This window comes from Hanstruepera marina (assembly GCF_019880635.1).
In the GTDB taxonomy this organism is placed as follows: domain Bacteria; phylum Bacteroidota; class Bacteroidia; order Flavobacteriales; family Flavobacteriaceae; genus Hanstruepera; species Hanstruepera marina.
Genome location: NZ_JAINVX010000002.1, coordinates 1 through 57,671, shown reverse-complemented (window position 1 = coordinate 57,671; position 57,671 = coordinate 1). Strand labels below are relative to the sequence as shown.

The following is a 57,671-nucleotide window of genomic DNA, read 5'->3' as shown; positions in this document are numbered from 1 at the left end:
AAATTGTAGTACAATCAAAATCTCTGGACGAAATCGCTAAATTGGCTGAAGAAAAAGAAAAGTTGTTAGCAGCAATTCCAGCAATTCAACCTGTTAGAAATGAAGATTTAACGCGTATGGCTTCTGGTTATGGCTATCGGTCTGATCCGTTTACCAAAGTGCGAAAAATGCATTGGGGAATGGATTTTACCGCGCCAAGAGGCACACCAATTTATGCCACAGGTGATGGTATTGTTACACGAGCCGATAGTAACTCATCGGGTTACGGAAGACATATTAGAATTGATCACGGCTATGGCTATGTGAGTTTATACGCCCACCTTTACAAATATAACGTTAGAAAAAACCAGCGTGTAAAACGTGGTGACTTAATCGGTTTTGTTGGAAACTCTGGCCGCTCTGAAGCCCCTCATTTACATTACGAAATTTTTAAGGATGGTAACCGTATTAATCCTATTAACTTCTATTACGGTAACTTATCGGCTGAAGAATTTAATGATCTACTTGAAAAGGCATCAATAGAAAACCAATCTTTAGACTAATGCATATTGAATTACCAGAAAAACGATATTATGGCATTGGCGAAGTCGCTAAAGCATTTCATGTTAACACCTCACTAATTCGGTTTTGGGAAAAGGAATTTGATGTTTTAAAACCCAAGAAAAATGCAAAGGGTAATCGTAAATTCACGCCCGATGATATTAAAAACTTAAAACTCATTTATCATCTTGTAAAGGAACGTGGTTTTACACTTGAAGGGGCAAAAATTCATTTAAAAGAGGAAAAGCAGAAGACCTTAAATAATTTTGAAATTATTACTAAACTAGAAGACGTAAAGGCGCAGCTCATTAAAATTAAAGAACAGTTGTAACAAAATTCTATTTTGTTCAACATATCTATAACGCAATAGTTAAACACACTAACACATTTAAAATTAAAAATTATGAAAAAATGGTTAATTCCTGTTATTGTAATTGCAGTAATAGTTTTCGGATTATACTCATGGGCCGTTGGTTTTAATAACACTGCCGTAGAATATGAAGCAGATGCCAAAACAGCCTGGGCTGATGTTGAAAGCTCATATCAACGCAGAAATGACTTAATTGGAAATTTAGTTAAAACCGTACAAGGTGCTGCAGATTTTGAGCGAACTACTTTAAGAGAAGTTATTGAAGCTCGTGCAAAAGCCACTTCAACAACCATTGATGCTGGAAATTTAACTGCAGAAAACATGGCTCAATTTCAACAAGCACAAAGCGGATTAAGCGGAGCACTTTCTAAGCTATTGGTTTCGGTTGAACGTTATCCTGAATTAAAGGCCAATCAGAACTTTTTAGAGCTTCAAGCCCAATTGGAAGGCACAGAAAACCGCATTAACGTAGCTAGGGATCGTTACAACGAAAAAGTTAATATTTACGATAAACATACTACTAAATTCCCGGGCAAACTATTAGCAGGAATGTTTGGTTTTGAAGAAATGCCAAGATACAAATCAGATCCAGGAAGTGAGAATGCCCCTGATATAGATTTTGACTTTGATTAATTACTATGTCTAAAATTGAAGATTTTCTGACAGCTGAAGCCGAACAAGAAATAGTTAACGCTATTCGTGAGGCAGAAAAAAACACCTCTGGTGAAATACGCGTACATATTGAAGACTCCACAAAGCTAGATGTTTTTGAACGTGCAAAAGCCGTGTTCCATATGTTAAAAATGGATAACACCAAAGAACAAAATGGGGTACTTATTTATGTAGCTGTTTCAGATAGAACATTTGTTATTTATGGTGACGAGGGTATTAACAACGTTGTAGAAAGTGATTTCTGGGACACAACTCGCGATGCCATACTAGCAGAATTTAAAAAAGGTGATTTCAAACAAGGATTAATTAATGGTATCCTAAAAGCCGGAAAAGCTTTAGAAGTCCATTTCCCATGGCAGCATGGAGACATAAACGAATTACCAAACAACATTTCAAAAGGGTAATGCAGTATTTAAAAAAAACAGCACTAAACATTATAGTCTTGACTTGCATATTTACAATGCAAAGTCTATATGCTCAATATGAAATTCCTCCAATTCCTGAAAAACAAACTAGCGTTTACGACTATATCAATTTATTGTCTCCAAATGATAGAATAAATTTAGAAGAAAAACTGGTTAGATATTCAGATACAACTTCTACTCAAATTGTTGTTGCCATAATAGCGTCTACGAATGGTGAAAACATTAATTATTTAGGCGCACAATGGGGAGAAAAATGGGGTATTGGACAAGCCGAAGAAGATAACGGTGTTTTAATTCTGTTAGCCAAAAACGATCGTAAAATAGCCATAAATACAGGGGATGGCATGGAACATTTATTGACAGATGCTATGTCTAAACGTATTATAACCAATGACATTATTCCCTATTTCAAACAAAATGATTATGCTGGCGGTTTAAACCGAGGCGCAGATGCCATTTTTGAAGTTATGACCGGTGAATACAAAGGCACCAGGCAAAGTAATTCCAATGGGTTCCCAATAGGCTTTTTCTTCTTTTTGTTTATTATTTTTATTATCATCTTGATTGCTATTTCCAAAAACCGAAGAGGCGGTGGCAGTGGTGGTTCTGGTAGAAACAGAAAACAAGGCATGAGTATTTTAGATGCCATAATATTAAGCAACATGGGACGTGGCAGCTATGGTGGCAGTTCGGGAGGCGGTCTATTTGGAGGCAGCTCTGGTGGTGGTGCTTTTGGTGGCGGCTTTGGAGGTGGCTTCGGCGGAGGCGGCTTTGGAGGCGGAGGGGCTTCAGGTGGTTGGTAATTAATGAAACCAAAAAGGTCCTTTATCATCTACTTCACCTTTTTTCCCTAAACTGTTAAATTTCCAACTAAAGCTTAACATAAAATACTGTTCCAAAACGGTACTTTGCGAATCTTGGATATAATTTTGTGTTGCCGTTCGCCTAGCATTGGTATTTTGATTTAACAAATCGTAAACCTTGAGGGTAACCGTACCTTGGTCTTTTAATACCGAATAGGCCAATGTACTGTTCCAAAACCAGGCGCTTTTTTGAAAACCAGCACTTATATTCGGGTTGTAACTAAAGTTAATATCGTTTCGCCATTCAAATTTCTTGGGTAAAAATAATGCTGTACCTATATTCAAATCGTGGAATGAAAAGGTTTGGTCTTCAAAAGTATCAATATCGTATTTGTTTCTTGTAAATGTATAACGGTAACGTGGCCTAATTTCCACAATATCTTTCCAAGTAAAAGTCACACTTCCTCCAGGAGATATAGAACGCACATTGCTGGCATATTGCACATCGTTATTAAAGTTTATACTTCTATTTATATTTCCGTAAGCTCCAACACTAAAACGAACCTTTCGCAAACTATCCATTTTAACTTCCTTACTGTAATCTAAATTTCCGTTAATTCTATAGTTCCCATCCACATTGGCAAATGTTGTCTCTCTAACAAAATTTTCATCTACAGTTGATTTTGAAACCACCTGATCTTGAATAAATGTGGCACTAAAATAACTGTAAAAACCAGTTCCTTTTTGCCAATCGTATGCATTATAACCAAAGCTAATTCTATGATTATTTGATGGTGACAAATCTGGATTACCAGTAATGGTGTTTAAGGGATCTGAAACATTTTGAAAAGGCTGCAATTGGGTTAATTGAGGTGGATCGTTATTTAAACGATACCCTACCCATAGAGAGTTTTTAGGGTTGAACCTGTATCTTACATTGGAATAGACTTCCAAGGCATTAAAACGTCTTTTTATTGACAATTCAGGTCTTAACAAATCTTCATTCTCCAATGTTCTAAAAATATAACTTGCCCCTAATCTAGCTGACCATTTTTCTTTTCTGTAGCTCAAACTTACACCAGGAATAATACGTTCGTTAACATAAACGAAATTGGTACTCTGTTCAAAATTAAAAGTATCATACTCTCCTGTTGTAGCGTCTTTGTCATACGTACTTTTTACATCTGTACTTTTATCTCTTAAATAATCATAATCAAAATTCACAAAAAACTCTTTGGCAATAATCGGCATTCTATAGCGTACTCTAGAGCTAAAGTTATTGACCTCGGCTTCACCATCTGTGTATTGGTCTCTTATGGTTTGATCTATTAAAACAAAATCTGGATTTGTTGGATCGTTAACATCTTCACCATAAACATTGGTTAGCGATGTTAAATAATCATCAGAATGCCTTTTAGTAACATCTGTTGTAAAACTCGCTCTAACAAACGCACCTTTACTTCCAAAGCGTTTGGTTGCGTTAATGTTGTTTCTAAAATTATTGGCATGACCTTCAACCAAAGAAGAAGATTCCGATTCGTTAGTCAATACCAAATCATCATTAAAAGATTCTTCTTCAGATCTAAACGTTGTTCTATTTTCAGAATACCTGAAAGAAGGATCTACATTAATCAATAATGTAGAGTCTATTTTAACGTCAAAACCAATATTGGCACTATGTGAGTCGTTTTCACTTAAAGAGCTTGTTTCCGAATTTGTATAATATCTAGAATCTGGTAAAATATTCTCGCGTTGTGTAGCTGTGTTATTTTCTGAACTACTCCCTGAATGAAAATAATCTGCAGAAATATCGGTTGTTTCACTGATTACATCGGCATAATTTGCTCCTACATTTCGAGATTTGGTAATACCTTGTCCGCCACCAAATGAACGTCCATCAATTGTAAAAGAACCATTACTTGACATGGACATACTGTTTCCTCCTCCAAACATTTTTCTAATTTCCCCAAAACTAAACCCAGGTGAATTAATATTATTACCTCCTGCCAATACACTTATTCGCCTATCGTTATTAAAATAATTGAGCATACCGGCAAACTCATAACGTTCATCTGTTCCTGCTCCTGCAGCCACTCTACCAAAAACGCCTTTATTGTTTTCTTCCTTGATAGTTAAGTTAATGGTTTTATTTTCTCCATCTACCACTTCTCCTGTAAATGCTTCAGATTTGGTTTTAGTATCCACAACCTGAATTTTCTCGATGATTTCTTTTGTTAAATTTCGTGTGGTAATTGATGGATCGTCTCCAAAAAACGGCTTACCATTCACCAAAATTTTATTAACCTCCTTGCCATTAACTTTAATGGTTCCATCGTCCTCTACCTCAACACCCGGAAGTTGTTTTAATAGATCTTCAACTGATGCATCCTTCTTGGTTTTAAACGATTTTACATTGAATTCTAGAGTGTCCTTTTTAATGGTTATTGGGGCAGCAGATTTTATTACAACTTCATCAAGGGCATTGGAAACCTCCATTTCAATATTACCCAAATTAATGGACTCTTTATTTAAAGCTACTTTTTTAAAATAGGTTTGATAGCCTACATAAGAAATAAAAAGATTTACTTCAACATCTGCTGTTTTATCTTCTAATTGAAATTTTCCTTCTTTATCGGTTATGGTATACGAAATAACACTGCTATCCTTCACACGTTCAATATGAACTGTAGCGGACTCAAGCGGCAACTTTTCATCTGCAGATGAAATGCTTCCAAAAATTTTAAAATCTCCGGATTGGGAAAATGATGTTATAACACAAAAAAAGGTAAGAATCAGAAATGAATATTTCATGAATTTGATTGATGATGGTTGGGTTATTACTTTTCAGAAAACGAAAGTAATACGATAATCGTATGAATTTTCTTAAAAAAAAGATAAAGTTATGTTATTTTTTTCTCATGTATACGCTTACTGGAACACCGTGAAAATCAAAATGTTCGCGTAGTTTATTTTCTAGAAATCGCTTATAGGGATCGCGTACATATTGTGGTAAGTTACAAAAGAATGCAAACTGCGGTTGTGGTGTTGGCAATTGCATGATGTACTTTATTTTCACAAACTTACCTTTATAAGCTGGCGGCGGATAGCTTTCTATAATTGGCAGTAATACTTCGTTAAGCTTACTGGTTTTTATTTTTTTAGATCGGTTTTTATAAACCTCAACAGCTGTTTCAATAGCTTTAAAAATACGTTGCTTGTTCAATACGGAAATAAAGACAATAGGAACATCAATAAAAGGTTCAATTTGAGATTTAATGTACTTTTCAAATTCTTTTATGGTTTTATTGTCCTTTTCAACCAAATCCCACTTGTTGACCAATATTACGATACCTTTTCGATTGCGTTCGGCCAACCAGAATATGTTTTGCACTTGCCCATCAAAGCCTCTAGTTGCATCTAATACCAATAAACAAACATCACAATGCTCTATAGCACGAACACTTCGCATAACGGAATAGAATTCTAAATCCTCTTTTACTTTAGATTTTTTTCTAATCCCTGCCGTATCTACTAAATTAAATTCGAAACCAAAACGGTTGTATTTGGTATCAATAGCATCTCGGGTTGTTCCAGCAATATCAGTTACTATATAACGGTCTTCACCAATTAAGGCATTTATAAATGATGATTTTCCAGCATTTGGCCTTCCAACAACTGCAAAACGCGGTAGGTCTTCTTCTTCAACTTCTTCTTTTTCGGGCAAGGCTTCTACCAAAGCATCCAATAGGTCTCCTGTTCCACTACCATTAATACTCGCAATAGTATAATAATCTCCTAAACCTAAAGAATAAAATTCAACAGCATCTTCAGCACGCTTGGCATTATCAACCTTATTTACTGCCAAAAAAACAGGTTTCGTTATTTTTCGCAATAACCTGGCCACATCTTCATCCATTCCTGTCACACCTGTTTCTACATCTACCATAAAAATTATAGCATCGGCTTCATCAATAGCTATTTCAACTTGTTTATCGATTTCAGCTTCAAAAACATCATCGCTTCCAATTACATAGCCTCCAGTATCAATTAAAGAAAACTCCCTACCATTCCAATCACTCTTACCGTAATGGCGATCTCTGGTTACGCCACTCACGGCATCAACTATGGCTTCACGACGTTGAATTAAACGGTTGAAGAACGTTGATTTCCCAACATTAGGTCTTCCTACTATGGCTACAATATTGCTCATTACTTATAAAATTTGGTGCAAATATAATGATAAGCTTATGATTTCGTTATATTTTAGTGCGAACAAAAACCATAAAGTATTCAAAGTCAATTACACATTCCATCTAAATGTCCATTAACAAACAAGATATTGTATTACGCCCGCGATTTAAAAAGCTGCTAAATAAAAAAAACACATATTATTTAGAACAGTTTAAGATTGCGAAAACTAATCAGGAAAAATTTATTGTTTCAATAATTGATGATCATGTATTTCTTAAACTACCTAAAGACCAGCAACAGTTTTGGTCTCCACAATTACATTTGGAAATAAATGAAGATGGTGAAAAAACCGCCGTTTTACATGGCGTATTTGGTCCCAACCCAACAGTTTGGACTATGTTTATGTTTTTTCACTTTATTGTTGCTGGATTATTTATTGCTTTTGCCATTTGGGCTTACTCCAATTGGGCTTTAGGCAATTCTTACACCATTCAGCTTGGTGTTTTGTTTTTATTGGTAATTTTATGGTTTGTACTGTATTTTGCTGGACGAATAGGCAAGGATTCCAGTAAAGAAGAAATGCATGAATTATATAATTTTATGACCGAAATTATAGAAAAAAATCCAACTAATTAAAGTTGGACTTTTCACTTCTACTTAACTGAATATAAAACTTAACAAACTAATTCCTGTTTTCATATATGGTAACCGTCCCACTATCTTCATTTGAAACAATCAGTAAGTCTTTACCGTTTGGGCTATCTTTTGAAGGCACTGCCAACAAACCTTCTGGGGCTTCATCTCCTGGGTTTGACAAAATATTTAAGAATTGTGGAGCCGTAGGGTTTGATATATCATACACCAATACTTGATCTGTTCGTTCCAATCCTACAAACAATACATACTTATTACCTTTAATCTTTAAAACCTCTACTGCTTCCGGCTCAGCGCCTTTGTCATCACTTCTTCCATCATCATCATTAAATCTGTCTGGAGTTAGATTTAACGTCTGTTGCGATATATCATTCCCGCTATCATAAATCATTTGACCATTACCATTCCAAACTGTAAACGATCTACCTCCATAACTGTAAAGCTTATCATAGTCACCATCATTATCTGTATCACCTAACGTAGTTGTAATTTTTAAACGCCCCAAATTTTCATCTTCCTTTAAAAATTCAGCATCAGGAAATGCAATTGGGTCTAAAACAATGCTCTCGTCCTTAATTCGTTCTTCCTCACTAAACCCATCATAATCTCTTGAATCTCCCTCATTGGCTGTAATTAAATAATCTGTTCCATTTATTTTAAGATATTCAATAGCATCTGGCATGTAAACACCGTATACAGGCCAATTTGCCAATGCTTTTGCATCGTCTCTGTCGCTTACATCAATCTCGTTGCCTGGCATATCATAGTCTTTATAACCTAACGGGTAAATAGCTTCAATGGTTTTAGTTATTAAATTGACTTTAGCTACACCATTATTTTCCTGTAAGGTTACCCATGCATAATTGGAATTATCAGAAATTGCTACATACTCTGGCTCAATATCCATAGCAAAACTAGCATTAGGGCCAAACACTCTAAAACCGTTGCTTTCAAGATATTCCTGTTGCCCAGCAAAAGCATCAAACTCAAGAGTTGTGACACTTCCTGAAACAACTTCAATAACACTAATTGAACCGTTAGGGTCTACTGTGTAGTCATCATTTGGCTCTCCTTCGTTGGCAGACACGATAAATTGCCCGTTTGGAGAAAATGTAACCATATCTGGCAACGCACCAACCGAATAAGATGCTATTAATGTGCTAGTGTCTGTATCAAATAACATAATAGAACCTGGGTTTTGTTTAACACTAGCTTCTACAGCTACTGCTAATTTACCATTGTGCACCGCAACACTGTTAGGAGCACCTGATGCTATTGAAATAGCTGTCTCCTCAATAACATTATCTAAATTTGATAAATTGAAAACTGAAATTTGGCTTGATTCTACATTAACTACAAACAGTTTTTTGTTTTTCGCATCAAATGCTGAAATTTCTGATGCACCTTCACCCCCAACATAAATACTTGTTTTGTATTGAAAGTTTACATCAGAAGACCTGAATTGATTATCTTGATTGGCTTCAACCTCATGATCCTCAATTTTGGAACATGAGACAATAGTAATTAAAAAAGATAGGATTGATAGATTAATTAATTTTTTCATTGGATGGTTTTTAAATTCATCCAAATGTAGTCGCTGTATGTAAAGTTTATGTTATAAGAAAATCAAGTAATAATTAGGTATTGTTACTGATTGTAACCAAAACGTTTCAGCTGTTGCTGATTACTACGCCAATTTTTGTTAACTTTTACATATAATTCCAAATGTACCTGCTTACCAAAAAACTTTTCTAAATCTTTTCTAGCTTCCATACCTACACGTTTTAACGCTGAACCTTTATGACCAATAATAATGCCTTTTTGGGTTTCTCGTTCTACCATAATAACCGATCGCATTCTGATGATATTTTCTTCTTCAAAAAACTCTTCGGTATCAATTTCTACAGCGTAAGGTATTTCCTTTTTATAATGTAGCAAGATTTTCTCCCTTATGGTTTCGTTTACAAAAAACCGTTCCGGTTTGTCCGTCAATTGATCTTTAGGGTAAAACGGTGGCGATTCAGGTAGGAGTTCTATTATGCGATTAAACACTTCTTGAACCTGAAACCCTTCTAAAGCTGAAATTGGAAATATTTCGGCATTTGGTACCTTTTCTGACCATAAAGTAACATATGCCTCTAATTGCTCTTGGTTTGACTTGTCTATTTTATTTAAGAGCAATAGAACAGGTATGTTTGAGTGGGTTATTTTGTTAAAAAAAGCTTCGTCTTTTAATTCTTTCTCACCAATTTCAACCATATAAATCAATACATCAGCATCATCAAAAGCCGATTTTACAAAATCCATCATAGATTCCTGCAACTCGTAAGCTGGTTTTATTATACCTGGAGTATCAGACAAAATCATTTGAAAATCTTCTCCGTTTACAATACCCAGAATTCTATGGCGAGTGGTTTGCGCTTTTGATGTAATGATAGATAATTTCTCTCCAACAAAAGCATTCATTAACGTAGACTTACCAACATTGGGGTTTCCTATAATATTTACAAAACCTGCTTTATGCATTGAATACTATTTTTCACAAAGATAAGTTTAATAATACTAAACAAGCAATCTATGCAATAGATAAGATCTAAGGAGTTTAATATCTTTTTTAATAGTAAACTTTTTTGACGGTTTTTTTTAATAATTTAGTCCGATAATGCTGAATCAATAAAACGTATTCATTTGACACAGAAAATTCGTCTATTAATTTTATGTCCTGTATTAATTTTGACTTCAATTTATATTTTTGGTCAAAACCAATCTACAGAAATTGATAGTACTCAAATAGAGGCTTCCATGCCTTTTAGAAAAGGAAGATGGTTAACAGGATTAAGTGGTTCAATAGGATCAGGTTCTACAGTAAATAAAGCCACCGATATTAAAAGCATTAGCAATAACTATAATATTACAATTAGTTCTGGGAAATTTTTAATTGACAGATTAAATATAGGTTTAAATGCTTCTTTAGAACGCAATAATATTGAAGAAGAAGGTGTTGAAGAAATTACTTCTGAACTGTTTTTTTTAGGTCCTAAAGCCACATATTACCTTTCAAAAAACAAGATTGGTTCTGTGTTCTTTAGTCTCTCGCCCGGCTACACACGTTATAGGGATAAATTGGGTAATTTAATAAACGATGAATACATAGAAAGTGAAAGTACCGGAAGTGGATTTGGTTTACTCGCTACTTTTGGATTTTCATATGTCATTTTAGATCGTGTTACTTTCGATCTAGGCTTAAACTTTAACAATTATTGGCTAGATGTACAGCAAAAAAAGACTAATTCAGAAATTACCGATAATGTCACATTTGATTTAAGTAATATCTCATTCTCATTTGGATTTAAAATATTGATAGACAGTAATCCGCTATGATAAAGAAATTAGGATGCATATTAGTTTTACTGCTTTGTTTTAGCCTTAAAGGATTTGGACAAAATAAGGATGATGTTATTAAGTCTGATACTTTAATTAAGGCTAAAAAGTTTCAATTTGTAGCTATTCCCATTATATTTTATACCCCTGAGACTAATTTTGGATTTGGTGGAGGTGGCCAATTGTTTCTTTTAAAACAAAAGAACATTTATAATGATCGTGTCTCCAATATTTTTTTCGATGTTGTTTTAACATCCAACAAACAAATAATAGTTGATGTAATCCCACAAATATATTTTGGAAAAGGTGATTACTTTTTAGACATGAATTTTAAGTGGAAAATTTTTCCCAATTCATTTTGGGGTATTGGCAACAATACTCCTAATAGCAATTTAGAATCTTATGATATGACTTCAACGATTCTAAAAGTCAGTTTTTTAAAACGTTTACCACCTGCTTTAAATTTTGGGTTTGAATACATATACGAAAACTACGATGTCACCGAAGTTGAACCCGAAGGCCTCTTGAGTTCAGGCGATATAACTGGAAGTGATGGTGCTGTTATTAGTGGGTTTGGGGTGATTTTCAATTTAGATTCTAGAGACAATATAGGATCAGCCCTTTCAGGTCATCTCGTAAAAATTAACGCACAGTTTTCCAGTGAATTGTTTGGAGCCACGCAAACTTACAATAAGTTTATTGCAGACTTGAGAACTTACCGGTCTGTTGGAGAAAAGAGCATTGTAGCACTTCAGGTTTACTATGAAGGGAACTATGGCAACCCACCATTTCAAGGATTAGCTTGGTATGGTGGTGGCAATAGAGCCCGTGGGTATTATCAAGGTCGTTATATTGACAGAAGCCTTTATGTTGTTCAAGCTGAATACCGCTATCGTTTTAATCCGCGTTGGGCTTTAGCTGGATTTGGTTTATTTGGTAAAGTTGCTAACGAACAAAGAGAACTATTTAATTTTGACCGCTTAAAACCTAGTGCTGGTGGCGGAATTAGGTTTAAACTATTAAAAAATCAAGACACTTGGGTTAGATTAGATGCTGGTATTGGTATAGATGGCAGTCATGGTGTTTATTTTGGTATCAATGAGGCTTTTTAAAATTCGGGTATTTTCCATGCTCTTTTAATTTTTGGTAAGCCTGTCACCACATTTTCTTTTAATAACTTATCATTTAGAAAAGGAATAAATTTACTATAGTGAATAAAAAAAGGCTTGAATAGTATTCAAGCCTTTTGTGGAGACTAATCCAAAGTTTATTCCTTTTTTATCAATCAAAGTTTAGTGGAATAACGCATTTCAAAGATATTAATAAGACCTCCTTATCAAGGAGGTATGATTTAAACTACCTTGTTTTTGATGTAAACCGATTAAATAAAACAAAAAGCTATTAATCCTAAAAACTAATAGCTTTTTTAATTTTATAATTGGTTAAGAAAACTAATTGCTTTCTTGAGCGACCAATTGATTATTTCTATCATAAACACTGTAGCTTCCATCAGTCACTTCAACGTAGCCAACCATCATAACCCCTCCAGAGCCATTATTTGAATCTTCACTTGCAGATGTATACAATCCATTTAAATCTAGATAGGCTTCAAAAGTTCCCACTTTACCAAAGGTTAATCGCAATGGCACTGGTATTTCCTGTGCAGGATCAAAACCGTTAGTATCCCATAAATCAACCATTATGTTGTGCACACCATTTGATAATTCTCCAGTCCACAAGTTATTTGGGTTAGAAGGTTCATATAGGCTTTCTGGACAGTCTCCAGTAAAAGCATAAGCTTCAAACGTATCCAAATACACATCAAAATCCATATCGCATAAATGATCATCTAAATTATCATCATCCCACTCCAACAACATGGTAGCATCCTGATTAGTGTAATTTTGAATAGTAATATTCATTTGAAACGGTTGGTAAAAAGCGGCCGTAGTTCTTGAATCACCAATATTAATTACAGCATTTTCTGTATCCTCTATAATAAAATCTCTATTAATAGTTATAGTCGCGGATGCGGTCGTTTGATATGCGGGAATGTTGATATAACCTGTTGCTGGCAATGAAATGTCATTACCATCGGCAGTTCCACTTTCCTGAAATACGTATATACGTACCTGTTTATTGGTTGGTTTATCTAAAGTTGCTGTTAAAACAATCTCTTGATCACTCTCAACATCATTAAAAGAAAAACTACCTGTAGAGCTTGTAACTGTCAATGTAGGTTGGTTAGAATCAATATAGACATCTTCAACATCATTATTCTCACAAGACAGAACCGCCAGCGATAATAACGGCAACACTAATGCCTTGCACGTATTTTTAATATATTTTTTCATTGTCTTATTTGTATTAAAGTTTAACATATGTTGCCGTGTAGGTCACAAAGGTTGAATTTCCTGAAAAACCAATAGTGTATTCTAACGTAATATCTCCAGTTGTTGGATCTACTGTTCCCAAAACATCAGTTCCTTCCAATAGGTTGCCATAAATTCCAGCTAGATTTTGCTGTGGGATTACAATACTGCCACAAACTTCTTGAAAAATAAACCCTTCACGAACACCTCCATTTAAAACACCAACATCCCATGTTCCAGAAGTAGCTGTTAAATATTGACCCTCTTCTATCTCAACTAAAACTTCAGCAGGATGAAAATTACTTGTTCCTGAATCTGATGTTACGGTTAGAGCATACGTTCCTCCTAAATCTGAAGAGCAAGTAGCTTGTAAATAAATGGTAACCGTTCCTGTATTTCCAGAAGCAACTATATTATTGTTAGACGCTGACGAACCTCCAGTAATATTTAATACTACTGTTGCAGGGTTTGCTGGATCTAAAGCTCCAGAATGCACAACAATAGGAAGATTAGCAAACGTATTCCCTCCTTCAATGGTAACAGATCCTGAATTATCAACAAAATCAAATTCAACACCCTCTGTAGCTGTTGATGAAGAATCGAACTCAAACATGGCATTTACATCTTGATCTAAAGGAAAACCATTACCTCCCGTAATACTTAACGGAACTGTATAGGTATAATCATCGGCATTGTCATTAAGAAAATAACCTGTAACTTCAGCTGAAGGAAATGCCAAGACGTAAGGCCCTTCATTAAACACTTGTTCGTCATCATCTAGCACACAAGATGTTGCTGTTAATGATACTGCAAGCAATATTATTATATATTTAATTGTTTTCATGTTCTTATTTTTTTTTAATATTAGTGTCTATTGCATCCAAAACGTATGTCTATCAAAAGCTGCATTTGCTCCCTGACTAGGTACATTAGCAGAGTTTGAAGCCAATTCAGCTGTAGGATATAACAAATTTGAAGGGAAAACTGGAGATACTGCACCTGCAGGAATTGGAATATTTGAAGGGAACTCGGTTCTAACTCTATCCATCCATACTTCAAACCCAGAAATAAATCCTCCAGCTATCCATTTTTGAGTAATTATAGCTTCTATTTCATTTCCTAATCCATCAGCAGAATCCCAATTAATAATTGGATTAATACTATTAGACTCATAATCGTTTGCAGCACTAACAGGATTTGGTACGCCTAGTTCTTGGAATGACGCTGCTATACCTGATCTGTACAAATTACCTGGACTACCCGTAATGAGGCCTCTTTGAGCAGCTTCGGCTTGTAAAAACAACGCTTCTGACAATAGCATTAAAGGTGCATCTTGCGCACTAGAATTCAAGATTCCAGGACCAAGGTTAGATACTACATTTGAGTTGTATTGATTGTCATAAACATTCTGTGGCACACCTATATAATCACCGCTTATTGGTGTAAATAATCTAGCTACACGAGGATCATTATTATCTTTTAAAAAATTCACATAAGTATCACTTCCTCTTGTAGCCCCACCATTAGGTCCTGGAGATCCTCCACCAGCAGTAAATCCATGTACAAAATAAAATGGATTTTGTTTACCAGCTTCATCTATATATCCAGGATTTACATTTACAGACTGCTCAATAAACCCAACTCCATTATTCATGATTTCGTTGTATTCAGCTGACAAATCTTCGCCTGTATTAACTTGACGTAATAGCATTCTTAATTTAAGAGTGTTGGCAAATTTTTGCCAAGCTACCATATCACCTCCCAGAATAACATCTGTTGTTACAGCTCTAGTATTGGCATCAGCATTTGCTATCATATTAATGGCAACATTTAACTGCTCGTAAATGGCATCGTAAATTGCTTTATCATCATCATAAGCTGGCTGTGTATTTTCACCTCTTTGAAAAGCTTCGCTATAAATAACATCTCCATACATATCTACCAATGCAGCAAAATGATAAGCTTTCATTATTTTGGCTATAGCTTTATAATAATCATAACCGCCCTCTTCAAAATTTTCTATATAGTGGTAACTATACAAAGCCAGAGTATAAGTGTTGTTCCAAAGCGATTGATACGTATCATTGTTTATGATATAAGATTGTTCTGTTTGATACCATACGCGGTCTCCAGAATCTGAAATTACACCTGCATAAATTCCGCCTAATAAGTTGAATGAATTATTAGCGTTATTGGCATTGTACATCATATCTGCACTATATTTCTGTGCAGCTGGCAATGTAAGTTCTGGTGTGGATGATGGTGGATTGGTTGAACTATCATTCACATCCAAAAAATCGTCACTACATGACACCACAAAAATTAGCATCAAAAAAAGTAACATGTTGGTTTTAATATTTCTCATTTTCATAATTTTTTAAAAATTTACACTCATTCTAAATCCATATGTTCCTGTTGGTGGTGTTTGACCACTAGAACCTATACCACTAACACCTGTTCCTCCAGTATTAATAGAGAACTCTGGATCTGTATATCTGTTTTCTTTTGCTCGCCACATAACCAAATTATTGGCAACTAGTCCAAACGATAAATTCTCTATTGCAGTATTCTCCAAAAATTTTGAAGGCAGTGTGTAGTTTAAAGCTAATTCTCTAATTTTAATAGCAGAAGCATCAACTACATAATTCTCCTTAATGTTATTATATGAAGTTTGCCAGAAGTTTCTATTACCTCCCGAAGTTGTGATATTCTCGTTTGCAACATAAACTCCAGAACCTGGTGATGTTTCATACGATGAATTAGGAAACACAAATGGCTGTCTATTGGTAGAGGCACTATGAAGGGTTAAACCTGCAAATTCCAGCGACTCAACTACTGTATTATAGAAAACATGACCCGTTTTATAATCGGCAACAGCCGATAAAGACAAGTTTTTATATCTTATGTTGGTTGTTGCACCAATAATTAAATCTGGTACAGTAGATCCTAAGTTTATAAACTCATTCGTTACTAAAGGGTCTCCTGTATTTTCATCTATAACAACACGTCCTTCTGGATCTCTAACATAACCTGGCGCAAAAATTGCTGGATAAGATTCACCAACTTGAGCAAATAAAAACGCCGTATTTTGGAATCCTGTACCTACCTGTAGACGCTCTGCACCATCAGCTAATGAAATAACTTCAGATTTATTTGTTGTAACTGTTATACCTAAATCCCATTGAAAATCCTTGAATTTTAGTGGAACTAGGCCTAAATCAATTTCAATACCTTTATTCTGAATTTCTCCAACATTTGTTAAGTATGATGTAGCTCCTGAACCTGCTGAAGATTGTGAAAAGTTTATTTGATCTTCAGATTTCACAAAATAGTAATTAGCTCCTAACTTGATTCTTCTTTTTAACAATTCAATATTAAACCCTCCTTCAATAGATGTTGAAAATTCAGGACTTAAATTAGGATCTACAGCAACTGTAGTGGGTCTTAAACCAGTAGTACTCCCGAAAGGAAAGCCTCCAGGTACTTGAAAGTTTTCATTGATCTGCCCTATTCCAGCATCGTTACCAACCTTGGCATAACTGGCGTTAAACTTTAAATAATCTATAATACCACCTTTTAACCCATCAAAAGCATCGGTTGGAACAAAGGAAATACCCGCACTATAATAACCGTAAGAATTATTATCAACTGGTAATGTTGATGAAATATCCTGCCTATAAGAACCTGTTAAAAATAGGTAATCTCTAAACCCAAGTGTTAAATCACCAAAAAACGAGTATAGTCTTTTTTGCGTAGTTCCTTCCCCTCCGGTTAATTCACCTGTTCTTACATTAGTATTGTAAATTACATTGGTAAACAAATTATTTCCACCAATGTTTACTTGCTTACTCCTAAAGGTTTCCACGTGGTTACCTAAAATTAAACGTGCACTAAAATCGTCACTAATTTGTTTATCAAAATTCACCAAAAGGTCAGAATTCAATCTAAAGTTTTCGCTCATACCATCCTGTACTGCATTAACTTCATTGGCTGGTCTTGTGTAGGTAAGTGTTGGATCGTATTGCCAAGCTTCCTGTGTGTTTTTAAAACTACTATTAAACCATGTTCCACCTAAAGTATAGGACGCTGAAATCCAATCATTGAATTCATAATCCAATCTTGCAATACCCTGTAACCTGTTAGATCTTGAAGTGTTTCTATTTTGATCTATTACCTGATATGGGTTTTTAAAGTAAGCGTTAAAATACGTGTCTGGAGTTGAAAACTTATCGGTTCTCCAGTTTCTATAATCTGAAATTGGAATATGACCTGGCGTATTTAAAAGGATTCTGTAATAGCTACCATCATTTGGACTTGCTCCTGCTACATCTGTTTTATCTTGAAAGAACGATACAGATGTTGATGTTTCCAACTTCCCACTTTTGCGTGTTGAATTAAACCTAAAATTATCTCTAACATACTTGTCTCCAGGGGTCACGCCAGTTCTATCAACCCTTTGAGCGGAGAAAAAATATGACGAGTTATCACCTGCACCACTCAACGATATATCGTTTTGCAGAGTTACACCTGTTACAAAAAAGTCTTTTTTGTTGTCCTTAATTGGCGCATAGGGCAATACTTGATAGGTGCCATCTGAAAGAATAGGACCAACCCTTCTTGGAAGACCGTCATATCGTGGGCCCCAACTTTCATTTTCTATAGGGTCATATTCAAAATTTTGAGTAGAACCACTTCCAAAAAGTGTTTGGGTTTCTGGGAAATATTTAACGTTTTCGAATGTAGCTACCGAATTGAAGCTAATGCTTATCTTTTCGTCTTTCTCCCCTCTTTTTGTTGTAACAATTATAGCTCCATTTGCTCCTTTTGAACCATATAAAGATGCTGAAGACGCCCCTTTAAGTATATTTATGGATTCAATATCATTAGGATTTAAATTGTTTAGTGCTCCTTGTGATTGAGGCACACCATCAACAACTATTAAAGCTCCATTATTACCTGTTAAAGAACTGTAACCCCTCAACACAATAGTAGATGATGGGTTTACACCATTATCACTAGTGTTAATATTAAGTCCCGAAGATTTACCTGAAAGCGAGGAAGCCACATCTACAGGTGCTGCCTGTACTAAAGTTTTACTCTTAAGTTCTGTTGTGGCATAGGCCAATTGTTTGGGCTTTCGTTTAATACCTAAAGCGGTAATAACAACCTCATCTATGGCTGTTACATCTGGCTCTAGTGAAACACTTATTGTATTACTGGAACCCACAGTCTGTTCAATTGTTTTATAACCTAGAAATGAAAATGATATAACATCATTTTCGTTGACAGAAAGACTAAATTTTCCATCAAAATCTGATTGGGTGCCATTTGTTGTTCCTTTAACTAAAATATTCACCCCAGGAAGTGGTAAACCCGACTCGTCAGACACCACACCTGTTATTGATTTTTCTTGTCCGTATGAACAAATTGAAAAAAATACGAATAAGAAAAAAAGCTTGTAACCTTGATTCATTGATATTATTTTTATGTTAATAATATGCTAATCTACTTGGTAACATGCTGCCCTATTTTACTCTTGATGTATCTAACTTATATTTTGATGTGAATAACTGTTTTTCATGGAAAAGTTCAAATTACTTTCAAATAAGTGTTATATCCATTAATTTTTAAGCTATAATCTCATAAAATTCCTAATAGCGACTTTCTAATTTATTTTTCATATTTATTCATTGCCTTGATTTTTGAATTGTACAACTTATATTTTGCTGTTAACGACTTATAATTTGATTTAAGTTGTGTTAAAGACCCCTACGCAATAAATTTAAATATGTAATTTGCATTAAAAAGCAAAAAAGTAATAACAAGAAAGTTGCCACTAATGACAGTAAAAACTATTATTATAGATGATGAACCTTTGGCTAGACAACGCATCAAAATATTATTGAATGACGTTCCTGAAATAGAGGTTATTGATGAATGTTCGACTGGAAAAAAAGCCATAAAGAGTATTGACACTCTGAACCCTGATTTAATTTTCTTGGATATTCAATTAAAGGATATGACTGGTTTTAATATTCTTGAAAAAATCAATCCAGAAAGCAAGCCCATGGTTATTTTCATTACAGCCTATAATGATTATGCTCTTAAAGCTTTTGATGTGTTTGCTTTTGATTATTTACAAAAACCCTTTAAGGATGATAGGTTTTATAAATCGACACAAAAAGCCATTGAGCAACTTAATCAACAACATAACTCATCGTTTGAAGAACGCGTTGAAGATTTACTAAAATATATAAACTCGAATGACAAAAACTCACTTAACAATTCTAAACGCATACCTATTAAATTAGGTAATCGAGTACTTTTTATTGAAAATGACAATATTAAATATATAATAGCTTCTGGGTATTATGCAGAAATTCATACTGATGAAAGAAAACACTTATTAAGAGAATCATTAAATAACTTAATAAACGATTTACAACCTGAAAAGTTTATAAGAATTCACCGTTCTACAATTATAAATTTAGATTATGTTAAAGAGCTTATTCATTCTAACTATGGTGAAATAGACGTAAAAATGACCGATAATAAATTATTTCGGATAAGTAGAAGCTATAAAAAGGATTTTATAAAAGCAATAGGTTTAAAATGATTAGGGAAATAGATAAAAAATTAATCCGTATACTTTTAAGTTTTTATTCAGTATACTTTTTAATCAATATCCTTCAAAGAGTATATTTAAAATCTAACGGATATGGTTTTAGACATATTAGCTGGAGCCAATTGCTTGTTGAAAACACGGCTATTGAGATAATTAATACCATTCCTCTTATGCTTTTAATCATTTATTTTTCAAGATGGATGATTAAACAAAACTTCAACTTATTCAATCTTATTATAATTCATGCTTTAGTTTCAGTAGTAACAGGAATACTATTTTCATTTTTTTATGTCTTTATACAATTTTTGGCCGGAAACATATCTTACGAATTAACTTTAAACAGTCTTTTTACAAGTTCAGTAAGATATTTAAACACTCATTTTCTTATATACTTCACCAGTGTATTCATTATCAATACTTATTTCTATTTAGAAAAAAGTTTAAATGTTGAAATCCAAAAAATCAATATAGAAAAGCAGCTTGCCCAAGTAAAGGTTAACATTTTAAAGTATCAACTTCATCCTCATTTTTTCTTTAATACCCTTAACAGTATATCTAGCTTAATTGACATTGACACAAAACTAGCCCAAAATACATTGGCCGATTTTAGTGATTTTTTAAGAGACATATTATTTCTTAAAGATTCTAATTTATTGCCCATTTCAGTTGAAATGAAAGTACTTAAACGCTATATTGATATAATGGGCATTCGGTTTTCAGACCATTTAAATGTTTCTATAAATTTGGAGGATGATTTAGATGATGTTTTAATTCCAAGTTTAATTTTGCAACCTATAATAGAAAATGGCATCAAACATGGCTACTCTTACGACGCAACCGATTTAAAAATTGACATTGATATTTTCAAGAAGGACTCCAAACTTTGCATTGAAGTAATTAATAACGGAGAACCCTTATCTGAGAATTACAAATACGGAACTGGATTAAAAAACACTATTGAAAGGCTAAAAACTTTATACGGAGACGACTATACTTTTTCCATTGAAAACAGAAAAAACGGTACAGGAGTAAAAACCAAAATAATAATTCCTTTTTCTCAAGAACAAGTTTAATAATTATATAACAGACTTGTACCTAGTACATAAAAAAGAGCAACCATTTTGGTTGCTCTTTTTTTAGTAGCGGGAACTGGACTCGAACCAGTGACCTTCGGGTTATGAGTTTGAACCCTAAAAACCTAAAATACTGTTTTACAGTATTTTATTTCCTGCTATTTTTCAAAATCGTATGCACTTTTGTATGCAAAACGTATGCAGTTTGATGTTGTGGTTAAACATTAAATGTTAATCAAATTTACGATACTTTGAGGCATGTAGCCAAGATTAATTCCAAATATTTTTCAATCAACACATTATAAACAACTTAAATGAAGTTTTAAATGTAGATTGATATAGATATCGAAAAAGACAGTTCAATGATAAACTCAATCCAGAATTTGTAAAAACTTGAGTGAAAAAAGCATTCTAAAAACACCTCTCTAAAACCTCATAAGGCGCTATTTTTTTTTATTTTTTAGGAACAATTATAAGGATCAATCCAATTATAAGGTATTCTTTTGCAAAAGTATCACGCAATAAATAAATCTAGGCTTTTAGAATATCGGATATCTAATTTGAATAAATATTTCTTTTTAATATTTAGAAACTACTTGAATAAAATCTTTAGTATTGTAATAAGATGCTATTAAGTCACTTGATTTTAACTTTTCAACAAGTTTTGTATTCTCACTCGATGATTTTATTCTAGGTCTCTTTCTAGTAACCACCATTTTATTATATGGATATGATAATAAGCCGATCAGAGTTTTCATTTCACCTTTATTCAAATCTTCAAAATACTTATTCAATAAAATAATTTTTGACTCATTTTTCTTACCATTCACAAAGAGACTATTAAGTAACCTATAACTTAAAACAACTTTCCTTGAAGCAGATAAAACCTCACACAATAAAGCTGACAAATCTTTATTACCAACAATAAGGTTTTCACTTATTAAAGGCACTAAGCTAGCTAAATCATCCTTATTCGTTTTATTATTTTTTATCAACTGAATAAAATCTTCCGATTCAAAATTATATTCTGAAACAGTCGTCAAAAACTCATTAATAAACTTTTCAATAAGATTGATATGCTTATGAGGAAAATGAAGTTTCAGTAAGTCATAATTCGAGGTGGTCAAATTCAAAAACCTATCTTCAATCATAAAACCAACCTTATTACTAGACAAGTTTTCAAACCCCAAAGAATTATACCTATAGGGAATAGATTTTATTATTTTTGGAAAAGCTTCATCAGAAATCTCATCAGTCAATAATAACATTTTTGAAATAGTCTTAATATAGTCGCTATCTCTATCTTCAACATCACTAAGCTTGCTTTTAGAAAGTTCCTCGACCACTTCTTCTTCATTTAAATAACCAACTAAAACCTCATCAAATCCCTCACCTATTCCATCTTCTTCTTTAACACCAATAGAATCATAATATTCAAATACATTGTTCCAACTATTGGCAATCTTAATCTCCTCGACAAGATATTCTTTGATATTCAAATCAACAACTTCATTCAAGTTTTCAACGTAAAGATTAGACTTATCTATTAATTTAATTCTTGAATCTTCATCAATATTAGAATTATTAAGAAGTTTTAAATAAGATCTTTTATCTTCATCAAAAACATCTAAATCAAAAACAACATTCTCAACGTAAATATTAATATTCTCTTCCACATAATTAATTAACCCTGTTAATTTAGAGTTTAAAACATTTTTATAGCTAGGTACAATTTCAGCCTCACTAAAAACATCAGAAGCTTTTGCCGATAATAGGATTTTAATATTATTAGAGTTTAACTCATACTGATTTTCATTATATACATAATCAAAAACAACCTCATTTTCATTAGTTGGACTAGTTAGATGTTTCAACTTTAATTTCAATTTTTTGATTAGCTTATTTATTTTATGATTATCTGCATTACATCCGATAGTATTTAAAAAGTCTTCTTTATTAGAAATAAAATTTTTCAATTTGTCATTGTAATCCCAATAACCTGAAACATCAATATTGTTAATTATCAATATTAGATACTTTTCTTTTTTTTCATTTGTAAAGTCTTTATTTGATTCCACATAATCCCAAAGCTTGTACCATTTTTCATTTAACACTCTTATAAACCCTGAAACCTGTTTGCCATTAGTAACATAATTATCAATAAAACCATTTTCAGGATTACCTTTAACCTTCTTTATAAATAAATCTAACTTACCCGAATAAAGGTTTTGATTTAATAATAAAAAATCCAAAAGAAAATGATTTAATATTGCATCAGAGTTAAAGTATCTATCCTTTATTTTCTTTATCAGTTTATCAACTTTATTTAATTTGAAATTATAGTCATTGGGTATACCACTGATTATACTTTGAAGAAAATCATAATCTTGTTTCGTTAGGCTTACTTCGTGAAAATATGATAAATAGTCAGAATATTGCTCATTAATATACCCCTCACTTATAAGGTACACGATTAACTTGTCCTCTAAATACCGTCCAAAAACATCCTCTTTACTACTCTTTTCAACAATCTGGCTTAAAGTCAACTGTCTAATTCTTTCTTTTTCTCTTTTAAAATTTTCAATTTCTCTTGAATGCGCATCAAGCTTTTCTTTATTTAAATTTTCTAAACGCTCACTAAATGTTAAGTCTGGATTAACTTTCTTTTCAATGTCAGCAAATCCTAAATTCGACACTTGAACTCTACGATAAGAATTGGCTTGCCTTACATTATTATAGTTATCGTAGGTATAATACCTAAAGCCATCTATCTCTTTTAACTTATCAAATATGCTTTTAGAAACTAAATCTTTAGCCCCATAAATTGCTCCCTCAATTTCTATTAATAAAGCTGTTGGTATATTTTGAAAAATTGCATTAACATAAATCGCCCTTAATTCAGCTTCACTTTTAATCTGCTCTTTTTTTATTACTTCAATTTTCAATCTTTCTGCTTCAATCAACTCATCAAACTCAACTTCTCTATTCTTCACAAGCTGTTCTCTCCTGTTTATAATCTTATAAAGCTCTCCTTCATTGTTATTTAATAATGAAAAATCCTTTGGGTAAAGGTTTTTATAAATTACCATTGCAAATAGCCTATCCTGCATCAAGCTGTTACTCAAATTATCTCTGTAAATCAAATATTCATTCCAAATATTCTTTAGTAACCTCATATCATTCACAAAAAACGAAACCTCATCTATAAAATCTTCTTCGGGTTTTTTATCTGAATCTAAATTGTTTAATTTCTCGATTAACTTTTCATTCGCATTAGAGGGATTTATTATTGGTATGACTGGGATAATAAAATCAAAAAACTTTGTTCTATGTTTATAATCTTCAAAAAGGTCATCACGTACTGCATATACAAAGACAACTCTTTTACCAACTTGTTCAGAGCTGTTCAACAATAAATTAATCTCTCTTAATTTGCTAAATATCTCTGTGTTTTCAAACCTATCCAAATCCTCTATTACAATAACATTAAACGGAGTTTTCTCAAAAAAATAAATTATTTCATCAATATTTTTATTAATGATTGATTGGTCAATATTATCGTTAAGTTCAAAGTCCCCACTCTGAACATTGAGTTTATTTAACTTACTATTATTCAAAACTCTAATTATTTTTCCAGCAAACAAGCCTAGACCAAGTAAAATAAGTAACAATGCTACATACTGAAAATATATAAACTCCCAGTTTTCAGGAATGATTTTAAGCACTAAACTTTCCTTGAATAATATAAAATAAGAGATAATCCATAATACAACAGAAAATGATATTACTCCTATTCTCCACTTACTCAAACTCTTAATCCTTCTAAATCTTGAATCAGGAATTCTGTTATGCTTTACGTGATAAAAAAGTTGTTGCAAAATACTTAACTCCAACAATCTTTCTAAATCATCAATCTCATCACTTTCCCCATTAGTCTCAACTGGTTTAAAAGCAGCTAATGAAATGTTTAAATAATGATATTTAGGTGGAGGATTTAGTTTTTGAAAAGTTTTTACAATACTACTTTTACCTGAACCATAAACTCCTGTTAAAGCAATATTCTTTATTTCTTCATCTTCTAGCGCAACTTTAAGAGCATTATTGTAAACAGAAATGTCTTCTTCACTCAAAACAGTTGGTGATAAAGAATCATAATCATTTGTTTCTTTCTCAACTTTTTCTTTTAGAAAACTACTCTTTAAAACTTTTTTTAGTTCTTTAAAAAATGATTTGATATTTTGGAGGTTGATTTTGTAATTTTTTAGCATTTGGCATATAATTTTACAATCTATTTTACTTTTTTTTAATTATTTATCATAAAAACACAAATGATATATTACTCTAAAAAAACATTCAGATTCTACATCTTGTCATTTATAAAATTTTTTACAGATTTGACTGAAAATACGTAAAATAAGATTAAATTTTACTTTCTATCTACTTATTCAATTTCCTCAAATTTTGTGAAAATATATACTTCTAACTATAAATCTTACGGTTTCCACTATGCTGCTAAATATTAATCAAACCCTTATTTAATTATTTAAAACAGACCGAAACTGATAAAAAAATCGTTCTATTAATCGTAAATCTTCAGTGATGATTTCGGCTGAACCTTTCATTTCCTGTTTGAAGTCAATTTCCTTGTTATAGGATGTGACCAATTTTTGGGGAAGCTCAACATCTATATAATAAAATCCTTCGGAGTCAGCAATAAGCGATATATTTTTAACCCTTCCATTGAGGACTCCGAATTCAGTATCAGGGTAATTTTCAAGTTTGATATTGACTTGTTGGCCAACTTTAATCTTTCCAGAATTTTGAACTGGTGTTTTTAATTTGGCTACATAAAATTCATTATCACTTGGAATAATCGTAAACACCAAATCTCCTTGATTAACAGTTTGGTTAATGCTCCAATAATTTAAAAAAGACACTTTGCCTTGTATTTCAGATTGTAGTACATAAAGATATTCCCAATCCTTAATAGCTTTTTTTAATTGATTGAACGATTGTATGACATTTTTGAGCAAGGTCATTTCTTCTTTGACCTGATTAATTTCAGTACCTTTTGAAGTTTTATGGGCATTACTAATGGCTTCACGAATTTGCGACATAGAGGACTCATAGTTTTTAAAATTTCGCTCTGCTTGGGCATATTCCAATTGTTTACTTTCAAAATCTTGTGCTGAAATGATTCCCTTTTCAAATAAAGACCTATTCCTCTCTAAATCCTTTTTTTTAAACTCTAGCTCTGTTCTGTTGATTTCCTTTTGCGATTGTAAACTCCGAAGCCTGTTGTTCAATTCGGAAACAGAATAACTATTAGCAATAGCCTCGTTAGCAAATGGTTGTAATTGTTTATTCAATTGATATTGAATATAACTATTTTCAAACAATGCATATTGTGATTCAATATCACCTAAAAACAAAAAGGGAATACTATCAATAGGGAAACTAAAATTTCTTGTATCGACCTTAATGGTGTCAATTATGGATTTTAATTTAAAAACGTCTTGATAAGTGGCTGTATTCTCTATAATGGCCAATGGTTGTTTGTGATTTACCAATTCGTTTTCTTCCACTAAAATAGCATCAAACTTACCCGTAATTTTTGCATATTCTTTTTGTGGTGGCACTTGGGTTGTTACCGTTGCTTCAGAAACAATTATGTCTGGATATTTTACAAACCATGAAATGAGAAGCAATAGCACTATTAGTGAAAGAAATAGTACATTACCCCAACGTATCATCCAATGTGGCACTTTGGTCAGGATTTCCTGTACTTCATCGCTTCTTAATTCTATGTTGTCTAAAGTTTTGTTTTCTGGCATTAGAACATCTGTTTTTCAGACATCTTCCCTAAAGAAGAATTAATCTATATTAATTTTAACTCCCTAACTCTAATTGGTTTTTAACCAAGTTGTAATAATCGCCTTTTTGTTTTATCAACTCATTATGGTTTCCAACTTCCACAATGTTACCTTTGTCTAAAACCACAATTTGGTGTGCATTTTTTACTGTACTTAACCTATGGGCAATGACCACAACGGTCTTGTTTTCAAAAAAGGTATCGAGTTTTTCCATAATGACTTTTTCATTGTTAGCATCCAATGCTGAAGTAGCTTCATCAAAAAACAAAAAGTTAGGGTTTTTATACACAGCCCTTGCAATTAATAAGCGTTGTTTTTGCCCTGTACTTAAACCAACGCCTTCCATGCCTATTTTGGTATTATAAGATAATGGTAAGGTTTCTATGAACTCTTTGATATTGGCTACATCTACAGCATGAGCCAATTTTTGTTTATCAACATAGTCTTCACCTACAGCAATGTTGTTGGCAATAGAATCATTAAAAATATAACCTTCTTGCATGACTACACCACATTCATCCCTCCATGTTTTTTGGGAAATGTTTTTAAGGTCAAAATTACCCAATTTGATGTTTCCTTCAATTGGGTTATAAAACTTTAATAAGAGCTTCATTAATGTTGTTTTACCACTACCACTGACACCAACAATAGCGGTTACTTTATTTGCAGGTATGGTTACGTCTAACTCCTGAAGAACTATTTGGTCTGAACCTATATAGCGAAAAGACAAATTAGAAACTGAAATATCAGCTTCCTCATCAATATCATTTGCAAAATCAATATCTGTTGGTTCTTCATCTTCCTTGCTATGGATTTCGGACAAACGATCCAAGGATATTTTGGCATCCTGAACTTCACGAATAAAATTGATAAGCTGTGAAATGGGTGAATTCAATTGCCCTACAATATAGCTTATTGCCAACATCATACCCAAGGTAATGTCTCCATCTATAACCAATTTGGCCGAAAGGAATGTTATTAATATATTTTTAAGTTCATTGATAAAACCAGAACCAACACTTTGGTATTGCTCTAATGCCAGTCCTTCAATGGAGACTTTAAACAATCGTGCCTGAACAAATTCCCAACCCCAACGTTTTTGTTTTTCGGCATTGTGCAATTTTATTTCCTGCATGCCATTAATAAGCTCAATCACCTTACTTTGCTCTTGACTTACCTGTGAAAAACGCTTATAATCTAAATCTTTACGTTTTTTTAGAAATACGGTTATCCACACAAAATAGAAGATACTTCCCAATACAAAAACACCAAATATCTTTATGTTGTAATAGGCTAGTACCAAACTAAATACAATTAAGTTGACCATAGAAAAAAGAACGTTCAAAGAAGAAGTAGTTAAAATTCGCTCTATACGTTTATGGTCATTAATACGCTGGAGGATATCGCCAGTCATTCTGGTGTCAAAAAATGCAATGGGTAAGTTCATAAGCTTAATAAAAAAGTCTGACACCAAAGAAATGTTAATGCGTGTGCTTAAATGCAACAATATCCAACTACGTATAACTTCAATAGAGGTTCTGCCTATAAACAGCGCCAACTGTGCAAAAAGGATAAGATAAATAAAATGAACATCTTGATTTTTAATACCAACATCAACCACACTTTGGGTTAAAAATGGAAAAATAAGTTGCAGTAAACTGGCAGCTATAAGCCCAATGACCAATTGCCATAAAAACCGTTTATACTTAAAAAGATATTTACTTAAAAACGAAAAGCCTAACCTTTGGGTCTCGGTATCAAATACTATATTATAAAGTTTAGGTGTTGGTTCGATTAACAATACAATACCTTCTTGAGTTTGCTCATTGGCATTATTACCGATCCAATGTTTTAGAAATTCTTCTTTATTATAGTTTATTAACCCGTGTGCAGGATCTGATATATAGTAAAGTCCTTTTTTAACTTTATATAGAACTGCGAAATGGTTTTTATTCCAATGTATTATGCTCGGTAAAGGAATATCAGGAATTTTTACTAAATCAATTTTAACTCCTAAAGTTCTAAAACCCATTTTTTCTGCAGCATCACTTAAGTTCAGCAAATTACTACCTTCTCTAGTTGTTTCGGTTAATTTCCTGATTTGTTGTAACGAAATAACCTTATTATAATATTTAGCTATAATCTTAAGACAAGTAGGACCGCAATCTTTGTTGTCTGGTTGAATATAATGTGGAAAATTTTTCAATAGTTAAATAGGGTGTTTTTTATCAGTTCAAATTGAATAAATATTGATTTTTTATAATTGAGTAAAGTCAAAAAATCAAAATGTAAACAACGCGGTCAACAAAACCTGTGATGGTCTAATAACATAAAGGCTTTGTAAATTATAATATTCATTATTTTGAGTGTTTACATAATTTCTTGTGTTTAAAATATTATTCCAAGAGAGACTTATATCTATCGGGTGTTTTTCAAATGAGTATTGATATTTTATATTCATAATAACTGCATTCTGGCTATTTTGAAGATTATTGTAATAATGCTCTATAGCACCATTTAAATATTGTTTTTTATCTAAATAAAAAAATGCATTCACAGAATTGACCCAGTTTTCCACCCTATTAAAACTAAAATCTTGCGACTTAAGTTGAGAAGTATTGAACGTAGAATTTACTTTTATACCAAACCACTTTTCAGCATCAATATCTGCTTTAAACTCATACAATTGCCCGTAGGTTTTATATCGATCAAAAGCATTATTTACAATTTGGTCTTGTTCTACTAAATAAAAACTTCCGCCCCCGCTTAATGTAGTTTTCCAACTGTCTAAATACTTACTGAAATTAAATGAAATATTTTTCTGGATTTGATTATTGTTTTGTTCAATACTTTTAATGGCTAAACCACCTTCTGGAGACACTTGATAGTCAAAAATTAAATTATTTTTGTTTTTTATTATAGAAAAATTAAGTGAGCCAAATACTGCTTTTAAAGCATTTCTGTATCTAAGTCCAGTAGAAGCATTATATTGTGTTTGCCTGCTTAATATTGGATCATATCGCACTAAACTTCTATAATTTTTTAATATAAAACCGTTATGAAGATTTTCTGCTTCGCCAAACGAATTAGATATTTGACCTGATAATCGTACTTCCCAAAAAGGAGTAAGCTTTTTTGACACAAAAATACGGGGTTCAAAGGTCAGAGGTTTAGAAGAAATACTATATTCAGGTAATTTAAAGCTTCTAACAAACAAAGGAGTTTGTAATGTAATTTGCCAGATTTTATCTTTATACTCAAGCTTATTTGAAATGAAAAAGGTAGTACTTTTTAAAGAATAATTGTTACTGGTATTGGGAAATGTATTCGTTATTGTTGTAATTATTTCAGATTCAAACTGTTCTTTTCTAAAAGAAAGACCAACTGTTGGCGCAAGTGTAAACTTTCCTAGCTTTTTAGCTAACCCAACTGTATTATCAGTATAAAAAGCTCGGTATTCTAAATATTGATGTATTTGATCATAACTCTCACCATTGTTAAAGAAATCAACGAAAGTTCCAGGTGCTACTATTAGTTCTTGATTAGTACTTACATAACCTGTTTTCGAATTGAATTCGATTAATTGTTTCCCAATCGGCATTAAAATATGAAAATGATTTTTTAAGTTCCAATAGGGACTTGAAAGTTGTTGAGAAATCTCAGATGCGTTGTTATTTATTAAACCTTGACTACTATCCCAATATGATTGGGATGAAAGTTCATTTTTAAAATAATTTTTGCTCGTGTTCTTCTCTAATGTAATTTTAGAATCCAAGGAATGTAAATAATATTTATTATTTATACTTTCTAAATAATTTAGGCTATCTGAAGAACTTATATAGGTACTTTTTTGCGAGCCCATTTCCAAACGACTTCCATTGAGATAAGATAAATTAATTTTTAAATCCATTTCTTTTTTTAATCTTTCCAAATGGTTTATCGTACCGTAATGATCACTATTATCCAACCATCGTTCTGGAGTAAAAGGCGGTTTTTGTAATTGTTGCACTTCCAAAAGGCCTTTCTTTGAAGTGTTGAATTCAGGAAGCAGAGATTGTGATGAAGAAAAACTCTTAAAATTAGAAGCCAAATCTTCACCTGTATTATTGTACTGATAACTTACTAAAGTTTGTCGCTTTTTAGAAAGCAACAACGGAGTAATGGTTGTTTTAATTAAACCTGGCGAGAAACCTGCACCTAATTCAGCTTTACCACTTAAGCTCACATTATTTTTTAATTTTATATTGATGGAAGTGCGATCTGACCCCACCAAACTATCTAAAACTTTAATTGGTTGATGGTTCTCCAATACTTCTACACGTGCAACATCATCAGCAGAAATACTTTCATTAGCCAATTTATATTTTCCTTCCATTAAGTCTAGACCTTCAATGTAGTATTTTTCTATAGGCTCACCCATATATGTAATTTGTCCGGATGGAAGCACATTCATTCCAGGCATTTTTTCAATTACATCTGCAATTGTACGATCGCTTTTATTTTTAAAAGCGGATACAGCGTATGCAAGTGTATCACCTCGCTGTCTTATTGGATCTGTTTTTAAAATTACCTCCCTTAATTCTTCTACAGATTCTTGTAATATAATGTCAAAATGGGTTTTCTGTGCTTCAAGTATATTTTTCCATGTCATAAACCCAAGAGACTGTATCTCCATCTCCAACCCCTTTACAACAGAGTCTATTTGAATTGAAAAACCTCCTAATTCATCAGTGACTGTATAAGCAATAATTACTTGAGTGTTTGTTTTTTTTATTATTACTGTGGCACTTTCCACAGGGTTGTCGGAACTATCTTTTACAGTGCCTGATAGTTGTGTTTGAGAATTGCCAACAAAACCTAATATTCCCAAGATAATAAACAGCCATAATTTCATAGGTTATTCTCTTTCAAGGGGGTTATTTTCTTTTTCTAATATTTCGGCAAAAGATTCTATATACTTTTTATGTACCTCTGGTGAAATAGTTAGATTAGGGTTTTTTTGATAACTAAAAGGGTCTCTCCTATAACGTAGTTCCGTTTCAAGAAATGTTTTTCTGTCTGTATGAATATAGTATTTCAGATTAGTTTTGAATGCTGGTTTTGGATCTAACTTTTCAAAGCCAATTAATTCAAAATGATAGTGATTTTGAGTATCATACAATTCAATTATCAACCCAGGCAGACCGCTGAACTTGTATGGACCATCCGACACTGGTACTTCTGGTGTAAACCAACCAACATAGTCTCTACCTGAAAAAATTGTTGTGGCTTTCTGTGCCTTATAACCATTTAAAGTTTTAGTTTCTCCTGTTAATTTCCAAGAGCACAAACTTTTAGGCTGTTCATAATAAAAAAAATCTTCTTTGATTTGACGGGTATAGTATATGAAATCTCTTTTGTAATCTTTTAACACTATATAGTGTAAATCGGTAACGGCATTTATAGATGTGTGTCCAGAATTACCACGCACTGATGGCTTATTATCCAAAGATTTGGATCGGCTGGAAAAAGCCGAAATATTTTCACCTATTAGCAAGACCATTACCTCACTTTTTGGAAATGAAGTTGCAGTAGAATCCAAAATATAAGTAAGTTTGTAAGTTGCCTTATATTGGAAATTATCTTTCAAGTTTTGGGCACAAAGACTTATTGAAATAAAAGTAAAAAACCAAAAAAAAGTATTTTTCATAAAATAATAGATTTTTGTGACTATAATTCAAGTCCTCTGTGTACACAAAGGACTTGTCAAAACTAAAAATAGGCTTAATAATTATTGAATTTCACCACTGCATGTTGCTCCTAGCCCACCACAATCAGGTCCCGCTTGATTTAATGCATCATTGATGTCGTTGGCTTGAACAGTAAAAGTTAATTCTTCCCAAGGCCCACCAACAAATCCACAAAAACATGTAAAATTCATCCTTTTGCCTCCGGCAACAGCTTTCATTTGTTTTCTGTCAAGCTCTTGTACAGAACCTGACTTTAAAAATGTTTGTAACATAGTTTAAAAATTTAAAGTTAATAATAATTTACGTGAGTTTTAAAGACATCACGACATGTCCATTCTAGCTAAAATATTTTCTATCCAATAAATGAAGTAAATCATTTAGACTATAATCATTAGGCAATTCATATCCATTAATATAAATTGCAGGTGTATGCATTATATTCTCCTCATAACACCATTGATACATGGCTTTAATTTTTTTGTTTTGTTGGTTAATTTCTCCATTCACTGGGTATAATTGAGAAAAAAGCAAATAGTCTTTTTTAATAGGTAAATACCAATCATCTAAAGCTTTTTTTGTTTTTTGCAAATCACCTTGACTTTCAATAGCCAACAAATGCCTTACTGGTTTAGACCGTATATCATTTTCTTTTCCCGAAGCAGTGAATATAATTTGCAAATCAATGATTCCTTTTTTCAATAGCTTTTCTAATATTGGATGTGCTTGCGCACAAGGTTCACAATATGGATTACAAACTTTTAAAACATGGTATTTGGGTTTATCACTTTTAAAAAAAATCCCAAGACCTTTTGGGCTATTCTTTATTTTAGATGACTCGGTCAATAAGGTTTCAAAAACAGTTATTTTATTCTTTATTCTAGCTAAACTTCTTTTATATATTGTAGTTCTTTTTTTCTCTAATATTAAAGGCTTTATCAGATAGCTTGCAAAAGCAAAAAACAAAAATAATGTGGCGTATATATTAATAATTCTTATATCTATATTTTCAAAGGATGATAAAGTGGTTCTAAAATAAAGTACATTTTCTAAAACCAATACACTCAAAACAATCAGACACAATCTGCACCATCTTCTAACAACAAAAGCCTGTGAATACATTGAATAAATAACAATAGGCAAGGCAAACAGACCAAGATTCCATAATAGAGATAATGAGACACTAGAAAAACTGGTAAAAATCAACAATAAAATACCAGATGAAAAATAAGAAAAAGAAAGAGAGCTCAAACTAAAGTTTTCTCCAAATAATTTTGCGAATTTAGAATCAAGCACCTCTTCACAACTCATTTTATCATCTCCACTACAAAACTTTTGCAATGCAGGATTAAATTTGTCAATTTCATACCAAAGCAACAAGACCGAAACTAAAAGTCCTGTGAATTTTAATAGAAAATATGTTATTACCATTACTTCCTGTGCCTTAAGCAAATTAAAAACCCAAAATAAGGCTAGTGACAATGTTATAATTGATAATGTTTTAGTTATTCTAGATTTTTTAATTCTATCTGTATAACCTGGCTCAATTGAGGATTCTGTTTTTTCCACCAACAAAGTAACTCCAGTCCATCTCATATTTAAATCATCTAAAACCATAGTTTCTTCCTCGTTTTCATGATTATAACATATAGCTGTGTTACCTTCAATTTTTTCTAAAACATAGAACCAAAGATCGGCTAAAACCGAACTCTTATTATTTGTCTTAACTTGAATAATGCAAGGCAAAGGGAGCTCTTTCAATCTACTTTTATCAATTTTAATAGCAGCACTTTCAATTCCATAATGGTCTAAACCATCTACTATTGAGATCATACTTGGATAATCAGGGTGTGACAATAAAGTTTCTTTAGAGTAAACAACTGTGTGCTTAATCTTGAGTATTTTAAGTAGCCTTACAAATGAACTAATACAATTATCCATTTAAATATTGAATATTGTGATTATGGATTAACATTCTACAAAACTTAAATTCCGTTTATAACTAAAAGCGAACAGAAAGTTTACAAAAGCGGAAGATTTAAATAAAATAGTAGAATATTCATTGAAATAAGATTGTATTGCATTATAATAAGCATTTATAATCTTGAGATAGTCATCTAGAATTAAAACATTATAAATTTGGGGATTAGGCATAATTTTTTTTTAAGAAAATAAAGCTAACTCTAAATATTCGTTGACGAGTAATGAGGTGCCTTTGTTTTGGTAAGGTTTTGATTATAATGAAATGAAAATTTGAATCTTTATAATTAAATTCAATCTAAAAAATTCAAGTTTTTACATTATTACTTATTTTTAATACTTGATATAAAAAACTTAATAATGCAAAAACATAGTATCTTATTAATCTTTATATTATTATTCCGATAATGATTATCATATTAATATCTTATACGACAGTGAATTTTATTTATTCCTTTCGATTAATAGATTAAACCGCTATTTTACACAATAAGTTTCTACACACTAGCATTAACACATATTTTCACAGTATGCCACTTGTCCTTTAAATTTTCCTTCAATATGTTTTACAACTAATTCGCAAATTTCTTTGTAGTCATCATTCGTAATTGGTGCTTGTTCAGTTCGCCATCCTCCGTGAGAGAGGTCATTTATTAATGTATATGATTTAGTTTCATTTGGAATATTTGTTTTAATGTATTCTGATATACTTTCAGTATGTATTTCTATTTTATCAAACTTTGTTAGGGTTTCGATAATATGTCTAATCGAATTTGCAGTTGTATGCGTTGGGACTTCTCCTTTTCTTGCAATTTTATAAATATCAAAAAGATGTGTGATATATGGTACTGTCAAATTGTTATTAAAATCTGTAAGCTCTCCATTTGATAAAAGTAGCTTCTTATCTACAATATTATTTGAACTCAATATTCTCATAAAGTCATTATTATGAGTAAAAATCATCAAACGCTCTCTATCGACTTTATCAAGTATTTTTTTAATATCACGAATTACACCACAAACTGTATAGACGTGAGAAAAATCCATACTCGATATTGGGTCATCTATTATAAAAAATAGTTTCTTGTAGTCGTCTTCACTTTCTACTTTTAGGTGTGTATCACCAATATAATAAGCAAAAGCAACAATATTTTTTTCTCCAGCACTCAAAATGTCTTTAGCCTGTTTTTTTTCCAAAATATTGGCATTGAATGTCAGTCTAAAACTTTCTTCATCTAATGTGTATTTATCTGCAAAAAAGTAATTTAATACGGTCTTAATAGTAGATGCAACTTTCTTTTTCCTACTAATTTTTTCTTGTTCCTTTTTTTTAGCTATTTCGGCTTTAAGGGCTGTGAAATCTTTTCTTAATTCTTCTAAGCTCTTGATATTAGTTTTATGCTCAAGTATTAAATCATCCAATGTCCTTTTGCACAATAGCTTTCTTATAGATAAGTTCTCATCACTTATACTATTTTTCTTTTTGTTTATTTTTCTTATCTCTTTATTGTTAGATTCGATTTCTCCGTTTAGAATAGTCTCATACTTTTCAATAGATTCTAAAATATCTTCATCTATAATAATTGACTGACTTATATCTTTTAATTTAGAATCAATTTTGTCAATTATTTTTTGAAGTTCGGACGAAAGGTTTGTGATCGATAAGTTCGATAATTCAATGTCAGCACTTGAAGGTATGTATTTGTCCTTATATGCGTTAAATAAGTTGATTTTTTTTACGTTACTTGTGTTAATGGTATCGATTTCATTTTTTGAATTCTCTAATGATTTTTTATAATCCTTAAAAAGTTTGATTGTTGTTGATTCAACATCATTCAGATACTTATTATAATTGTCAATCAGGTTTAGAGCATCATTTTCAAGATTTTGTTCGCAAAAAGGGCAATCATTACTTTCATTTTCCATTAAACTTACACCTGTTTCAATAAATATTTGTTTGGATTTGATTTTTTCTTTAAAGTCTTCTGCAAGTGTACTTAATGAATATTCTTTTGCGCAAGATTCTTTTATTACATTTAGCATTTCTAAATCAATTTCGATGGTGTTTACTTCTCCAATATCTTGAAGGTTTTCGGGAACAGATTTTATTTTGTTGTAATCTTCAATTAATTCATTATAAGATTTTTCAATTTCATAACTTTGCTTATCAACCGATTTAACAATTTTCTGAAAATCTAATTCTTTATACTCGTTTAGACGTTTTATATTTTGAATATCATCTATTTTATCAGAAATATAAGTGTTTATTTCACTTTCAATTTGTGTAGCGAGGTCTTTTCCTTCTTTTTCAATTTTCCCTAATTTCTCTTCATCATCTGAAAGGTCAATATTAACCTTACCTAATATAAATCCATCAATTTCGTCATCTTTATCGTAGTCTAAACTTCGTAAGTTGTCCTCAACATAATCTTCATTAAATACGTGAAAAAAGTAATTTGTTTGAGGAATGGTAGGCGTGTCTTGTTTGTTCAGTGATATGTCAAACTGTTCACTAATGCTACCTTGTTTATCAGTTATCTTAAAATTAAAATTTCCTGATTTTTCACCTAACGTTATTAGTTTGTCAGTTGGACTATTACCTTCTTCATCAAGTTCTAATTCTTCTGATTTTTCCGTCAATCTAAACATTCGACTGATAAAAGTTTTACCACTTCCATTATTTGCAAAAACTCCAAACTTTAGAGAACTTGAACTAATTTCCTTATTCAGACTTGAAATTGGTGCAATATTTCGGCAATTAATTTCAGTTTTTATCTTTTGTTCTGGCATTGATAGTTGGTTTTTTCGCCTTGTAAATTGCTAATTATATGATTAGGTTTATATCACTATCATTAAGCATTATTTGGATAATAAAAGGTTTTATTAGAATAACTACTTTTCAAACATTTACTTGTTCTCTAATCTTTTTAGGTGAAAGTCCCTTTTCAAATTATTTATTATTTGAAGAAAGCCCTCTCAACACTTAACCTAGCGTTTTACACTTCACTTTTTACTTTTACCGAATTTATCTAGAGGTAAATTTAGTGACCTAATTTTATATTTTTTATTAATATTCTGACCTCATCGGTAATTTGTAATAATTATCAAATACCGCAAATTATCCTAAAACTAATTTATAGTATAGAACTGTCTAATTTAAAAAATCACAACATATTTTTAATGAGGAAAAACCTTATTGTGTATAAGGTTCTTTAAAAGCGCAATTGTTTTTTGGATTAAATAAAGCCTTTTTCTCTGGCTATTTCAACTAAATCCCTATCATCCTTACTAGTAATATTGAATACGTCTTTCAACAAACGTTTTCTTCTTTCAATACCACTTATTGACATTGATATAACTTTGGGCAATTCAGTCATCTTTGTTCCGTTGGATAATTCGTAAAGAATTTGTCTATCAATCTTATCTAAAACAATATCTGAAGTAATATGCTTACGAATTAATTTTCTAACAGTTACACTATAGTGAGGTGGTTCTTCAATAACTTCAATGATTCCTTTAATCAAATCCTTCGGCTGCATATCATTCTTAATTAAAAACCCATCGGGATTTATACTCTTTAAAATACTGTCTATTCTATAATTGTCATTATAAGTCGTAGCTACAATAATTTTGGATTTCGGACTAACTCTCCTTATTTCTATCCCTAAATCCTCCCCTGATAGGTATTTCCCATTTTCTGATACTGATAATTTAATATCTAAAAAAATAATACCATAAAAGGATGGTAGGTTTTTTTTAATCTGAATTAATGCATCATCAATATTAACCACTTCAGTAACAACAAAATTATACAACCCTGAATCCTTTTTTATTTTTAAAAGTGCATTCTTATATGAACTTGCAATAATTGGATGATCATCTATAATAAGTACATTAATATCTTTCATTATTTTACTTTATATGGAATTTGTATAGAAAGAATAGCCCCTATATTTGGTTTGGATTCTATTATAAATGTACCATTTAATCGCTTAACCCGAGATTGAATATTCTTTATTCCTATACCTTTACTTGATTTTTTTATATTGAATCCAGCACCATTATCTTGAATTATAAGCTTAAGAATTCTATTGTCAAAGCCTAAAGTGATTTTCACTAAACTAGCATTTGAATACTTTACAATGTTTTGCAAAGCCTCTTGCAGAATACGATAGCAGTTTAACTTAATAGCAGCTGATGCTTCATTCCAACACATAGATTCATGGTAGTTTATTTCATATTTAAAATCTCCCAAAAGACTTTTTTCTTTAACTAAAGTAGTTATTACTGAAATGTAATCTGTTTTAGAAAGAAAATTTTCGTTTTTTAATTCGTGAGAAATATCTCTTATCTCTCCCTCTATATTTTGCAAACCATTAACTAATAGTTCATATTTAGATTTAGTTTCTTCATTGCCGCCAATATCAAGGAATCCCAACTCCATTCTGGTTCCAAATATCTTCCCCAAAATACTATCATGTAATTCTTCAGAAATCCTATATCTTTCTTTAAGCCTTCCTTCTTCTAGTTTAACATGTTGCTCTAGCATTAATTTAAATATTTCTTCATTGGCTTTTTGTTGTTCTTTTTCTAAACGTAATTCATTGTTTTTCCTTTTCTGCAATCTAATGAAATACAACAATGATAAAATTAAGATAATACCGAAGCTAGAAATAAGTATAATGTATTTTTGTAATGAGAGTTTTTCTGCTTGATGAATATACTCATCTGTTTCAAATCGAATCCTAGCAAATTTATTTCTTAATAAACGCTCATGTTTTTCTAGATTTTTTGTTAGTAAAACATGCTCTTTTAAATAAGAACTTGAATTTTCTTTATCTATTTTGGAAAGCAACAACAAAGAGGCTAGCACATCTCTTTTGTTCATAATTTTATTAGCCAATTCGTTTGCTTCTCTAGAATAATTAATAGCTTCTACTGTATCTTTTTTTAATAAGAAATATTCAGCTATGTGCAACTTGGCAATTACAATTCCTGAAAAGTTGTTTAAACTATCTCTAATATGTAATGATTTCAATAAATTAAACTTTACTCCCGATGTATCTTTATTCAATAATCTAGTATAAGCAAGATTATCCATTAATCTTGCATAAAGCTTAACATCTTGATCAAATAAATCATCATTTTTCAGTGCATCGCTAAAAGTCTCAATAGCTTTTTCATAATCTTTTTGCTTTTGATATGTGAGCCCTAGATTATTTAGACTTTGTTCCTTATAGGTGCCTTTTTGTTTTACTTTCAATAAACTTTCAATAGACCTTGTATAATAATCAATGGCTGACACATAATCTTCTAAATCCATATAAATACTTCCAAGAAGATTATAAGTTTTATAAAGTGATAGATTCTTATTTAATGCTTTATAAATAGATATAACCTGAAATAATTTTGCTTGGCTGCTTACATAATCCCTTAATCGGCTTTGAATAAATGCCATGTTATACAGCATTTTAGCCGAATAGTATTTATGACCAATTAATTCATAAAAATTATTCGCCTGAAAATAATGATAATATGAAGAATCTAAAATGCCCTTTTCAGAATAGTAAGAACCTTTATTCCAATAAGTTTCGGCAATACCAAGCGTATCTTTTAGTTTTACGGATAAAGTATATGCTTGGTTATTTGCTTTATTAAAAAGCATCGAGTCTTGATATACAAGTGCTTTATAGGCTATTTTCAATGAATTTGATTTTTTAATTGAATCATTATTCAATTTGCAATTAATATCAAAAGCTTTTAAAAGGTTTGATTGTTTAATAAAAAACGAAATACTGTCATTCTGCTTATTAAATGATCTCTTTTTTTTTGTGCTTTCTGAATTGCAACTAATAAAACCATAAAGCATCAAACTAAATAATAAGATTCTAACGATAAATATGTTTGAGAAAACTTTCAAATATTTAATTAATGTTAAAAACAAATCTATAAAAAAAGCCTTAAACAAGAGTTTAAGGCTATTAATAATATCAAGTATTATAATTAATCTCCATCTTCATCTCTATCATTATCAACTTCACCAGATTGATCATCTCCAGTACCATAAGTTTCAATTGTTTGATTAGGGTGATCTTCATCAATACTACTTGGTGTGCATGAAAAAAATAAGGCAGTAAAAAACATTAGAACAAAAAAGTTGTGTGCATTCTTCATAATAAAATATTTAGGATTAAACAATTGGTTATCCCAAGTATTGGGATTGACCTGAAACGCAGAGAGACTTGTATATAATCTCAATGCGTTATGAAGAAGCTTCTTTATTTAAGCTAAAGTAGAATAGAAAAACAGCTAATTAAAGTTCTCCTAAAGAGGTTTAGTGAAACCATCTATTTTAAGAGTGAAAGTACTATTTATGAGAGGGAAATTAATTTTGACTAGGAACGGATATATCCGTTAATGAATTATTTATAAACTCTATATTATCAATATAGGTTTTAGTAAATGGAATAACATGTGAAGTATTATCAATAGTACATTTAAGCTTGCCGTAATTAATCCTAGAAACATAGTTTTTATTAACTATGTAGCTCTTATGTATTCTTAAAAAATCATTTGGAAGATTGGTCTCGAAAGTTTTTAATGTTTTATAAGCGTTAACAACTGAACCATCAGAAATATAAAATTCTGTAGTATTATTATCTGCTTTTAAAAAAAGAATGTTCTCAATGTTTAGATATTGAAAATCTTTATATGATTTCAAACATAGTGTTCTACTATGCTTCATCAAATGTTTTTTTTTAAGTTTTAAAATTGATTTTCTAACCTCTAGCTCTGTAAGAGGATTTAATAAAAAATCCACAAAACTATGTTTGATAGCTAAATATGCGGTGTTCTTGTCTTTTGAAATACCAATTATATTGGGTTGAGCATCCATAAAAGAGTTTAATTCTGATACAAACTCAAAAGAATTTTTAAAGACATCATCTAAATTGAAAAATATTATATCTGGTTTTTTTTTAAGAATTTTGTTCATTGCCTCATCATAATATGATGAAAAACCAATAGAATTGAACATAGAATAGTCTGCAAATACCTTTTTTATTGTATTAGTGATTTCATCATTATTATCAATAATAAAATAGCTAGTCAAACTTCTGCTTTTAAAAACTCAAGGTATCAATTGAATTGCAGAACTAAATAAGGATATGCCTTGTATTTTTTAAGGAAATATTTAATGTAACTAACTGTATCATTACTGTTCAATTCCATAAAACGATAATGAAATCTCTGTTAATAGTTATCGCCTTTAGTTGTATTCACCAAACTTTGGGACAAAAAAGCTAGTAAATAGTGTAGAATCAACCTTTATTAGGTTACATCTGTAACCCTAATCAACGGAATAGTAGAACAAATCAATGGAATTAGTGACACTTTTTTTGGTTATATCCATAACCTTTAAATTGAAAATATTTTTATTTATGAATTTGCAAACCTTATTGTCAAAAAGAATACTTTTATATTTTTGTCTTAAAGAGGTTTTTTCTACTCTTTCGTTTTGCTCATTGTAATTTGAACGGTTAATATTAAGCTCTTTATTAAATCAACTATGCCTTCAAATTGTATATTTCTTCATTTACTCCAATAGAATCTGTATACAACCTGACTTGTTTCCATATCAAAATATGGTTTCCGACCATCAGGTAAGGGGTCAGCATTCAAAACCAAATGGTAACGTCCTTTAATTTCGGCTACAATTTTTCTAATATCACCTTTTGTTAAAGCTTTATCCGCTTCTTTCGTAACTAATGCCTTTAATCCATCTGCAGCTAAAGACCCTAAAGTAGCATTTCCAACTCCCGCAGCACTTAACTTCTCAACCTTGATCTTGGTTGGTTTGGTTGAAACTACTGTATCTGTTGTATCAAACTTTAGTTCTTTTGTAGCATTTTGAAGGAGACCGTTTTCTTGTTGTGTTTGATCTTGATTCTTCTTTCGGTGATGATACGCTTTGGAACGACAACTATTACTACAATACTTTTGTACAACACGCCTGGTTGGCACAAATTGCTCAAAGCAAAACTTACAGGTATAATATTTTGAATCCCTCATTATGCGTCAAATATACGTTCATTTGACGTAAATTTACTAACTTTTGGTAATATTTACACCAAAAACAGCTTCCAAAAGATAGTTTTCAGCTTTTGCTCTTGTCTCTACTTTTAACTTTTTAATATGTTCTCTCCTCTCCAAACCTTTACTTGTTGGTTTCTGGACAAACTGCTTGTTTAGTTTTGGAACAATAGGCTTTAGATTACTCAAGATGGTTTTGGTATTTAACTTACTATTCGGAAATACTTGAGATATTTTACAGAACTTTTTTTCAAACTCATGTTTATGACTTAAAAAAAATTGGTGCTGTAATTTTAAAGCCGTTTTCTGATCAGTTGATATATTAAGTATGTCATCCTGTACGTGGCTATTTAACCATTCACTTAAATACAATAATGAATTAACCATCTCACCATATTTTTCTAAAACATATTCAAACCCTCCTTTGCTATTGTTTTCCTTAAAATCATACAACAGAATGATATTTTCATCAAGGAACAGTTTTTTGGACAGAATGAATAGGCCTGCCTTCGTATCTTCAGGGTTTAATGTGAAACCATCCTTATCAATCAAAATCAATTTGTTGACATCCTCTATCACTTCCTTTGTCTTTTGAATATTCATTAACCCAAGTAACGATTCCGGAATATAGAAAATACTAACCTTAAATAGGTTTACGGTTGTTTCATGCAATATTTGTTCTAACTTTCCTTTCATCTAGTTTCAATGAATTTTGAATAATCTTCAGGTAACTCTGCATCTATATCCCTTAAATACTGTTCAAGGGCCAACATCGTTGAATGTCCCGTTATTTGCATTAGATAACTTTTAGTCTCAAATGGAGTCAAGGTCTTTCTTAATTCTCGATATAGTTTAGTAATATAGGTATGCCTAAAACTATATAGACCATATTCTTCTCCTAATCCAAACTTATCCTTCACCACTCTTTTAAAGCGTTTGGAAAAGTAGTTGCGCTTATTGTCGGCTGTTGTTTCCCAGACTCCACCAATACCATCAGGTGTAAATAGAAAACTTTCTGGTTTATGTTTATCCAGATCTGGTAGATCTTCCCACAACACTTCAGGAATGATTTTAGTTTTTAACGGACTGTTCTTAGCTTTAAAACTCAATGTTCGGTTTTCAGCATTTATATCTCCTATTTTCAACCTACAAACTTCTATTGGTCGCAAAAAATTATAGGAAACAAACTTTATAAATAATAATAGTGTAGGATCTTCATTTTCTAAATGGTCAAATATTTCCAGCTGTTGAATTTTTGTGTAGGTTTTATTTCGTGTTGTCGTGGTCTTAAGATTCTTTATTTTTTTAATAAAGTTTTCTCGAACCATTTCATATTCTTCCAATGTTGAAAAAAAACTGCTCAAACTAGCTCTATAATTATTCCTGTTCCTAGCAGATGTTTTTGTCATAATTTCCAATAAAAATGCTGAAACCATTGATTTATTGACCTGTCTTATATGGGTAACTTCCTTTCTTTGTTGATTCAACCATTTTTTAAATATTTTGATATGGCTGCCATATGAACGTAAACTGCTTGGTTGTAAAGTTTTTTCTTTAAGTATCAAATCAAAATCAAAAGCCTCCTTTAAAGTAGGTCCTAAATCTTCTTGAGGTGTTTTTTTGGATTCAGAACTATTTGTTATGACATTTTTTTCTTGCTCAATGGAATCTACTTTTTCCTTTTGATTGTCATGACCTTTTTTTGGGTTTTCCTTGACTTGATAATGGCGATAAAGGGCTTCATTATCCTGGTAAGGGTTGTAGCCCTGTCTCAAAAGCTTTTGCAGAACTTGACGTAAAATCGTCAATACAGCCAAACGTTCTTCTTTGGTTTTGTATTTGTTGGCTTCACCATAAATTGGTGTCTGACGTTTCAGTTTTCCTGTGTCAGGACTTCTATAGGAAAAATACACATACCAACGTTTGGATAAATCGTTGTTTGCGGTGTAGATTTTTGGTGTGGAAAATTCTTTTTTCAATGACAAATCGTATGCACTTTCGTATGCACTTTTGTATTCTTGCTCAATTAGGTTGTTAAAATTACGCATAAAAAAACGGTTTGGCAACACCAAACCGTTAGTATACGTGACTTTGTCATTTGTAGCGGGAACTGGACTCGAACCAGTGACCTTCGGGTTATGAGCCCGACCTTTACCGCATTTTCAACACAAACACTGGGTGTTTGAGTTGTTACTTTCTTAAAATCGTGTTCAAAATCGTGTTCACGATTTTGCCTACTTTTTATACTTAATTATTAATTCAAATATAATTCATTTTTCCATATAATCCTGCCACTTAATAAGAACATATTTATCGTTACCGTTCTCCTTCTTGCTCAAAAAACCATATTCGTATACAAATAGATAAACATCCCCTTTTTGGTTCTTCCAGTAATGGGTAAAGAACTTCGGATCAAACCCCTCACCTATCAACACCGATTGCCTGACCACCGCCTTGCCCGCTTTGTTGAACTCTTTTAAGATTCTTCGGTTCAATCGCAGTTGGTTGTCTACCTTGTTATAGAACCGTTCTGGACGTTCCCTTTCTATTTTGTACTGGTGTGCGCTCTTACACCTGGGGTCACAGTACTTTTTATCGATTCTTCCTTTTAATGGCTTTTCACAGTTAAGGCAATTTTCCTGTAATCTCTTCATCCTATTGAATTAAATGTATTTTATCCGCAAGTTATTCGAATAAAATACGGATTATATTTTTGTTTTGGCATAATTTGACCCAAAAAAATGGAATTACATAAAACCGTCACATTAAAACACCTTTTGATTGACCAAAAAAAATGTATCGGAATCCAGTTCAATTCCGACAAAGTATTACATGCACTTGTTGAAGGGCTTCCCAATGTTTCATGGAGTGCCGAGTTTGCCATGTACTACCTTCCAAACTTGAAGTCCAATTTAGATCTGATTTTCAAAACTTTCCAAGGCGTGGCCTGGGTCAATGGCAACTATTTCTTTCAGGAAAAGGTCGTAAACGACAATAACCCTGTCATTAAACTTGACAAGTACAGAGAAAGAAAACTGGAGATTGGTTACAGGGCATGCCCAGAGTCTTACCTGCTTAAACTGGAACTGAAAAGATATTCCGCAAATACCGTTAAAAATTACGTATCAAGTTTTGAAACATTTATCAACCACTTCAGGGATAAGGAGCTCAATGAGATCGATGAGCAAGACATAAGAAAGTATCTCCAACTTCTCATTAAGGACGGTCTTTCTAACTCTCAGGTCAACTTGGCCATCAACAGTATAAAGTTCTATTACGAAACTGTCCTTGGTATGCCCAACCGCTTCTACTCCATAGAGCGTCCTCGAAAGAAAAAGACCCTGCCCAAAGTCTTATCTAAAAAGGAGGTGTTGAGAATGATCGACTGTGCTGGTAACATCAAGCACAGATGCATTATTGGCTTATTATACTCTTCCGGACTGAGACGAAGTGAGCTATTGGAGTTGCGCACAACGGATATTGACAGTGAGCGAATGGTAATCAACGTCAGAGGGGCCAAAGGGAACAAGGACAGGGTTACCGTTCTTAGCCCAAAGCTTTTAACCGACCTGAGGAGCTATTACAGGGAACATAGACCAGAAAAATACCTGTTTGAAAGTCCCAAGGGAAGTAAGTATAGCGCTTCAAGTGTTTTAAAAATCGTAAAAAGCGCTGCAATCAGAGCTAATGTGAACCAAAAGGTAACACCGCACATGCTCAGACACAGTTTTGCTACCCATCTTTTGGAAGAGGGTACCGACCTTAGGCATATACAGCTGTTATTGGGACATAACTCTACCAAGACAACTGAAATCTACACCCATGTCGCAAACAAAACCTTTGGTAAAATAAAAGATTTACTATCTTAGGCGTATAATGTGGATATACGTAATACGTATATCCAATTGTTAGCAAATATACCTGAATGAGTTACGACCTATACTTTTACAGAAAAAAGGAAAACCCTATTTCAAAAGAAAAAATTCAAGCGGAATTTAAAGAAATGATTCCGATTGATATTAGTGAGGTTGATACTCAAATCCATTACGAAAATGAACGAACTGGAGTTTATTTCTTGATAGATATCAATGAACCAAACACTGAAAAAGAAGACATTGAATTGTTTGACAGTTTTGATGGATATGAAAACACTTATTTAAGTGCATCAATCAACTTTCTTCGACCAGATTATTTCGGACGTGAAATCTTTCCAATAATTGGCGAAATCTGCGAAAAATTGGACTTATACGTTTTCAATCCGCAGGAATTTGATGAAACAAGAGAACGACCGTTAAAATGGACTTCGGCTGAACTTATAAAACATTGGACTGACCATAACGCTCAAGTATCAAAACAGCAGTTCAAAGAATTGGAACTTAAGTATTATCCAAAAGACAAATCTGATAAGATTTGGGAATATACAAGTATGATTGATACATTGGAAAATGAAATGAAAGAGGACATTTACATTCCGAATCTTTTTATGATTATGAATCAAAAGACTAAAGATGTGTTTTCCTATTTAGTTTGGAGTCAAAGTATTCCTCTGATTTTACCAAAAGTTGACTTCATTATTCTTGTTAAGAATTACAAAAGGCTATTCAAGAAAATAGAAGAAATCGGAATTGTAAAATATGAGGACGTTGTTTCTAAATTCTCGAATGAATTTGAAAAATTTGATAACGACAAAGTGGATTGTTTGATTTTAAGACAAACCAACGCGGACAGAATAAAAAAGGAATTTAATTCTTTCCCAATTTGGAAATCACACAAAGAATTTGGACCTCAAATCGGACTTGACAACTTTGTAAATAATAAATAAAAGTACATTTGCTAACAACGTGTATAGCTCATTGCGGCTGAATTCCTAATCGGAATTCATTGCAATTTGCTATCTTTCAGTTTCGGCGGAAAATCATAGCTGATTTCCCGCAACGAGCCATACACAAAACCGTTACCACACATTTGACAAAACAGTATGCAAATAAAAAACAAGAAAGCCGATAAACCTTATTCCGTAACTTATAGAGTTTGGAGAACTGAATATCTTGCAAATGATAAGCATAAACATTTTGAAATTTTAAATTACAATAATGTTGTGGAATTGCACGTAATTGACAAAATAACTGGAGAATTAAAATTTAGCCAAGTAATTGACAAAAACGAAGCGGAAAACAATGTCCGACAATTCTCTACAACACAATATATTAAACCTTTGTCTTTTGAGTATTATGACAAAAATTTGATTCCGATTAAAAAAACCGACTATTCTGGCTTATCTTTCTTTAAAAGAATAAAAGCTAAAATCCAACAGATTATAAGTCCAAAAACAAACCCAAACGCAATACCATTTAGCAGATTTGAAAAATGGTCGCTTATATTAATGGCATTGGCTGTTATAGTTCCGATTTGCATATACATAATAACTGAATTTAATAATTAATAATCTGATTAACCATTTATGGAAAACATTAAAAATGTCAATGACATTGAGCCAACCGAATTTGATAAATACAGCAAATACAAAAAGCTTTCTGAATTACGAGCAATGGACGAAAAAGAATTGTTGATTTTAAATACTCTAAACCAATTCCGACTTTTAAAAACACAGAATATCTCGAAAAACATTTTTATATTCTTTTTGGTTGTTGCTATTTTGTCTATTCTATTGCAAATTGTAGTTGCTTTTATAATCTAAAAAAACGTGTGGTAACAACGTATATAATTTATTGCTAGTTCTATCCTACTTACGAAAATCCGCGAGGATTTTCTATTCGGTTTGTACTTGCTAAATTTGTTGCCTTACCACGCAACAAACCATATACAAACCGTTGAATCACATTCAGCTAAAGCTGACCAAAGTTACTACGTGCTGCGCACTCCCGTCCCTTTGGATATGTGATTCAACGACAGCGTTATGCCAAATTGCGCTCGACGCGGGAATCTTGGGGATTGTACTATTTACAGCTTCCCCTGCCCATCGAGGGAAAACGTGAACCAACTGCCATTATACGCAATTTGTTTACGTTTACTCTGTATTTATAAAAATTAGCGAATAAATTCGCTATTTTTAAAATCCAAAACGTAACTACGCATAACGCTGTCGTTACCACACATTTGAGAAATGACAAAAAAACAACGAAAAATATTCTATCCGACAATATTCATTTTAGGATTATGTCTAATGGCGTGGCAAGTGACAATATTTCGGAATACTATAATCGACTTAAAAATCTTAATCGGAATTATACTTGTGGCTGGAATTGTAGCTTTTCTTGCTGATTTTAAAAATTTTGGAAAAACTTATAATTACAGCGGAATAGGACTTTACTTTTACTCTTCGATGCATTACATCTGCGGTTTCGGATTTTTAGCCTGCTCAATATTTATGCTGACCAATTTTTATTTAGCCGATGCAACACCTGTAAAAGAGACGTATGAAATAGTAGAACGTTCTTCTTTACCTGGAAGAAAATATCATAGAGATGAACGAAAACCGACTTTTGACATAAACTATAATGGAAAAATAAAAGAACTAGTTTTTCCACACAAGTACTATGAAAAAATGGAATTTTATACAAATGTGGAATTGGAAGTTAGGAAAGGGTATTTCGGATTTGATATTCTGGAAAATAAAAAATTGAATTGAATAAAAACGTGTGGTAACACCGGCTATAGTTCATTGCTTCTGACTTTCCTCTCGGAAAGTCCTCGCACTTTTACTATCTTCGGTTTACGGCGGAAAATCCTCGCGGATTTTCACGCAACGAAACCATAGCCAAAAACGTTGTAGCACATTTGAGAAAAACCTATGAACAAGATTTTAACATTACCTTTTTTAATAATTTTTTCGTTTCTGACTTTTGAAAATTTGACTGAATTAAAAACTGTGAATGAAACTGAATACGAAAAAAACTTAAATACTGCATCTGAATTATATTTAGGGAAAAAGAAAATTCCTGAATATATTTTAATAAAATTAGTTCCTGAAAACTATACTGAATTCGGATTATATTATGGAACAACTGGACCTGACCACAAACTAGGAAAAACCGACTTTTTCTATGAAACTACTCGACTGATTTTTGAACAAGTGACTTCTGAAAAAAATTCTGACTTCTACTTGCCGAGTTTAAATCTCGCGAGTTTTGCAGATGGAGAATATGCAGAGGAATTTATTGAGTATTTGGAATTAATAATAAATGCGGATAAAGAAAAGTTTTGCGAATCATTAAGTGGAATAAAATATAGAAATCGTAATCCGATTAAATATTATTCTGAATTAAATAATTGTGAATAAAAACGTGCTACAACAATGTATAACCGCAATTACGGCGGATTCGACTACGTCCGAATCCACTCGGAATTGCTAACGTCTGTGCTTAACCGAAAATTAACGCATATTAACCCGTAACTGACGGTTATACGAGACCGTTGTGCGTAAGCTGATAAAAACAGAAACTATATGAACAATAAAGAGCTGATAGAAAAATGGTATAACCAAATGTGGAACAAATGGAATACCGATATTCTCCATGAGATTCTAGATGATGAAATTACTTTTAGAGGTTCATTAGGTATAGAAAAGAAAGGTTATGAGGGCTTAAAAAACTATATGAACTTCATTAAATCAGCATTCCCAGACTTTCATAATAGCATTGAGCAAATTATAACAGAAGGCAATTATTCTTTCGCTAAATTAAAATATACAGGTACTCACAAAGGAAAAATTTTTGAAATAGCACCAACAAATAAAAGAATAGAATACTATGGAGCTGCTGTTTTTACAATTGAAAACAAAAAAATAAAAGATGTCTGGGTTCTTGGGGACATATATGGACTAATTAAACAATTAGAATAAAACCATTGAATTCAAATCACTTCACATCTATCAACTTCCCTTTGGTATTTCCTAGTTCTATTCCCCAATTTGTAATTGCCTCGATTACTGGAATTAAGCTCAAACCAAAATCTGTTAATTCATACTGAACTCTAAATGGTGCTTTCTCTCCAAAACTAAAACGTGCCATTAAGCCATCTTCTTGTAACGATTTTAACTGAATACTCAACATTTTTTCGGTTATATCAGGAATTAAACGTTTTAGTTCAGAAAAACGCAAAGAACCATTTCTCAAATACCATAAAACTACACATTTCCATTTTCCACCAATATAACTCATGGTAATATCAGTTCCACAGTGGTAAACTTTATCGTCAATTTTATATGCCTTATGCTTTCCTTCTAAAATCATAACTATAATTTTAACCTATCAATCCTAACAGTTATTGCATGACAAAAATAATCAAAATATATTTATACTGTAAAAAGTATAGTGATTCGTGAATTCTATAACAATTGATATAATTGGCTACTCTGCTTTGGTTATAAATTTATATTCTATGTCGGTAAAAGGGGAGTATAAATTAAGACTAATTTCAGCTCTTGCCAATTTTATCTATATCATTTACGGAATGCTATTGACTGCATTTCCAATAATTATTGGTTGTTCAATAGCAGTAGTTTTACATATTTACAGATTGAAAAGGTTAAAAATAGATGACAAAAATTACAATAAATAAAGCTCAAGTAAAAGATGTTAATGTCTTGGCTCTTTTAGGTACAGTAACTTATACAGAATCTCACGGTCATTTTATTGACAACAAAAAAGACTTAATGAGATACAATGAAAGTGCTTTTTCAGTTTCACAAATCGAGAATGAAATGATTGACCCAAAAAACATTTTTTTCATTATTAGTAAAGATGATTTACCTATTGGTTATGCGAAACTAGTTTTAAATTCTACCAATAAAAATGTGGACTCACAAAATAGTTGTCAGTTAGAGCGAATTTATATTCTTAATGAATTTATACCATTAAAAATTGGGCAACGATTCTTAACCTTTCTTGAGGAGAAGGCAAAAGAATTGAAATTAGATACGATATGGCTTTCCGTTTATGGGAAAAATATCAGAGCTATAAGATTCTATGAACGAAATAACTATAAAGAAGTTGGCAAATCAACTTTTTTAGTTAATGATAAGGAATATGAAAATAAGGTTTTCTTAAAAGAAGTATAAGAATGAATGAACAAAAACTAACATCCAAAGATGAATTAACTAACCTCATCAAGGATAAGGGAATTAAAACTTGGGAAGAAGCAATTGAATTTGTAAGATGCTTACCATATGGGCGAAACTCTAATCGAACAGATTTTAAATTAGTCATTTCAGAACAAAAAGGAAGTTGTAGTTCTAAACACGCAATGCTAAAAAAACTTGCAGATGTAAATGATATTCCAAACATAAAACTCATTCTTGGAATGTATCAAATGAACGAAACGAACACGCCAAAAATTGGGAATGTGCTGACTAAAAATAATCTTGATTTCATTCCTGAAGCACACTGCTACTTGAACATTGACAAAAAAAGAATAGATATAACAACCTCGAAAAGCAATTTTAACAAACTTGAGCACTACATAATTGAAGAACTCGAAATTCAACCAGAACAGGTTGCTGTTTTTAAGGTTAATTATCATAAAGAATTTATAAAAAACTGGATAAAAGAAACCAAGTCAGAATTAGAGTTTAGTCAGTTATGGAATATCAGAGAAAAATGTATAGAAAATTTAACCCAATAACAATGAAACTAAATACAGAAATTAAGAATTACATCAATAAGAGTGTTTTATGTTGGCTTGCCACATCTTCTGCTCATAATGTACCGAATGTTTCTCCAAAAGAAATTTTTAATTGTTATTGTACAGACAAAATCATTGTTGCAAATATCGCTTCGCCTCAAACTGTTAGAAATATCAAGCAGAACAAAAATGTTTGTGTGAGTTTTATTGACATTTTGGTTCAAAAAGGATTTCAAATCAAAGGAAAGGCTAGAATAATTACAAAAGCCGATTCTGACTTCTTGCAAATGGAAAAAATTTTGACTGAAATGACAGGAGGTGATTTTCCTTTTACTACAATCACAGAAATTACAGTAGAAAAGACTAAACCCATTCTTGCACCAAAATATGTGCTTTATCCAGAAACAACTGAACAAGAACAAATAGAAAGTGCTAAAAAGGCATATGGAATTTAGAATTAAACCTATGTAAAATGAGTGAAACCATACTTTTAAAAGAAAATCCAAAAATTGAATTTCAATTTACTGAAAATGGATTTCAAATCATTGATGAAGAAACAATTCAAAATACTGGTATTTACAACTTCAGTGATTTAGAATTTGTGGAATTAAATAAAATCTGGTTTCCAAAACTAGCAAAATGGTTACGAATAATAACTTGGATTTTTTATGGTGTCCCATATTTCCCAGATGCAGACGCCTACAAAAAAGCAAATATCGTTATCACTCTTAATAAGAAGAAACTGGGGATATGGTTAACTAATTCTTTTATGGCTAGCCAAGCAAAAAGAATTAAAATATTATTGGACAATGAAACAAGTTAGTTATACAATATTTAGAAACGCAACAAAGAATGATATTTCAATAATCGTTGAAATGATAGCTGACGATGAGCTTGGGAAAACAAGGGAAAAACTTCAATTACCATTACCAACAGAATACATAAATGCTTTTGAAAATATAAATGCTGATCTGAACCAGGAACTTATTGTTGTAGAAAACGAAAATTCTGAAATTATTGGAACTTTACAGTTATCTTTCATCCAATATCTAACTTATCGTGGTGGTATAAGAGCGCAAATAGAAGCTGTCAGAATCAGAAAAGACAAAAGAGGTATTGGACTTGGAAAAAAAATGCTTGAATGGGCTATCAACAGAGCAAAAGAGAGAAATGCACATTTAATACAACTAACTACAGATAAAAAAAGACCCAAAGCCATTAAATTCTATGAAGACTTGGGCTTTAAATCAACTCACGAAGGAATGAAAATGCATTTTAGATAAAAAGCCTACGCACAACAACGTATATAAAAAATAGCGGTTTATGTGATTATATCTAAAGTCATTTTTATAAATTTAAAGTCAGTTATAATTCGAAAAGTTAGTACTTAAAAATCCGCTACTTTTCATATACAAGACCGTTGTACCTCATTTCCAAACTAAACGTAAAATGAAAATATTTCCGACTAACAATTATCAATTTGAACTTAAAAAAGAAAGTTCAGATGCGTTGTCTGAATTGGAAAAAAACACAATGATAACTGACTCTCTTGTTTCGGAATGGACAAAAAAAGCATTTATCGGACAAGTAAACAGAAACGGATTTAAAATAATTTCATCAAAACCTGGACGTGGAGCATTTTGTGTTTTAGAGGGAAAAGTTGAATCGTACAACGGAACTCTTGAAATCAGAATTCATAAAGCCTTCAGAGTAATGCTATCACTTATCTTTTTATTCCCAATAATCGGATTTTTAATAGCATTATTTACAAAAGAAAAAGAGATTATAATTTCTTTGATAATTCCGACTTTAATGGCTATCGTTGTTTTTAGATTTATTTTCACAGAATTAGCATTTAGAATTATATCAAAAAACGGACTGAATAAACTGACTGAAATAATCGGAATAACAAAACTGAAAAAAAACGAGGTACAACACCGGCTATAGTTCATTGCTTCTGACTTTCCTTGCGGAAAGTCCTCGCAAATTTGCTATCTTCGGCTACGGCGGAAAGAATCCTGCGGATTTTTCCGCAACGTATCATAGCCAAAACCGTTGTAAAACATTTAACGCAAACCGAAAATGGGATTAGATTCAGTCGAATTACTTATGTCAGTTGAAGATAAATTTGGAATACGAATTGAGGATTCCGAAGCCGAAAAAATTGCTACTGTACAACACTTTGCCGACACTGTTTATAACAAAATTATAGTAAATCCGACAGATAAGTGCTTGACACAAATCATATTTTACCGAATTAGAAAAGCATTTCAAGACTTAAACTTGACTGAATTGGAAATAAGGCCGAATAGCAAAATTTCGGATTTGCTCACTCAATCGGAATTGAAAACAAATTGGAATCGATTGGAAACAGAACTTGAATTGAAATTACCTGAATTAGTTGCTATTGACTTTAATCCAAAATTAGACTCGCACGTAAAAATTTTTGGAATTAAAACTATCAAAAGAAATACGCCTGTGACTAAAGGAACAATAAGAGAATTAATTGATTGGACAATATCTCTGAATTTCGAGAAAACAATTGACATTCAAAAAATCACTAATAAATATGAAGTTGAAAGAATAATTTCGGGAATCATAAGTGAAAATATGGGAATTCCAATAGCTGAAATTGAATTAAGACATACAATAACAAACGATTTAGGAATTGATTAATAAAAAACGTTTTACAACAACGTGTATAGCTCATTGCGGCTGAATTCCTAATCGGAATTCATTGCAATTTGCTATCTTTCGGTTACGGCGGAAAGAATCCTGCGGATTTTTCCGCAACGAGCCATACACAAAACCGTTGTAACCAATTTGACAAACAAGATAAAGTATAGATTTAATGAAAAGAAATCTGAATATTTTACATTACTGCCTTTATGTTATTGATTCCAAATTGCATTTCTTTTTTAATAAAATAAATCCCGCCCTATTATTATATAAAATTCCTTATATCAAAAAACGAATGAAAAATAAATACGGCATTAAGAATCCAATAGAATTTTATAATGACTTTTGGACTGACAAAAAAACTGGATTTGGACTAATTTTTTCGGGAGGTTGGCTAATTGGAATTGTAGGTCTGATTTTTATAAGTTTAGGAATTATAGCTATTGACATTATAAACCCTAAATTAGTTTTAAACAAATATTACCTAATTTCATTAGGTATTTTTTCATATTTAATTTGTTATTTTTTGGTATTTAAAAATGACCAATACCTAAAATATTTTGAAGAATTTAAAGACTGGAGTATAGTGGAAAAAAGAAAAAATGTCTTGTCGGGTATAGGATTTATTTTTGGAGTTATCGTTTTGTTTTTTTCAAGTCTATTATATTTTAACTAAAAAACTGGTTACAACACTGGCTATAATTTAGCGTGGCCTTTGGCTACTTTAATGAACTTTTCTTACTTTTAACCAAGCTGATTTCTCTGCGGAATAGTCCTGCGGACAATTCCACGCCGAAATCATAGCCCAACCGTTGTGCTTCATTATAACAAACCGCTAACCAATGATAAAATTCTTTAGAAAAATTAGGCAAAACTTGCTTATGGAAAACAAAACTGGAAAGTATTTTAAATATGCTGTTGGAGAAATTGTTTTAGTTGTAATAGGGATATTGATTGCCCTTCAGATAAATACCTGGAATCAATCTAGACAAGAGAGCATTAAAGAAAAAACATACCTAAGAAATGTTGAAGCTGATCTGAAACAGCAGCTTTCATACATCTCTATTCAACTCGAACACGAATACGAGCATGATTCCTTAGCCGCATCAATACTAGATCGCTACAATAGGGACAAGCGTCTAAAAATAGATTCTGTTATATCTAAACAATTGAACACCTTGACTATAAGAAAGACTTTCATCAAGGCCGATCCAACTTATCAAGATCTTATCTCATCAGGAAATATAAGATTGATCAAGGATGAAAAATTGCGAAATGAAATTCTCTCCTACTATTTGGAACTTGAACGCATCGAATCGATTATAATGAACAATAATTTACTTTACGTTGATGAGATGTTCGCCTTTAAACTAGTGCATCATGTATATATCGGAAAAACGAACGAGAGACTTTTTGGCGTGTCTAACCAAATCTTGCAAGAGCCTGAAATTGAAATGCTTATCATGAATCTCCTCGACATTCGAAAAGAGATAACAACGGGTCATATTGAATTCATGAACGAACTGAAGGTAAAAACCGAGTTGCTCCAAGAATCATTGCAAAAATACACCCAATGATAAAATTCTTTAGGAAAATTAGACAAAATTTGCTCTCTGAAAATAAGTTCAGTAAGTATCTGATTTATGCGGTTGGTGAAATTGTACTTGTGGTTATCGGAATTCTTATTGCTCTTTCTATTAATAATAAGAATGAAGAAAGAAAATTAAGAGACAATGAACAAGCTTTATTGTTACAATTAAAGCAAGAATTTGAATCAAATCTCAATCAGCTAAATCAAAAAATTGAAATGAGAGAGATTATGATTAACTCTGCTCAAAAGTTACTTAAAATGATAGATGATAAAAATCAAATGATTCCAGACAGTATTGGTCATTATCTAAGTTTTACAAGAATGAATCCAACTTTTGATCCTATCAGAAATGATTTGACGGTTGGCGATAAATTATCTCTAATAGAAAATGTCGAGTTGAAAAAAATGTTAACTCAATGGGAAAGTAATGAAGAACAACTTGAAGAGTCCGAAAGGCGATGGTTATATTCTCTTAACACGTATTTTAGACCGTTATTATATGAACACAATTTAGCAAGAGAATTGTTCGAGATTAATTATCAAAGCGGATCCATGAGTTTAATGTCTTTAACCAAAAGTGTCGATGCAGTAACAATAAATAAATCTATTGATACAGACAAATTTGTAAATTTCATGAATGACCCAAGGCTTGAATCGCATTTGGCCTGGACTGTAGGAATTAACACTTTTGGAAATGTGGAATCAAATACACTAAAAAATCATATAATAGATATCTTAAAGCAAATTGATAAAGATATTAAGCAATAACGAAAGCACAACAACGTGTATAGTTCATGCTTACGCACGAACTTCAAAATAAATTCCTAACTTTAAACAAACAACAAAACACTCGGAATATTCCTCGCGGAATATTCCGCACAAACCATACACGAACACGTTGGGCACAATATGAATAAACATCGAATGAAATACATAATTATCGGAATTTTATTAATCTCAACTTCTGTTTTTGGACAGGAGTT

53 protein-coding genes (1 of these 53 running past the window's edge) are annotated in these 57,671 nt (G+C 31.8%); 28 read left to right on the top strand and 25 right to left on the bottom strand.

The window, feature by feature from the left end; genetic code table 11:
- The 5 genes from K7G76_RS07910 to K7G76_RS07890 form a co-directional block, all read left to right on the top strand.
- Positions 1-542, top strand: the 3' portion of a protein-coding gene (locus tag K7G76_RS07910; RefSeq protein ID WP_223033671.1) for a M23 family metallopeptidase. Its footprint begins 430 nt before the window's first position; only the last 542 of its 972 coding nucleotides appear in the window; the start codon falls outside the window, past its left edge; the stop codon is at positions 540-542.
- The gene (locus K7G76_RS07905) at positions 542-871 is read left to right on the top strand and encodes a MerR family transcriptional regulator (protein WP_223033670.1); all 330 of its coding nucleotides are present in this window, start codon (positions 542-544) and stop codon (positions 869-871) included. The genes K7G76_RS07910 and K7G76_RS07905 overlap by 1 nt, the downstream gene beginning before the upstream one ends.
- 72 nt (positions 872-943) lie before the next feature.
- Positions 944-1,543, top strand: a complete 600-nt coding sequence (locus K7G76_RS07900) for a LemA family protein (RefSeq protein ID WP_223033669.1) — start codon at positions 944-946, stop codon at positions 1,541-1,543.
- A 5-nt stretch (positions 1,544-1,548) separates the two neighbouring features.
- The gene (locus K7G76_RS07895; protein WP_223033668.1) at positions 1,549-1,986 is read left to right on the top strand and encodes a TPM domain-containing protein; all 438 of its coding nucleotides are present in this window, start codon (positions 1,549-1,551) and stop codon (positions 1,984-1,986) included.
- A gap of 56 nt (positions 1,987-2,042) precedes the next feature.
- Entirely contained in the window at positions 2,043-2,810 is a 768-nt protein-coding gene (locus tag K7G76_RS07890) for a TPM domain-containing protein (protein WP_255572955.1), read from the top strand.
- On the opposite strand, the gene K7G76_RS07885 is transcribed toward K7G76_RS07890, so the two are convergent.
- Positions 2,811-5,621, bottom strand: a complete 2,811-nt coding sequence (locus tag K7G76_RS07885; protein WP_223033666.1) for an outer membrane beta-barrel protein — start codon at positions 5,619-5,621, stop codon at positions 2,811-2,813.
- Between the two features lie 94 nt (positions 5,622-5,715).
- On the bottom strand, positions 5,716-7,020 hold the full coding sequence (gene der, locus K7G76_RS07880) for a ribosome biogenesis GTPase Der (RefSeq protein ID WP_223033665.1): 1,305 nt from the start codon (positions 7,018-7,020) through the stop codon (positions 5,716-5,718).
- Between the two features lie 107 nt (positions 7,021-7,127).
- Here der and K7G76_RS07875 point away from each other — a divergent pair, with 107 nt between their 5' ends.
- Positions 7,128-7,637 carry a GTP-binding protein gene (locus K7G76_RS07875; protein WP_223033664.1) on the top strand — a complete coding sequence of 170 codons (510 nt, stop codon included), beginning with the start codon at positions 7,128-7,130 and terminating at the stop codon, positions 7,635-7,637.
- Positions 7,638-7,683: 46 nt separating this feature from the next.
- On the opposite strand, the gene K7G76_RS07870 is transcribed toward K7G76_RS07875, so the two are convergent.
- Both K7G76_RS07870 and era read right to left on the bottom strand, forming a co-directional pair.
- Positions 7,684-9,219 (bottom strand): choice-of-anchor I family protein, encoded by a 1,536-nt coding sequence (locus K7G76_RS07870; protein ID WP_223033663.1) that lies wholly within the window; start codon positions 9,217-9,219, stop codon positions 7,684-7,686.
- 83 nt (positions 9,220-9,302) lie between these two features.
- Complete coding sequence (gene era / locus K7G76_RS07865; RefSeq protein ID WP_223033662.1) at positions 9,303-10,181, bottom strand: GTPase Era; 879 nt, start codon at positions 10,179-10,181, stop codon at positions 9,303-9,305.
- A 162-nt stretch (positions 10,182-10,343) separates the two neighbouring features.
- On the opposite strand from era, the gene K7G76_RS07860 reads away from it, so the two are divergent.
- Both K7G76_RS07860 and K7G76_RS07855 read left to right on the top strand, forming a co-directional pair.
- The gene (locus tag K7G76_RS07860) at positions 10,344-11,036 is read left to right on the top strand and encodes a DUF481 domain-containing protein (RefSeq protein ID WP_223033661.1); all 693 of its coding nucleotides are present in this window, start codon (positions 10,344-10,346) and stop codon (positions 11,034-11,036) included.
- Complete coding sequence (locus tag K7G76_RS07855) at positions 11,033-12,148, top strand: BamA/TamA family outer membrane protein (RefSeq protein ID WP_255572954.1); 1,116 nt, start codon at positions 11,033-11,035, stop codon at positions 12,146-12,148. The genes K7G76_RS07860 and K7G76_RS07855 overlap by 4 nt, the downstream gene beginning before the upstream one ends.
- A gap of 339 nt (positions 12,149-12,487) precedes the next feature.
- On the opposite strand, the gene K7G76_RS07850 is transcribed toward K7G76_RS07855, so the two are convergent.
- The 4 genes from K7G76_RS07850 to K7G76_RS07835 are packed head-to-tail and all read right to left on the bottom strand — an operon-like array spanning position 12,488 to position 18,881.
- Entirely contained in the window at positions 12,488-13,390 is a 903-nt protein-coding gene (locus K7G76_RS07850; protein WP_223033660.1) for a hypothetical protein, read from the bottom strand.
- A gap of 13 nt (positions 13,391-13,403) precedes the next feature.
- Positions 13,404-14,252: a hypothetical protein gene (locus K7G76_RS07845; protein WP_223033659.1), complete on the bottom strand. Its 849-nt coding sequence runs from the start codon at positions 14,250-14,252 to the stop codon at positions 13,404-13,406.
- Between the two features lie 27 nt (positions 14,253-14,279).
- Positions 14,280-15,773, bottom strand: coding sequence for a SusD/RagB family nutrient-binding outer membrane lipoprotein (locus K7G76_RS07840; RefSeq protein ID WP_223033658.1), 1,494 nt, complete (start codon positions 15,771-15,773; stop codon positions 14,280-14,282).
- Positions 15,774-15,785: 12 nt separating this feature from the next.
- Entirely contained in the window at positions 15,786-18,881 is a 3,096-nt protein-coding gene (locus tag K7G76_RS07835) for a SusC/RagA family TonB-linked outer membrane protein (protein WP_223033657.1), read from the bottom strand.
- A gap of 366 nt (positions 18,882-19,247) precedes the next feature.
- Between K7G76_RS07835 and K7G76_RS07830 the strand changes: the two genes are divergently transcribed.
- Together K7G76_RS07830 and K7G76_RS07825 are read left to right on the top strand one after the other, a co-directional pair.
- On the top strand, positions 19,248-20,024 hold the full coding sequence (locus K7G76_RS07830) for a LytR/AlgR family response regulator transcription factor (protein WP_223033656.1): 777 nt from the start codon (positions 19,248-19,250) through the stop codon (positions 20,022-20,024).
- Positions 20,021-21,106, top strand: coding sequence for a sensor histidine kinase (locus K7G76_RS07825; protein WP_223033655.1), 1,086 nt, complete (start codon positions 20,021-20,023; stop codon positions 21,104-21,106). The genes K7G76_RS07830 and K7G76_RS07825 overlap by 4 nt, the downstream gene beginning before the upstream one ends.
- Positions 21,107-21,684: 578 nt before the next feature.
- Here the strand turns inward: K7G76_RS07825 and K7G76_RS07820 are convergent.
- The 16 genes from K7G76_RS07820 to K7G76_RS15485 all read right to left on the bottom strand — a co-directional run bounded on the left by K7G76_RS07820 (position 21,685) and on the right by K7G76_RS15485 (position 45,271).
- Entirely contained in the window at positions 21,685-25,374 is a 3,690-nt protein-coding gene (locus K7G76_RS07820; RefSeq protein WP_223033654.1) for a YobI family P-loop NTPase, read from the bottom strand.
- A 267-nt stretch (positions 25,375-25,641) separates the two neighbouring features.
- Positions 25,642-26,940, bottom strand: coding sequence for an HlyD family secretion protein (locus K7G76_RS07815; protein WP_223033653.1), 1,299 nt, complete (start codon positions 26,938-26,940; stop codon positions 25,642-25,644).
- Between the two features lie 55 nt (positions 26,941-26,995).
- The gene (locus K7G76_RS07810; protein ID WP_223033652.1) at positions 26,996-29,185 is read right to left on the bottom strand and encodes a peptidase domain-containing ABC transporter; all 2,190 of its coding nucleotides are present in this window, start codon (positions 29,183-29,185) and stop codon (positions 26,996-26,998) included.
- A 75-nt stretch (positions 29,186-29,260) separates the two neighbouring features.
- Positions 29,261-31,873: a carboxypeptidase-like regulatory domain-containing protein gene (locus tag K7G76_RS07805; RefSeq protein WP_223033651.1), complete on the bottom strand. Its 2,613-nt coding sequence runs from the start codon at positions 31,871-31,873 to the stop codon at positions 29,261-29,263.
- Positions 31,874-31,876: 3 nt separating this feature from the next.
- Entirely contained in the window at positions 31,877-32,668 is a 792-nt protein-coding gene (locus tag K7G76_RS07800) for a GLPGLI family protein (RefSeq protein WP_223033650.1), read from the bottom strand.
- An 81-nt stretch (positions 32,669-32,749) separates the two neighbouring features.
- Positions 32,750-32,980 (bottom strand): hypothetical protein, encoded by a 231-nt coding sequence (locus K7G76_RS07795; protein ID WP_223033649.1) that lies wholly within the window; start codon positions 32,978-32,980, stop codon positions 32,750-32,752.
- A 64-nt stretch (positions 32,981-33,044) separates the two neighbouring features.
- Positions 33,045-34,646: a vitamin K epoxide reductase family protein gene (locus tag K7G76_RS07790; protein ID WP_223033648.1), complete on the bottom strand. Its 1,602-nt coding sequence runs from the start codon at positions 34,644-34,646 to the stop codon at positions 33,045-33,047.
- A gap of 549 nt (positions 34,647-35,195) precedes the next feature.
- Positions 35,196-37,475: an AAA family ATPase gene (locus K7G76_RS07785; RefSeq protein WP_223033647.1), complete on the bottom strand. Its 2,280-nt coding sequence runs from the start codon at positions 37,473-37,475 to the stop codon at positions 35,196-35,198.
- 446 nt (positions 37,476-37,921) lie between these two features.
- On the bottom strand, positions 37,922-38,593 hold the full coding sequence (locus tag K7G76_RS07780) for a response regulator (protein WP_223033646.1): 672 nt from the start codon (positions 38,591-38,593) through the stop codon (positions 37,922-37,924).
- Entirely contained in the window at positions 38,593-40,389 is a 1,797-nt protein-coding gene (locus tag K7G76_RS07775) for a tetratricopeptide repeat-containing sensor histidine kinase (protein WP_223033645.1), read from the bottom strand. The genes K7G76_RS07780 and K7G76_RS07775 overlap by 1 nt, the downstream gene beginning before the upstream one ends.
- A 299-nt stretch (positions 40,390-40,688) precedes the next feature.
- Entirely contained in the window at positions 40,689-40,859 is a 171-nt protein-coding gene (locus tag K7G76_RS07770; protein ID WP_223033644.1) for a hypothetical protein, read from the bottom strand.
- 211 nt (positions 40,860-41,070) lie between these two features.
- Positions 41,071-41,796 (bottom strand): LytR/AlgR family response regulator transcription factor, encoded by a 726-nt coding sequence (locus K7G76_RS07765; RefSeq protein WP_223033643.1) that lies wholly within the window; start codon positions 41,794-41,796, stop codon positions 41,071-41,073.
- A gap of 479 nt (positions 41,797-42,275) precedes the next feature.
- Positions 42,276-42,755, bottom strand: coding sequence for a hypothetical protein (locus K7G76_RS07760; protein ID WP_223033642.1), 480 nt, complete (start codon positions 42,753-42,755; stop codon positions 42,276-42,278).
- A 36-nt stretch (positions 42,756-42,791) separates the two neighbouring features.
- A complete protein-coding gene (locus tag K7G76_RS07755; protein WP_223033641.1) occupies positions 42,792-43,472 on the bottom strand; it encodes a hypothetical protein in 681 nt (226 codons plus the stop codon).
- Positions 43,469-44,824: a tyrosine-type recombinase/integrase gene (locus K7G76_RS07750; RefSeq protein WP_223033640.1), complete on the bottom strand. Its 1,356-nt coding sequence runs from the start codon at positions 44,822-44,824 to the stop codon at positions 43,469-43,471. Before K7G76_RS07750 ends, K7G76_RS07755 begins: the two co-directional genes overlap by 4 nt.
- A gap of 222 nt (positions 44,825-45,046) precedes the next feature.
- Positions 45,047-45,271 (bottom strand): hypothetical protein, encoded by a 225-nt coding sequence (locus K7G76_RS15485; RefSeq protein WP_369412192.1) that lies wholly within the window; start codon positions 45,269-45,271, stop codon positions 45,047-45,049.
- Between the two features lie 246 nt (positions 45,272-45,517).
- Here K7G76_RS15485 and xerA point away from each other — a divergent pair, with 246 nt between their 5' ends.
- The 7 genes from xerA (at position 45,518) to K7G76_RS07710 (ending at position 50,637) form a co-directional block, all read left to right on the top strand.
- Positions 45,518-46,645, top strand: a complete 1,128-nt coding sequence (gene xerA / locus K7G76_RS07740) for a site-specific tyrosine recombinase/integron integrase (protein ID WP_223033638.1) — start codon at positions 45,518-45,520, stop codon at positions 46,643-46,645.
- A gap of 56 nt (positions 46,646-46,701) precedes the next feature.
- A complete protein-coding gene (locus tag K7G76_RS07735) occupies positions 46,702-47,598 on the top strand; it encodes a hypothetical protein (protein ID WP_223033637.1) in 897 nt (298 codons plus the stop codon).
- Between the two features lie 156 nt (positions 47,599-47,754).
- Positions 47,755-48,219 carry a hypothetical protein gene (locus K7G76_RS07730; protein WP_223033636.1) on the top strand — a complete coding sequence of 155 codons (465 nt, stop codon included), beginning with the start codon at positions 47,755-47,757 and terminating at the stop codon, positions 48,217-48,219.
- A gap of 18 nt (positions 48,220-48,237) precedes the next feature.
- The gene (locus K7G76_RS07725; RefSeq protein ID WP_223033635.1) at positions 48,238-48,474 is read left to right on the top strand and encodes a hypothetical protein; all 237 of its coding nucleotides are present in this window, start codon (positions 48,238-48,240) and stop codon (positions 48,472-48,474) included.
- Between the two features lie 426 nt (positions 48,475-48,900).
- Positions 48,901-49,425, top strand: coding sequence for a hypothetical protein (locus K7G76_RS07720; protein WP_223033634.1), 525 nt, complete (start codon positions 48,901-48,903; stop codon positions 49,423-49,425).
- A 162-nt stretch (positions 49,426-49,587) separates the two neighbouring features.
- Positions 49,588-50,076 carry a hypothetical protein gene (locus K7G76_RS07715; RefSeq protein WP_223033633.1) on the top strand — a complete coding sequence of 163 codons (489 nt, stop codon included), beginning with the start codon at positions 49,588-49,590 and terminating at the stop codon, positions 50,074-50,076.
- A 165-nt stretch (positions 50,077-50,241) separates the two neighbouring features.
- Positions 50,242-50,637: an ester cyclase gene (locus K7G76_RS07710; RefSeq protein WP_223033632.1), complete on the top strand. Its 396-nt coding sequence runs from the start codon at positions 50,242-50,244 to the stop codon at positions 50,635-50,637.
- Between the two features lie 16 nt (positions 50,638-50,653).
- On the opposite strand, the gene K7G76_RS07705 is transcribed toward K7G76_RS07710, so the two are convergent.
- The gene (locus K7G76_RS07705; protein ID WP_223033631.1) at positions 50,654-51,028 is read right to left on the bottom strand and encodes a winged helix-turn-helix transcriptional regulator; all 375 of its coding nucleotides are present in this window, start codon (positions 51,026-51,028) and stop codon (positions 50,654-50,656) included.
- Between the two features lie 88 nt (positions 51,029-51,116).
- On the opposite strand from K7G76_RS07705, the gene K7G76_RS07700 reads away from it, so the two are divergent.
- The 11 genes from K7G76_RS07700 (at position 51,117) to K7G76_RS07650 (ending at position 57,456) form a co-directional block, all read left to right on the top strand.
- Positions 51,117-51,356, top strand: coding sequence for a hypothetical protein (locus K7G76_RS07700; protein ID WP_223033630.1), 240 nt, complete (start codon positions 51,117-51,119; stop codon positions 51,354-51,356).
- Positions 51,334-51,855 carry a GNAT family N-acetyltransferase gene (locus K7G76_RS07695; protein WP_223033629.1) on the top strand — a complete coding sequence of 174 codons (522 nt, stop codon included), beginning with the start codon at positions 51,334-51,336 and terminating at the stop codon, positions 51,853-51,855. Before K7G76_RS07700 ends, K7G76_RS07695 begins: the two co-directional genes overlap by 23 nt.
- A 2-nt stretch (positions 51,856-51,857) precedes the next feature.
- On the top strand, positions 51,858-52,418 hold the full coding sequence (locus K7G76_RS07690; RefSeq protein WP_255572953.1) for a hypothetical protein: 561 nt from the start codon (positions 51,858-51,860) through the stop codon (positions 52,416-52,418).
- A gap of 2 nt (positions 52,419-52,420) precedes the next feature.
- A complete protein-coding gene (locus K7G76_RS07685; RefSeq protein ID WP_223033628.1) occupies positions 52,421-52,873 on the top strand; it encodes a pyridoxamine 5'-phosphate oxidase family protein in 453 nt (150 codons plus the stop codon).
- Between the two features lie 17 nt (positions 52,874-52,890).
- A complete protein-coding gene (locus tag K7G76_RS07680) occupies positions 52,891-53,241 on the top strand; it encodes a hypothetical protein (RefSeq protein WP_223033627.1) in 351 nt (116 codons plus the stop codon).
- Entirely contained in the window at positions 53,228-53,701 is a 474-nt protein-coding gene (locus K7G76_RS07675) for a GNAT family N-acetyltransferase (protein ID WP_255572952.1), read from the top strand. Before K7G76_RS07680 ends, K7G76_RS07675 begins: the two co-directional genes overlap by 14 nt.
- Positions 53,702-53,867: 166 nt before the next feature.
- On the top strand, positions 53,868-54,365 hold the full coding sequence (locus tag K7G76_RS07670) for a hypothetical protein (RefSeq protein ID WP_223033626.1): 498 nt from the start codon (positions 53,868-53,870) through the stop codon (positions 54,363-54,365).
- A 135-nt stretch (positions 54,366-54,500) separates the two neighbouring features.
- Entirely contained in the window at positions 54,501-55,094 is a 594-nt protein-coding gene (locus K7G76_RS15525; RefSeq protein ID WP_185789973.1) for an acyl carrier protein, read from the top strand.
- Positions 55,095-55,392: 298 nt separating this feature from the next.
- Positions 55,393-55,773 carry a hypothetical protein gene (locus tag K7G76_RS07660; RefSeq protein WP_223033625.1) on the top strand — a complete coding sequence of 127 codons (381 nt, stop codon included), beginning with the start codon at positions 55,393-55,395 and terminating at the stop codon, positions 55,771-55,773.
- A 166-nt stretch (positions 55,774-55,939) separates the two neighbouring features.
- The gene (locus K7G76_RS07655; protein ID WP_223033624.1) at positions 55,940-56,674 is read left to right on the top strand and encodes a DUF6090 family protein; all 735 of its coding nucleotides are present in this window, start codon (positions 55,940-55,942) and stop codon (positions 56,672-56,674) included.
- Positions 56,671-57,456: a DUF6090 family protein gene (locus tag K7G76_RS07650; RefSeq protein WP_223033623.1), complete on the top strand. Its 786-nt coding sequence runs from the start codon at positions 56,671-56,673 to the stop codon at positions 57,454-57,456. Before K7G76_RS07655 ends, K7G76_RS07650 begins: the two co-directional genes overlap by 4 nt.
- The last annotated feature ends 215 nt before the right edge of the window (positions 57,457-57,671 follow it).

Excerpts from the sequence above, each read along its gene's own strand:
- K7G76_RS07795 (WP_223033649.1), bottom strand. The coding sequence starts at position 32,980 with ATGTTACAAACATTTTTAAAGTCAGGTTCTGTACAAGAGCTTGACAGA.
- K7G76_RS07690 (WP_255572953.1), top strand. The coding sequence starts at position 51,858 with ATGAATGAACAAAAACTAACATCCAAAGATGAATTAACTAACCTCATC.
- K7G76_RS07650 (WP_223033623.1), top strand. The coding sequence starts at position 56,671 with ATGATAAAATTCTTTAGGAAAATTAGACAAAATTTGCTCTCTGAAAAT.
- K7G76_RS07725 (WP_223033635.1), top strand. The coding sequence starts at position 48,238 with ATGGAAAACATTAAAAATGTCAATGACATTGAGCCAACCGAATTTGAT.
- K7G76_RS07800 (WP_223033650.1), bottom strand. The coding sequence starts at position 32,668 with ATGAAAAATACTTTTTTTTGGTTTTTTACTTTTATTTCAATAAGTCTT.
- K7G76_RS07705 (WP_223033631.1), bottom strand. The coding sequence starts at position 51,028 with ATGATTTTAGAAGGAAAGCATAAGGCATATAAAATTGACGATAAAGTT.
- K7G76_RS07875 (WP_223033664.1), top strand. The coding sequence starts at position 7,128 with ATGTCCATTAACAAACAAGATATTGTATTACGCCCGCGATTTAAAAAG.
- K7G76_RS15525 (WP_185789973.1), top strand. The coding sequence starts at position 54,501 with ATGGGATTAGATTCAGTCGAATTACTTATGTCAGTTGAAGATAAATTT.
- K7G76_RS07680 (WP_223033627.1), top strand. The coding sequence starts at position 52,891 with ATGAGTGAAACCATACTTTTAAAAGAAAATCCAAAAATTGAATTTCAA.
- era (WP_223033662.1), bottom strand. The coding sequence starts at position 10,181 with ATGCATAAAGCAGGTTTTGTAAATATTATAGGAAACCCCAATGTTGGT.
- K7G76_RS07830 (WP_223033656.1), top strand. The coding sequence starts at position 19,248 with ATGACAGTAAAAACTATTATTATAGATGATGAACCTTTGGCTAGACAA.
- K7G76_RS07870 (WP_223033663.1), bottom strand. The coding sequence starts at position 9,219 with ATGAAAAAATTAATTAATCTATCAATCCTATCTTTTTTAATTACTATT.
- K7G76_RS07735 (WP_223033637.1), top strand. The coding sequence starts at position 46,702 with ATGAGTTACGACCTATACTTTTACAGAAAAAAGGAAAACCCTATTTCA.
- K7G76_RS07695 (WP_223033629.1), top strand. The coding sequence starts at position 51,334 with ATGACAAAAATTACAATAAATAAAGCTCAAGTAAAAGATGTTAATGTC.
- K7G76_RS07855 (WP_255572954.1), top strand. The coding sequence starts at position 11,033 with ATGATAAAGAAATTAGGATGCATATTAGTTTTACTGCTTTGTTTTAGC.
- K7G76_RS07715 (WP_223033633.1), top strand. The coding sequence starts at position 49,588 with ATGAACAAGATTTTAACATTACCTTTTTTAATAATTTTTTCGTTTCTG.
- K7G76_RS07670 (WP_223033626.1), top strand. The coding sequence starts at position 53,868 with ATGAAAATATTTCCGACTAACAATTATCAATTTGAACTTAAAAAAGAA.
- K7G76_RS07710 (WP_223033632.1), top strand. The coding sequence starts at position 50,242 with ATGAACAATAAAGAGCTGATAGAAAAATGGTATAACCAAATGTGGAAC.
- K7G76_RS07685 (WP_223033628.1), top strand. The coding sequence starts at position 52,421 with ATGAAACTAAATACAGAAATTAAGAATTACATCAATAAGAGTGTTTTA.
- K7G76_RS07845 (WP_223033659.1), bottom strand. The coding sequence starts at position 14,252 with ATGAAAACAATTAAATATATAATAATATTGCTTGCAGTATCATTAACA.
- K7G76_RS07660 (WP_223033625.1), top strand. The coding sequence starts at position 55,393 with ATGAAAAATAAATACGGCATTAAGAATCCAATAGAATTTTATAATGAC.
- K7G76_RS07890 (WP_255572955.1), top strand. The coding sequence starts at position 2,043 with ATGCAAAGTCTATATGCTCAATATGAAATTCCTCCAATTCCTGAAAAA.
- K7G76_RS07760 (WP_223033642.1), bottom strand. The coding sequence starts at position 42,755 with ATGAGGGATTCAAAATATTATACCTGTAAGTTTTGCTTTGAGCAATTT.
- K7G76_RS07805 (WP_223033651.1), bottom strand. The coding sequence starts at position 31,873 with ATGAAATTATGGCTGTTTATTATCTTGGGAATATTAGGTTTTGTTGGC.
- K7G76_RS07850 (WP_223033660.1), bottom strand. The coding sequence starts at position 13,390 with ATGAAAAAATATATTAAAAATACGTGCAAGGCATTAGTGTTGCCGTTA.
- K7G76_RS07785 (WP_223033647.1), bottom strand. The coding sequence starts at position 37,475 with ATGCCAGAACAAAAGATAAAAACTGAAATTAATTGCCGAAATATTGCA.
- K7G76_RS07840 (WP_223033658.1), bottom strand. The coding sequence starts at position 15,773 with ATGAGAAATATTAAAACCAACATGTTACTTTTTTTGATGCTAATTTTT.
- K7G76_RS07675 (WP_255572952.1), top strand. The coding sequence starts at position 53,228 with ATGAAACAAGTTAGTTATACAATATTTAGAAACGCAACAAAGAATGAT.
- K7G76_RS07770 (WP_223033644.1), bottom strand. The coding sequence starts at position 40,859 with ATGAAGAATGCACACAACTTTTTTGTTCTAATGTTTTTTACTGCCTTA.
- K7G76_RS07750 (WP_223033640.1), bottom strand. The coding sequence starts at position 44,824 with ATGCGTAATTTTAACAACCTAATTGAGCAAGAATACAAAAGTGCATAC.
- der (WP_223033665.1), bottom strand. The coding sequence starts at position 7,020 with ATGAGCAATATTGTAGCCATAGTAGGAAGACCTAATGTTGGGAAATCA.
- K7G76_RS07825 (WP_223033655.1), top strand. The coding sequence starts at position 20,021 with ATGATTAGGGAAATAGATAAAAAATTAATCCGTATACTTTTAAGTTTT.
- K7G76_RS07790 (WP_223033648.1), bottom strand. The coding sequence starts at position 34,646 with ATGGATAATTGTATTAGTTCATTTGTAAGGCTACTTAAAATACTCAAG.
- K7G76_RS07820 (WP_223033654.1), bottom strand. The coding sequence starts at position 25,374 with ATGCTAAAAAATTACAAAATCAACCTCCAAAATATCAAATCATTTTTT.
- K7G76_RS07755 (WP_223033641.1), bottom strand. The coding sequence starts at position 43,472 with ATGAAAGGAAAGTTAGAACAAATATTGCATGAAACAACCGTAAACCTA.
- K7G76_RS07900 (WP_223033669.1), top strand. The coding sequence starts at position 944 with ATGAAAAAATGGTTAATTCCTGTTATTGTAATTGCAGTAATAGTTTTC.
- K7G76_RS07730 (WP_223033636.1), top strand. The coding sequence starts at position 47,755 with ATGCAAATAAAAAACAAGAAAGCCGATAAACCTTATTCCGTAACTTAT.
- K7G76_RS07815 (WP_223033653.1), bottom strand. The coding sequence starts at position 26,940 with ATGCCAGAAAACAAAACTTTAGACAACATAGAATTAAGAAGCGATGAA.
- K7G76_RS07720 (WP_223033634.1), top strand. The coding sequence starts at position 48,901 with ATGACAAAAAAACAACGAAAAATATTCTATCCGACAATATTCATTTTA.
- K7G76_RS07835 (WP_223033657.1), bottom strand. The coding sequence starts at position 18,881 with ATGAATCAAGGTTACAAGCTTTTTTTCTTATTCGTATTTTTTTCAATT.
- K7G76_RS07905 (WP_223033670.1), top strand. The coding sequence starts at position 542 with ATGCATATTGAATTACCAGAAAAACGATATTATGGCATTGGCGAAGTC.
- xerA (WP_223033638.1), top strand. The coding sequence starts at position 45,518 with ATGGAATTACATAAAACCGTCACATTAAAACACCTTTTGATTGACCAA.
- K7G76_RS07655 (WP_223033624.1), top strand. The coding sequence starts at position 55,940 with ATGATAAAATTCTTTAGAAAAATTAGGCAAAACTTGCTTATGGAAAAC.
- K7G76_RS07895 (WP_223033668.1), top strand. The coding sequence starts at position 1,549 with ATGTCTAAAATTGAAGATTTTCTGACAGCTGAAGCCGAACAAGAAATA.
- K7G76_RS07780 (WP_223033646.1), bottom strand. The coding sequence starts at position 38,593 with ATGAAAGATATTAATGTACTTATTATAGATGATCATCCAATTATTGCA.
- K7G76_RS07885 (WP_223033666.1), bottom strand. The coding sequence starts at position 5,621 with ATGAAATATTCATTTCTGATTCTTACCTTTTTTTGTGTTATAACATCA.